The organism is Aliivibrio sp. S10_S31 (genome assembly GCF_014694495.1).
Classification (GTDB): Bacteria; Pseudomonadota; Gammaproteobacteria; order Enterobacterales; family Vibrionaceae; genus Aliivibrio; species Aliivibrio fischeri.
In genome coordinates, this window is the sequence record NZ_JAAUWR010000025.1 from 1 (window position 1) to 57,671 (window position 57,671).

General features: G+C 38.8%; 44 protein-coding genes. 21 read left to right on the plus strand and 23 right to left on the minus strand.

The annotated features are described in order from the left end of the window. Positions 1 to 197: 197 nt before the first annotated feature. Complete coding sequence (locus HC728_RS17550; RefSeq protein ID WP_190395817.1) at positions 198 to 3,557, minus strand: Ig-like domain-containing protein; 3,360 nt, start codon at positions 3,555 to 3,557, stop codon at positions 198 to 200. Positions 3,558 to 4,289: 732 nt separating this feature from the next. Here HC728_RS17550 and HC728_RS17555 point away from each other — a divergent pair. Beyond that, positions 4,290 to 6,581, plus strand: coding sequence for a patatin-like phospholipase family protein (locus HC728_RS17555; protein ID WP_190395818.1), 2,292 nt, complete (start codon positions 4,290 to 4,292; stop codon positions 6,579 to 6,581). A 66-nt stretch (positions 6,582 to 6,647) separates the two neighbouring features. Here the strand turns inward: HC728_RS17555 and HC728_RS17560 are convergent, their stop codons facing one another. Further along, positions 6,648 to 8,543, minus strand: coding sequence for a PTS fructose transporter subunit EIIC (locus tag HC728_RS17560; protein WP_190395819.1), 1,896 nt, complete (start codon positions 8,541 to 8,543; stop codon positions 6,648 to 6,650). Between the two features lie 204 nt (positions 8,544 to 8,747). Here HC728_RS17560 and HC728_RS17565 point away from each other — a divergent pair, with 204 nt between their 5' ends. Together HC728_RS17565 and HC728_RS17570 are read left to right on the plus strand one after the other, a co-directional pair. After that, positions 8,748 to 9,047, plus strand: a complete 300-nt coding sequence (locus HC728_RS17565) for a PTS fructose transporter subunit IIB (RefSeq protein ID WP_005423026.1) — start codon at positions 8,748 to 8,750, stop codon at positions 9,045 to 9,047. Further along, entirely contained in the window at positions 9,047 to 9,832 is a 786-nt protein-coding gene (locus HC728_RS17570; RefSeq protein WP_190395820.1) for a PTS sugar transporter subunit IIA, read from the plus strand. The genes HC728_RS17565 and HC728_RS17570 overlap by 1 nt, the downstream gene beginning before the upstream one ends. 123 nt (positions 9,833 to 9,955) lie before the next feature. Here HC728_RS17570 and manA read toward each other — a convergent pair whose 3' ends face one another. Then, on the minus strand, positions 9,956 to 11,152 hold the full coding sequence (gene manA / locus HC728_RS17575; protein WP_190395821.1) for a mannose-6-phosphate isomerase, class I: 1,197 nt from the start codon (positions 11,150 to 11,152) through the stop codon (positions 9,956 to 9,958). 71 nt (positions 11,153 to 11,223) lie between these two features. Further along, positions 11,224 to 13,125, minus strand: a complete 1,902-nt coding sequence (locus HC728_RS17580; RefSeq protein ID WP_065596862.1) for a fructose-specific PTS transporter subunit EIIC — start codon at positions 13,123 to 13,125, stop codon at positions 11,224 to 11,226. Positions 13,126 to 13,425: 300 nt separating this feature from the next. On the opposite strand from HC728_RS17580, the gene HC728_RS17585 reads away from it, so the two are divergent. Next, positions 13,426 to 14,283 carry a helix-turn-helix transcriptional regulator gene (locus HC728_RS17585; protein WP_005423022.1) on the plus strand — a complete coding sequence of 286 codons (858 nt, stop codon included), beginning with the start codon at positions 13,426 to 13,428 and terminating at the stop codon, positions 14,281 to 14,283. A gap of 81 nt (positions 14,284 to 14,364) precedes the next feature. Next, on the plus strand, positions 14,365 to 15,237 hold the full coding sequence (locus tag HC728_RS17590; protein WP_065641542.1) for a DMT family transporter: 873 nt from the start codon (positions 14,365 to 14,367) through the stop codon (positions 15,235 to 15,237). 84 nt (positions 15,238 to 15,321) lie between these two features. On the opposite strand, the gene HC728_RS17595 is transcribed toward HC728_RS17590, so the two are convergent. The 3 genes from HC728_RS17595 to gcvH all read right to left on the minus strand — a co-directional run bounded on the left by HC728_RS17595 (position 15,322) and on the right by gcvH (position 21,039). Continuing rightward, a complete protein-coding gene (locus HC728_RS17595) occupies positions 15,322 to 17,355 on the minus strand; it encodes an EAL domain-containing protein (protein WP_190395822.1) in 2,034 nt (677 codons plus the stop codon). Positions 17,356 to 17,767: 412 nt separating this feature from the next. Then, positions 17,768 to 20,635, minus strand: coding sequence for an aminomethyl-transferring glycine dehydrogenase (gene gcvP / locus HC728_RS17600; RefSeq protein WP_190395823.1), 2,868 nt, complete (start codon positions 20,633 to 20,635; stop codon positions 17,768 to 17,770). A 23-nt stretch (positions 20,636 to 20,658) separates the two neighbouring features. Beyond that, positions 20,659 to 21,039 carry a glycine cleavage system protein GcvH gene (gene gcvH, locus HC728_RS17605; protein ID WP_065621407.1) on the minus strand — a complete coding sequence of 127 codons (381 nt, stop codon included), beginning with the start codon at positions 21,037 to 21,039 and terminating at the stop codon, positions 20,659 to 20,661. 315 nt (positions 21,040 to 21,354) lie between these two features. On the opposite strand from gcvH, the gene HC728_RS17610 reads away from it, so the two are divergent. The 3 genes from HC728_RS17610 (at position 21,355) to HC728_RS17620 (ending at position 24,277) form a co-directional block, all read left to right on the plus strand. Further along, positions 21,355 to 21,963 (plus strand): helix-turn-helix domain-containing protein, encoded by a 609-nt coding sequence (locus HC728_RS17610; protein WP_238933825.1) that lies wholly within the window; start codon positions 21,355 to 21,357, stop codon positions 21,961 to 21,963. Positions 21,964 to 22,031: 68 nt separating this feature from the next. Continuing rightward, positions 22,032 to 23,150, plus strand: coding sequence for a glycine cleavage system aminomethyltransferase GcvT (gene gcvT / locus HC728_RS17615; protein WP_190395825.1), 1,119 nt, complete (start codon positions 22,032 to 22,034; stop codon positions 23,148 to 23,150). Between the two features lie 443 nt (positions 23,151 to 23,593). Then, the gene (locus HC728_RS17620; protein ID WP_005422992.1) at positions 23,594 to 24,277 is read left to right on the plus strand and encodes a MaoC family dehydratase; all 684 of its coding nucleotides are present in this window, start codon (positions 23,594 to 23,596) and stop codon (positions 24,275 to 24,277) included. 99 nt (positions 24,278 to 24,376) lie between these two features. On the opposite strand, the gene HC728_RS17625 is transcribed toward HC728_RS17620, so the two are convergent. Continuing rightward, entirely contained in the window at positions 24,377 to 25,273 is an 897-nt protein-coding gene (locus HC728_RS17625) for a chemotaxis protein (protein WP_190395826.1), read from the minus strand. Between the two features lie 139 nt (positions 25,274 to 25,412). On the opposite strand from HC728_RS17625, the gene ppiC reads away from it, so the two are divergent. Then, on the plus strand, positions 25,413 to 25,691 hold the full coding sequence (gene ppiC / locus HC728_RS17630) for a peptidylprolyl isomerase PpiC (RefSeq protein WP_005422988.1): 279 nt from the start codon (positions 25,413 to 25,415) through the stop codon (positions 25,689 to 25,691). Between the two features lie 78 nt (positions 25,692 to 25,769). Here ppiC and HC728_RS17635 read toward each other — a convergent pair whose 3' ends face one another. Then, a complete protein-coding gene (locus HC728_RS17635) occupies positions 25,770 to 27,074 on the minus strand; it encodes an inosine/guanosine kinase (RefSeq protein WP_005422987.1) in 1,305 nt (434 codons plus the stop codon). 460 nt (positions 27,075 to 27,534) lie between these two features. Here HC728_RS17635 and HC728_RS17640 point away from each other — a divergent pair, with 460 nt between their 5' ends. Beyond that, positions 27,535 to 28,578: a GMP reductase gene (locus HC728_RS17640; protein ID WP_005422978.1), complete on the plus strand. Its 1,044-nt coding sequence runs from the start codon at positions 27,535 to 27,537 to the stop codon at positions 28,576 to 28,578. Between the two features lie 75 nt (positions 28,579 to 28,653). Here the strand turns inward: HC728_RS17640 and HC728_RS20345 are convergent, their stop codons facing one another. Both HC728_RS20345 and HC728_RS17650 read right to left on the minus strand, forming a co-directional pair. Further along, complete coding sequence (locus HC728_RS20345) at positions 28,654 to 29,265, minus strand: CatB-related O-acetyltransferase (RefSeq protein WP_017019306.1); 612 nt, start codon at positions 29,263 to 29,265, stop codon at positions 28,654 to 28,656. A 290-nt stretch (positions 29,266 to 29,555) separates the two neighbouring features. Further along, the gene (locus tag HC728_RS17650) at positions 29,556 to 29,753 is read right to left on the minus strand and encodes a hypothetical protein (RefSeq protein WP_012535594.1); all 198 of its coding nucleotides are present in this window, start codon (positions 29,751 to 29,753) and stop codon (positions 29,556 to 29,558) included. 325 nt (positions 29,754 to 30,078) lie between these two features. Here HC728_RS17650 and HC728_RS17655 point away from each other — a divergent pair, with 325 nt between their 5' ends. Then, complete coding sequence (locus tag HC728_RS17655) at positions 30,079 to 31,389, plus strand: GGDEF domain-containing protein (protein WP_238933824.1); 1,311 nt, start codon at positions 30,079 to 30,081, stop codon at positions 31,387 to 31,389. Positions 31,390 to 31,478: 89 nt separating this feature from the next. After that, positions 31,479 to 32,135 carry an NAD(P)H-dependent oxidoreductase gene (locus HC728_RS17660; RefSeq protein ID WP_065596814.1) on the plus strand — a complete coding sequence of 219 codons (657 nt, stop codon included), beginning with the start codon at positions 31,479 to 31,481 and terminating at the stop codon, positions 32,133 to 32,135. Between the two features lie 60 nt (positions 32,136 to 32,195). Here the strand turns inward: HC728_RS17660 and HC728_RS17665 are convergent, their stop codons facing one another. After that, positions 32,196 to 36,287: a zinc-dependent metalloprotease gene (locus HC728_RS17665; protein WP_065641525.1), complete on the minus strand. Its 4,092-nt coding sequence runs from the start codon at positions 36,285 to 36,287 to the stop codon at positions 32,196 to 32,198. A 32-nt stretch (positions 36,288 to 36,319) separates the two neighbouring features. Then, on the minus strand, positions 36,320 to 37,180 hold the full coding sequence (locus HC728_RS17670) for a hypothetical protein (protein WP_017019302.1): 861 nt from the start codon (positions 37,178 to 37,180) through the stop codon (positions 36,320 to 36,322). 248 nt (positions 37,181 to 37,428) lie between these two features. On the opposite strand from HC728_RS17670, the gene HC728_RS17675 reads away from it, so the two are divergent. Further along, entirely contained in the window at positions 37,429 to 38,211 is a 783-nt protein-coding gene (locus HC728_RS17675) for a helix-turn-helix transcriptional regulator (protein WP_063658863.1), read from the plus strand. 208 nt (positions 38,212 to 38,419) lie between these two features. After that, a complete protein-coding gene (locus HC728_RS17680) occupies positions 38,420 to 39,367 on the plus strand; it encodes a Kdo(2)-lipid IV(A) acyltransferase (protein ID WP_190395828.1) in 948 nt (315 codons plus the stop codon). Between the two features lie 101 nt (positions 39,368 to 39,468). Here the strand turns inward: HC728_RS17680 and tkt are convergent, their stop codons facing one another. The 8 genes from tkt to HC728_RS17720 form a co-directional block, all read right to left on the minus strand. Continuing rightward, positions 39,469 to 41,460, minus strand: a complete 1,992-nt coding sequence (gene tkt / locus HC728_RS17685) for a transketolase (RefSeq protein ID WP_190395829.1) — start codon at positions 41,458 to 41,460, stop codon at positions 39,469 to 39,471. A gap of 300 nt (positions 41,461 to 41,760) precedes the next feature. Beyond that, complete coding sequence (gene tal / locus HC728_RS17690) at positions 41,761 to 42,711, minus strand: transaldolase (protein ID WP_190395830.1); 951 nt, start codon at positions 42,709 to 42,711, stop codon at positions 41,761 to 41,763. A 362-nt stretch (positions 42,712 to 43,073) separates the two neighbouring features. Next, positions 43,074 to 44,735, minus strand: coding sequence for a BatD family protein (locus HC728_RS17695; protein ID WP_190395831.1), 1,662 nt, complete (start codon positions 44,733 to 44,735; stop codon positions 43,074 to 43,076). Positions 44,736 to 44,740: 5 nt separating this feature from the next. Beyond that, a complete protein-coding gene (locus HC728_RS17700) occupies positions 44,741 to 46,666 on the minus strand; it encodes a VWA domain-containing protein (RefSeq protein WP_190395832.1) in 1,926 nt (641 codons plus the stop codon). Next, positions 46,659 to 47,624 (minus strand): VWA domain-containing protein, encoded by a 966-nt coding sequence (locus HC728_RS17705; protein WP_054775816.1) that lies wholly within the window; start codon positions 47,622 to 47,624, stop codon positions 46,659 to 46,661. The genes HC728_RS17700 and HC728_RS17705 overlap by 8 nt, the downstream gene beginning before the upstream one ends. Further along, complete coding sequence (locus HC728_RS17710) at positions 47,617 to 48,150, minus strand: DUF4381 domain-containing protein (protein ID WP_190395833.1); 534 nt, start codon at positions 48,148 to 48,150, stop codon at positions 47,617 to 47,619. Before HC728_RS17710 ends, HC728_RS17705 begins: the two co-directional genes overlap by 8 nt. After that, positions 48,150 to 49,109 carry a DUF58 domain-containing protein gene (locus HC728_RS17715; RefSeq protein WP_063652012.1) on the minus strand — a complete coding sequence of 320 codons (960 nt, stop codon included), beginning with the start codon at positions 49,107 to 49,109 and terminating at the stop codon, positions 48,150 to 48,152. The genes HC728_RS17710 and HC728_RS17715 overlap by 1 nt, the downstream gene beginning before the upstream one ends. A 48-nt stretch (positions 49,110 to 49,157) precedes the next feature. After that, entirely contained in the window at positions 49,158 to 50,114 is a 957-nt protein-coding gene (locus HC728_RS17720; protein WP_017019697.1) for a MoxR family ATPase, read from the minus strand. 192 nt (positions 50,115 to 50,306) lie between these two features. Between HC728_RS17720 and HC728_RS17725 the strand changes: the two genes are divergently transcribed. Both HC728_RS17725 and HC728_RS17730 read left to right on the plus strand, forming a co-directional pair. Next, entirely contained in the window at positions 50,307 to 52,220 is a 1,914-nt protein-coding gene (locus HC728_RS17725; protein ID WP_190395834.1) for a methyl-accepting chemotaxis protein, read from the plus strand. 79 nt (positions 52,221 to 52,299) lie between these two features. After that, positions 52,300 to 52,500: a hypothetical protein gene (locus HC728_RS17730; RefSeq protein ID WP_005422950.1), complete on the plus strand. Its 201-nt coding sequence runs from the start codon at positions 52,300 to 52,302 to the stop codon at positions 52,498 to 52,500. Positions 52,501 to 52,602: 102 nt separating this feature from the next. Here the strand turns inward: HC728_RS17730 and HC728_RS17735 are convergent, their stop codons facing one another. Continuing rightward, positions 52,603 to 53,307: a DUF445 family protein gene (locus HC728_RS17735; protein ID WP_012535630.1), complete on the minus strand. Its 705-nt coding sequence runs from the start codon at positions 53,305 to 53,307 to the stop codon at positions 52,603 to 52,605. A gap of 146 nt (positions 53,308 to 53,453) precedes the next feature. On the opposite strand from HC728_RS17735, the gene HC728_RS17740 reads away from it, so the two are divergent. Genes HC728_RS17740 through HC728_RS17750 form a run of 3 tightly spaced genes read left to right on the plus strand, consistent with a single transcriptional unit; the run spans position 53,454 to position 54,902 of the window. Further along, the gene (locus HC728_RS17740) at positions 53,454 to 53,879 is read left to right on the plus strand and encodes a hotdog fold thioesterase (protein WP_005422946.1); all 426 of its coding nucleotides are present in this window, start codon (positions 53,454 to 53,456) and stop codon (positions 53,877 to 53,879) included. 22 nt (positions 53,880 to 53,901) lie between these two features. After that, the gene (locus HC728_RS17745) at positions 53,902 to 54,726 is read left to right on the plus strand and encodes an HDOD domain-containing protein (RefSeq protein ID WP_063654150.1); all 825 of its coding nucleotides are present in this window, start codon (positions 53,902 to 53,904) and stop codon (positions 54,724 to 54,726) included. Positions 54,727 to 54,728: 2 nt separating this feature from the next. Continuing rightward, positions 54,729 to 54,902: a hypothetical protein gene (locus HC728_RS17750; protein WP_005422942.1), complete on the plus strand. Its 174-nt coding sequence runs from the start codon at positions 54,729 to 54,731 to the stop codon at positions 54,900 to 54,902. Positions 54,903 to 54,908: 6 nt separating this feature from the next. Here HC728_RS17750 and HC728_RS17755 read toward each other — a convergent pair whose 3' ends face one another. Continuing rightward, positions 54,909 to 55,892 (minus strand): integron integrase, encoded by a 984-nt coding sequence (locus HC728_RS17755; protein WP_065622284.1) that lies wholly within the window; start codon positions 55,890 to 55,892, stop codon positions 54,909 to 54,911. Between the two features lie 332 nt (positions 55,893 to 56,224). Between HC728_RS17755 and HC728_RS17760 the strand changes: the two genes are divergently transcribed. Together HC728_RS17760 and HC728_RS17765 are read left to right on the plus strand one after the other, a co-directional pair. Further along, positions 56,225 to 57,013: a hypothetical protein gene (locus HC728_RS17760; RefSeq protein ID WP_190395835.1), complete on the plus strand. Its 789-nt coding sequence runs from the start codon at positions 56,225 to 56,227 to the stop codon at positions 57,011 to 57,013. Positions 57,014 to 57,158: 145 nt separating this feature from the next. Continuing rightward, positions 57,159 to 57,551, plus strand: coding sequence for a GFA family protein (locus tag HC728_RS17765; RefSeq protein ID WP_176713264.1), 393 nt, complete (start codon positions 57,159 to 57,161; stop codon positions 57,549 to 57,551). Positions 57,552 to 57,671: the final 120 nt, after the last annotated feature.

Below are 57,671 nucleotides of genomic sequence, written 5' to 3' on the forward strand. Positions count from 1 at the left end.
GTGAAATTCTGCAGTTAATTGTAATTCAAGAGAAAACTCAGACATAAAAAATCGGCCTTAAAATAAATTTAAGACCGATTATGAAGGCTGCCAAGGATCGTTCAAGTCCCTTAAACGATCGGCATTAACTTCGAAAAGCAGGGTTCTTATTCATTTAACTGTATTAGATAATCAATTACCTAGGTAGCTTAACCAAATTATTGTGGGTTAAGGCCTAGTTGCTCTAGTACCAGTTTAAAGTTAGCACGACGTTCTTTAACGTTATGTACTTCACCAGTAGAACACACTAAATCAGGACAACCACGGTTTACGATACCAGATACATCATCGATAAACTCAGTACCTTTCATGCCACCATCAACATACTTCTTAAGCTCGTTGTGGTAGTTCCAGTTACCGTATTGACCAGACTCATCAGGGTACGCTTGTACTGATGTAACCCAGTAGAATAGACCAGCAATCCACTTGATTTCTTTGTTCTCTTCAGAGCTACAAATTAAGCCTGGGTTTGAACAGAAATCCAGTTCAGCGTATAGCGGATTCTCTGGTGGCGCTTCAACAACAACACCATCAATTGTTTTACCAATTGTCTCAGGATCAACGTGTGAACGACCTAAGTAGTGGTTAAGTGTACCGAAGTTTTGACGACCTGTAGTTTGAATTACACCACGGCCCCACCAGCCACAACCTTGAACGCTTTCTTGGCTGCTGCCATCCCAAATAAAGCTACCTGCTTTTTGATCAACGTAAGTTTTACATGTATCACGTTCCCATACTTGCTTAGACGTATCTACAGATGTTGGTACATCATTACAGTGACCATTGTTTGTCCAACGACCCACACTTCCGTTTACAAGTAAACCACGCTCTTCAAGAACAGCATCAGGTGCAGCAAATACAGGAGCTGGAGCACCGTACCATTTCGCATGGGTTAGGGCACTTACTTCCATTTTGTCATCACGAGGACAAGAGTAAGCGTGATCTAAACCTGAAATAGGGTTAACACCGTAATCTGCGTATTTTTGACCAAGTTGACCACAGCTTGCAGACATTGGGTAATCAGCAGGTGCACCGTATTTGATTTCAGACCAGTTATTCTCATCACACGCATTGTAACGAATGGTTTCTTGCATACTTTGAGCTAGGAACGCAGCAATTGCTACTTTTGCATATTTGATGTTTGTTGCATCATCAACGTTTTCATCTAATAGCCAGAACTTGTTACCTGCAACACCAATGTTATGCATTGCATTCAAGCCTTCCATGAAGTCTGCCCACTTGTAAACCGTAGACGGAATCCATTGTGATTGAGGCGTTTCATACAAGAACGCAGTGTTATTCATTGCATCTTCAGCATTTGCTAATTGGTTATTTAGTTCATCAATAACCGTTAGTTTGCCGTTTTCTGTTGTTTTACCAACGTAGTACAGTGGCATTTTAGCATCTTGGTAGCGTTCAATTTTAGCTGTTAATTCTGCCGTATTTTTATCAAACAAAATTGCGAACACGTTGCTGAATGCCGCTTTACGGATTTGTGGTTTGCTAGACTTGTCACCCATGAAGTAAGCAGAAGCTTGATCCGTTGGGATGTTGTTTAGCATTACCGGTGTTTTCACGTAATCAGAAACTTGCTTAACGTATTCCAAAGCATTGTGCCATTGGTCATTTGATAACGCTTCAGTCGTGTTTGATTTTGTGAACGCAATAAAGTCAGCTTTTGTTGCTAGTTCAGCTTTATAAAGCTCTAATTTATTCAGTAAATCCGCAGAGAAACTAGACGCCTCATCCCAAACAGATTGTCTACCTGAGTGCGTATCAAAAGCAAAGTCACCAATGCTTAGAGACCAACCGTAACTTGCTTCTGGCGCAAGAGTAGAGATGATTAGGTGATGAGCGTTTGCCCAACCTTTTAAATCATTGCTTAGAGCGTTGATGTCATCAATATCAATCTTATTGCCAGTGATATCCATCGCTTGTGTTAGTGCTTCTTTAACATAAATACTGCTTGAAGATAACGCATTATCACGAGTCGCTTTATCAAGAACATCAGAGTTGATGATAATAGATGCTGAACCCGCTTGTGCAGTAGCATTAATGATAGATACAAATGTGCTTGTTAGCTTATCGAAATCAGCTAGATCAGCACTGTTACTTGCTTGGATCGTCAATGTCGTTGGTGCTGAAGTAGCAGGACTTGCAACAACTAATGTATTTGGCCAGCCAGCTACTTCTAGACGTACTGGATCCATTGGGTTTGGTAGAGAAAGAAGCGGAGCAGTGCCCGGTTCAGTACCATCACAATTTAGGTGAAGAGCCCATGAGTCATCACTACCTGGAATGGTTTTAGTCCAGTAGATTGCTGAGTAAGCGATGTTATCATGAACCATAATGTCACCACCTGTTGCGTGATCACCACGAGTCCAATCAGGATAAACATTAAAGTCTTTACATAAGTCACCTGGAGTTACAGGCGGCTCTACTGGTGGCTCTACCACATCTTCTTCAACAGTGATTTTTACTGTTGTTGTAGAAGAAAGATCTTGTGCATCAGTAGCGATAGCATTCAGAGTTACATTACCAGCTTGAGTTGGTTGCCAGTCACACGCAAATGTGTCTGTATTCGCTGCGTCAAATGAACAGATTTCTTTGTTGTTTGCTTTAACAACCAGTGTCGCTAAATCGTTATCAGCATCTGTTGCATTTACAGAAATTGATAGGCTCTCAGTAACGTTGATTGTTGAACCATTAGCTGGAGTAACAAACTTAACTACAGGCGCAACGAAATCTTCAGTTATTTCTGTTTTTACAGTAACAGATACTGATTTTTGTTCGATCTTTTGGTTATTTTTATCGAAAACAAATACGTTAATCGTCGCATTACCTTCTTCACTTGGCGTCCAAGTTTGAGAGTATTGAGTGTTGTTTTGGCTTACTGTTTTTTCAGCAAGCTTGGTGTTGTTCGCCCAAAATTCAACTTTAGCAGCTAAGTTGCCATCAACATGTGCATTGATTGAGATAGCTTCGTTAGCGGTTAACACTTGTCCAGCAATAGGAGCAAGGATAGACAGCTCAGTCACTTCTGGTTCAGGATTTACAGGTTCGTCAGAACACTCTGTTAGTGTCCAGAACCAAGAACTTGCGCTTGGCGTTTCCCAAACACCTGGGTTGTTTTGAGCAATGAAACATTGGTTTTCGTATGAAACTACATCGCCATTCTCAACTTGAGTCTTACCTGGGATAAACGGAATAATATCGCCTAAATCAGGATCTGGAGTTGGGTTTGGTCCTGGATTTGGACCCGGACCTGGGTTTGGTTCACCTGAACATTCAGCAGCATCCCAGAACCATGAATCAGCGGTAGGAGATTCCCAAACACCTGGATTATTTTTAGCAACAAAACAGTCGCCATTGAAAGAAACCATATCTCCATTTTGAACTTTTGTTTCACCAGGAACAAAAGTAACAAGGTTAGAAGTTGCACTTGCATCAGCGGCGTATAAATATCCGCTGAACATGACGCTAGTAATAGCGGCTGTTATTTTATTTAATTTTATCACTGCTTTTTCTTCTTTTTTATTTATCTTATCTAGATAAATTTATTAATTATAAAGGTGTGCGATGGATAGATTTCATCATCATTCGCTTCCTTGCCTATGATTGAATGAACCGTTTAATAAAGGCCCATTCTGTTACGAAAAGGTTAATTCCTAAACCACTATAATTAGGCAAAAACCTCGAATCGAACCACGCAAAATTCATTTATTAATATCAAATTAATAGCTGAATTGAATTTTCGAGCATTCTAACCAGAAGAATTTTTAAGGATATCAAGAGTTTTTCAAACTGTGATCTTGCTTCTAAAGTAATTCTTGGAATTGCGACTGCAATATGTTAGATGTCTGTTTTTTTGACATAAAAGTCAGTTTTTTGTTGTTATTTTGACTTTTTAAAAGAGGTGATTTTTTAATGTCAAATGTGAGTCTGTATTTATTTTGAGTTTGGCGTGAAAACTTATGTTTCATAATTGATCGTTAATCGTAATAGAACATGATTCGTTAGTCGTTTTATTTTGATTGAAGAAGAGGCATATAAATTCTAAATATAAATTTAAGTTAGCGATAGTAAGCTTTTAATTTAACATTGTGGTAACTCTTTGGCTCGAGTGATGGAGGCTTTCTTATATTAATAAATTTAGCTCTTAACCACTTCGTTACCCCGATCAAATTCTGCTTTTTTAAACCTGATATTCTTATGAAAACTAATGATTTTCCTTACCAAGGATGGTGGTTATGCGTCATGTTTTCAGTCTGAACTTATTGTTTGTTTTTTTAGCTACATTTCTCTTTACACCGTATTTATATGCAGAGCCAATAAAAGAACCATCTCGTCCTAAAATAGCTTTGGTTCTTGCTGGTGGTGGTGCAAAAGGGGCGGCGCATATTGGCGTATTAAAAGCGCTTGAAGAGCTAAATATACCCATAGATATTATTACAGGAACCAGTATGGGGGCGTATGTCGGTGGGCTTTATGCTACAGGGAAATCGGCTTCTGAGATTGAAGGGTATTTGCATACCGTAGATTGGTACAGTGGCTATCAAGATGAGGTAGGCAGAGAAGAGAAAAATAGTCGAGATAAAAAGTACGAAGACAGATTTGCAATAAATCCATCGTTAGGAATCAGAAAAGAGGGAGTAAAATCACCAAAGTCAGCGATTCAAGGACAGAATATGCTCAAGATTTTACGTGAAACATCTGGTAATCCCGTGTCCGTTGCATCGTTTGATGATTTTCCTATTCGCTACCGTTCAGTTGCGACTGATATTGTTTCAATGGAAGAGGTGATTATCGATCATGGCCTTTTAGTTGATGCCATGATGGCAAGCATGTCGGTCCCCGGCGCCTTACCACCTTATGAGTTTGAGGATAAGCTGCTTATCGATGGTGGCGTAACCAATAATATGCCCGTTGAACTGGCAAAAGAAATGGGGGCAGATATTGTCATCGCGGTGGATATTAGCTCAAATTATATGACTAAAGAGCAGATAGGTTCATTATTTGATGTGGCATCTCAATTAACTAATTTTATGGTTAAGCGCAGTACTCAAGAGCAAGCGGAATTTTTAACAGATAAAGATATTTTATTGCAGCCTCGTGTTGGTGATATTGAAACGACGGATTTCTCAAGCATGCCAAGAGCGTATCAAGAGGGCTACGATACAGTAATGATGCTGAAATCACGTCTGCAATCTTTAGCGGTTACTCCAAACGAATATGCTCAATACAGTAACAAGATAAAGCAGCAATCAGCTAACGTTCGTTTAGCTCAAGGCGCAATCATTGATAAAGTGGAAGTTGAAAATCGAAGCCATTATGAGAGCGACAAACTAGAGCGTTTTATTCAGTTTGAGAAAGGAACATCGCTTAACAGTGATTATATTGAAGGCAAAATTCACGCTCTATATGCAACCAATCGTTTTGAAACAATTACTTATTTAGTTGAAGAAGATAACAATGAAAATGTATTAAAAGTGACCGCCAAAGAGAAAGAGTGGGGACCTAATTACTTAAATTTTCGTTTTTTCTTAGAAGAAGATTTTGATACGCACAGTCAATATGGTCTTGGAGCATCAATTAATTTTACCGATTTAAACGATTATGGCGCTGAATTACGTACAAATGTTGAATTAGGTACGGATAAGATATTTGATGCGACCATTCATTATCCTTTTTATTTAAATCATCATTTCTTTGTGCAATCAAACATGATGTATAGCGATAAAAAACGCTCAATTTCAACAAGCAGTTTAGAAGATAAAGAGCCAAACAGTAGTATGAGTTTTTATCCTGTTAATCTTCGAGATTTTACCGTCGATGCTTTGTTTGGTGTAGAAGCAACAAAAGATCAGCAGTTAAAAACAGGGATCTTATATGCAAAAGGAAGTCATGAATTAACCGGACTTTCAGCGTATGGAAGAACGGAATATGAACGCTTAGGTGCAACGCTCGAATACAATTTTGATAGTTTAGACAGTATTTCATTGCCAACGCATGGTTCGTTAATAAATGCACGTTACTTATATGCATTCGATAAGGTAAATAGCCGAGATGTAGATGGCTCTGATCATTCAGAACAATACATTGATGAATTTACAGCAGAAGCGTTATTTGCCAGAAGCATTGCAAGACATACTTTCATTGGTAGTGCGGAATATGGGATAACGAACAGTGATGATTACTTGGTTCCAGTTAATCCGATTGAGCTTGGCGGGTTTAATCATTTATCAGGCTTGCCACGAAACAGTTTGATTGGTGCAAATAAAATTTATGGACGCTTAACTTATCGATACCGTTGGTTTGAGAATGATTTAGGTATGTTTAAAACGGCGTTTTATTTGGGGGCATCAGCAGAATACGGTGGTTTATGGTCAATGAAATCAACAGACGTTAGTTCCGCACCGCTTATTTTCTCTGGTTCATTGTTTGGAGGAATAGACACGCCTATTGGGCCGATTATTCTGTCTTATGGACGAGCAGAAAATGGTTTAGATTCTGTGTATCTGATTGTTGGAAATGTTGAATAAGTGTGGAGATGATTAACGGTTTTAAGATCAGGGTTGATTATGATAGTACAATCAATCCTGACTAGTTTACGCTCTTGAAAAACGCTTGTGATGTTTCGTTAAATTATCATTGAGCAGTTGCTCTGCACTGTACATGGCATCTTTGGTGGCAATATCCAGTGTCCGCATTCCTTTAAAACGAAGAGGTTCTTTGATTGCCACATCATGAGCAAAAATGACCAGCTTGGCATTCTTTATATCAAGAGGGGTAATACGGTTATTAATACCATCAGCGCCTTGGGTTTCTACTTTGATTTTAATACCGAGTTTATGAGCCGCTTTTTCTAAACTTTTAGCCGCAAGAAAAGTATGAGCAACTCCTGATGGGCAAGCGGTAACTGCCAATACGTCGGCTTCACCTTCATTTTTGACGGATTCAAAAGCGAGTTCTTGTTGTATCTGTTCATCATCTTCTTCCGCGTTTTTCTTAAGTAAAATAACAATAGCGGCAGTGGTGAATGCACCCAAAAGCGTTCCTATAATGTAACCAATTTTGCCATCGACAACAGGTAATACAATCCATCCTCCCCAAGGAGCATGATTTAATACATTAAATACAAAACCTGTAATATTACCGACAATGCCACCAGCCACAATCGCAGGGATAACACGAGCGGGATCGGCAGCAGCAAATGGAATCGCACCTTCTGTTATGCCTATCATTCCCATAATTCCGGCCGCTTTACCTGCTTCTCGTTCATCACGTTTAAATTTCTTTGGAGATAAGAACGTCGCCAGTGCCATTCCCAGTGGTGGAGTACAAATAGCGATGCCAACACCGCCCATTAACCATGGCTGAGTGTTTACTTGAGTTTGAGCAAATAAGGTTGCTACTTTATTAATTGGTCCACCCATATCAAAAGCGGCCATCGCACCTAGAATTGCACCTAAAGCGATTTTTCCTGAGCCTGCCATGCTAGCGAGCCATTCGTTTAACGCCGCCATGGCGTTCGAGATAGGAGCGCCAATTACCCACATTACTGCTGCACAAGTGAGGAAGGTGCCAACAAGGGGATAAATAAAGATAGACCCTAACGAAGCCATACTTTCAGGCAGTTTAATTTTCTTTAAACTGCGAACCACAAAGCCAGCAAAGAATCCAATGATGATCGCACCTAAAAAACCGGTATTGTATTGTTGAACTGCAATCCATGAACCTATCATGCCAGGAGCGAGTCCCGGTTTATCTGCAATAGAGTAGGCGATATAACCACCTAATACCGCAGTAAATAGCGTTAACCCTGCGATGCCCATTTGAGCGATATCAGCCAAAATACCTTCTGTTGGTACGGCCCCTTGACCTGAGATCATTACAGATAAGGAAAGTAATACACCACCAGCAACAATGAATGGGATCATGTGCGATGTACCAAATAATAAATGTTCTTTGGTGCGGCCTAGTTTACGAGTTAACTCACTTTTCTCTGTTTGAGGAGGAGTGTTTTCAATGTCGGTTGATTCAGTATTTGGTTGAATAATATCCGTAAAAAGATCGAGTATTTCTTCTTTTGAGTCGGCTTTTTTGAGCTTGTTGGTAAAACCATCTTCAATCAAACGACTGGAGATCTGTGCTAAGGCTTCAATGTGTTGGTTATCATCACCATCAGTTGAGGCGAGCATAAAAAAGATATCAGAAGGTTCACCGTCTTCAGCACCATAATCAATACCGGTGCGACTGATCCCAATAGCGACAGAAGGGGTGAGTACGGCAGAGCTTTTTGCGTGAGGAATAGCAATACCATCCTCAAAACCTGTGTTGCCTATCTCTTCACGGGCCCATACATCGGCTAAGAATTGCGTTTTATTAGAGAGTTTTCCGGCATCATCTAAAATTTGAACCATCTCTTGAAGGATATCTTCTTTCGATGTGGATTCAAGGTTTAAACAGATAACATTGGCGTTTATAAGAGAGGTGATATCCATAACAATTCCATTATCTACCGGTAATAGGGCGTAATCTTAGTTGATCTTCGGGTTTTTATAACTGGATAAAAAATACATTTACTGGACTATTGTAACCTAATTGGTAAAGTGTGAGTTTCATCCTTATTCATTTATATAAAGCAATTTATCATAAATAACAGATATATATCGAACATTTAAATTGTAATAAGAAAAGAGTTAATAATGAAAATTGTAGCAGTTACCGCTTGTCCTACAGGAATCGCACATACTTATATGGCTGCGGATGTATTGAAAAAAGCGGCAGCAAAGTTAGGTGTCTCAATTAAAGTGGAAACACAAGGTGCAATGGGGGTAGAAAATGTACTGACACCCGTTGATATCGTCAGTGCTGATTTGGTTATTATTGCATCGGATATCGAGATTGAAGATAAAAACCGTTTTTTAGGAATTAATTCAAAACAATTCCCAATTGAAACCATATTAACGGATGTTGAAGGTATACTGAAAAAACACCTTTTCTAATGGAGCTTAATACTATCGATTACCGAATTACTTTTTTTGTAAAAGATCAGGGCTTGCCACCTCAAGTTGCAAGTCAATTAACCCGTCTTGCTAAAAAGTTTAAGAGTTTGGTTTATATCGATAATATTACTCAAAATAGAAGCACAAACGCTGAAAGTTCATTGGGATTACTTCAAGTCGGTTTGTGTCCTGGTGATTTTTGTCAATTAATCACCGTGGGTATGGATGCGGAGTGGGCCAATTTTGTTTTAACGGATTTATTGTCGTCGACGTTTGATTTTGTTGCTTCAGATAAATTGTGTGATTTCTCAGAAACCATTACCAATACTTACCCTCAATTAACCCCCCAGTGTGAGGTTGATTTCCACTACGTAAAAGCGCAAGCCGTACTGTCTAAGTTTGAAATCCTAAAAGGTTTGTCTCAACTTATTTATCCAAAAGAATCTGATGAGCTATTGCTTGCATTGATAAAGCGTGAAGAGCGTTCATCGACAGCAATGGCAAAAAAGATCGCTTTGCCACATGTTATTTCCCCTTATGTAGAAAAACCGACAATCGCCATTATTCGCAGTGATTACCCAGTTGATTGGGCGTCCAAGATGGGTGATGTGAATGTCATTATTGCTTTGGTGCTTCCTGAAAAGCCAACCAAAGAGATGATTATGGCAGCGACGTATTTAACGCGAAGTTTATTATCTGAGGATTTCAGTCAAAGATTGGTACACACAAGGCAGCCTAAAGGGCTTCAAGCTTTGATCTTATATGCAATGTGTCAATTATTGTAACGACAATAGTGAATATTGCGGGCATAAAAAAGCTGACTTAACGACAACGCCAAGCCAGCATTCTGCTAGACCCTAGACCCTAGACCCTAGACCCTAGACCCTAGACCCTAGACCCTAGACCCTTTAATTATACGCTCTCGCTACGTTACCACTGCTGGTTAACGAGTAACGTTTTGCATAAGCAGGAACAAAAACAGAGTGTCCTTTTGCAACTGTTACCGATTCACCATTTTCGTGAGTTAAAGTTAAATCGCTATCAATAGCGAATAAGATCTCTGCGCTGTTGGTTTCTAGCGTTAACGCATCTGTTGCGGTAAATACTGAGAATTTAAAGTCATTAACAGGGATAGGGTAGCTCATACCACCATCAACCGTATTTGGTTGAGTAAGTAATGATGAAAGAGGTTGGCTTACAAACTCAGTGCAAGACATTAATTCATCAATATCCATGTATTTAGGTGTTAACCCTGCACGTAATACGTTGTCAGAGTTTGCCATGATTTCTAACCCTGTTCCATGAATATAAGCGTGCGGTGTACATGCGCTTAGGAACATTGCTTCACCCGATTTTAACGTAATAACATTAAGCATAAGTGGAGCAAATAAACCTACATCATTCGGGTATTGAATCGCAAGATCTTGAAGCAGCACAAATAGCTCATCAGTGCTGCTTGATGCGTAATCCAGTAATTCAGCAACAGCACGCTCTTTGGTTTCATTTTCTAAAGAAAGAATCGCTTTAAAGAAACGTTGTAAACCGTTTGAATTTGGTTCCTGAGCTAAGTCATCAACATAAGATGCAATAGTTGGAAGCTGCATTGCAGAGAACAAAGAGACGATTTCTTGATAATCTCTAAAGCCGTTCATCGCTTTATAGTCAGTTAATGCGTAAACCAATTCAGGTTTGTGGTTGTTATCTTTGTAGTTACGATTGAAAGCCGTTAGGGCAATGCCTGTTTTTTCTTCTTTTTCAAACCCATCAACCGCTTGTTGTTTATTTGGGTGAACTTGAATAGAAAGGGCTTTTTCTGCTGCTAGTACTTTAAAAAGGTACGGTAATTCACCAAAGGCATCAGCTGTTGTTTTTGATAAAAAAGCTTCTTTATCTTGATTGATTAAATCAGATAAAAGAATAGAGTCGCCATTAACAGTAACCGCAGAACAACCATTAGGATGAGCGCCCATCCAAAGTTCAGCTTGAGGTTTACCTGTGTTGTTTTTTATATCAAATAAGGCTTCGATTGAAGTGTGACTTCCCCAAGCATAATCTTGAATTACGTTGGTCATTGGGTAAAAAGTTTGAGGTTTTAATGCGTTCATAATGTACTCGTCATAAAACTAGAAAGACACTATCAACGACAGGGGGATTGTCGTCAATAGTGTCAGAGCAATTAAGCAGCTACAGGAGCAGAATTTTTGTTCTGGCGCATCTTTTTAAGTGATACACAAACTAGAGCTGTCACAACAGTACCTGCTGCCATACATGCAATTGCTAGTACTGGTTTGTTCATTGCACCAAGAAGCGCAACAACTGGACCACCGTGAGCAACACTGTTTGTAATACCAAATGAGAAAGCCATTACTGCAGCAGTGATTGAACCAAGCATGTTTGCAGGGATAACAGACAGTGGATCTTGAGCTGCAAATGGAATCGCACCTTCAGAGATACCAACTAAGCCCATTGCACCAGCCGCTTTACCCGCTTCGGTTTCAGATTCTTCAAAGATATTGAATTTACGACCAATAACGGTTGCTAAAGACATACCTAGTGGAGCAACAGGAATCGCACACGCCATTGCACCCATAAATTGAGTTTGACCACTTGCAATCATACCTACAGAGAATAGGAAGGCTACTTTGTTGAATGGACCACCCATATCAAAGCCAGCCATACCACCCAGTACGATACCAAGCAATACAACGTTACCTGTACTCATTGTAGTAAGCAGCGCAGTTAATGAATCCATTAAGCTTGCGATTGGAGCACCAATAACAAAGATAAACAGACCTGAGATAAATAGAGAGCCTGCAATAGGAGCTATCATAATAGGAACTAGCGGTTGAATAAATTTGTTGTAGTTAATGTTGGCAACAAATTTAACGAAGTAACCCACTAATAAACCAGCGATGATAGCACCAATGAAACCAGTACCCGCTTCTGCACCGTAGAATGAACCATTGTTTGCAATCCAACCACCAATCAAGCCAGGAGCAAGAGCAGGGCGATCAGCAATAGCGTAAGCAATGTAACCGGCTAAAACAGGGATCATTAAAGTAAAGGCAACCACACCAACATCAAGCACTTTATTCCATAGGCTACCAGGAGGAATTGCCATTCCACTTTCTGTTGGTTGACCACCAAGCGCTAGAGCCAGTGCGATCAATAGACCACCAGTAACAACAAATGGGATCATGTGAGATACGCCATTCATTAGGTAACGGTATAGATCAGAACGAGCTTGTGATGTTTTGTCTTTAGTTTCAGATGATGCATTAGAGTTATCAGCCACAAAAGGTGGTTGAGAAAGTGATTGAGTAATTAACCCTTTCGCATCTTTAATTGGCGCTTTTACGCCAGTTTGAATTAATTTTTTACCAGCAAAACGATTCAGATCCACTTGCTTATCACAAGCCACGATGATCGCTTCTGCTTTTTCGATTTCTTCGGCTGTTGGGCTATTTTTAACACCAATAGAACCGTTCGTTTCTACTTTGATTTGATAACCTAATTCAGCGGCACCTTTCTCAAGCGCTTCAGATGCAAGGTAAGTATGTGCAATACCTGCAGGGCAACCAGTAACGCCAATCAAGAACCCTTTATTCGCTTCAACAGCTTCTGCTTCGTCAGTTTTTTGAAGCAGTAATTCAAGTGCCATTTTTGAAGACGTCGTGTTTAAGAATTTCTCAATAAAGCCGTCTTCGATTAACTTAGATGATAGCTCTGCAAGTACTTCAATGTGGTGATCTGCACCATTTGCTGGTGAAGCGATCATGAAGAATAGACGAGATGGAAGACCATCTTCAGCACCGTATTCGATGCCTTCTTTGCTAACACCAATCATTACAGCAGGAGAAATAACCGCCGCACTTTTAGCATGAGGAAGTGCAACGCCTTCTTCAAATCCGGTATTTCCTAACTCTTCACGAGCATAGATATCCGCTAAAAATTGTTGTTTATCACTGATGCGGCCTTGCTGGAACAAATGTTCAGCCATTTCAGAAAAAACGTCGTCTTTAGTTTGAGCTTTCAGGTTTAAACAAATGAGTTGTTCATTGATTAAGTCAGTAATCATGAAATATTCCCTGTTAATGATGGGTTACTTATGTAGGGACAGTTTGAATGGAATAAGGGCTTTGTGTAAGTGTGCGAGAAAGACATTTACTGGATTATTGTAACATCTGTCAGCAAGTGTGATTCAGCTCTTATTTTTATAAAACGAAATATCTATAATGTACAAATCAAAAAATTATTTAATAAATAAAGAGTTACATGGCTACTTGGTGTGTTTCTCATTGTTGTTTTTATCAATAGTAATCATGCACTTGATTATTAAAGTGGATAAAAATGCGGTTATTTTCGTAAAGTGGTTATCATGGATTTAGTATTTAATACCGTTTTAGAGGCCTTGTTGGCTGAGAGAGAAAGCTTTAATCAGATCTGGTTTGCTGGAGATAAAGTAACGCCTCCTGCATGTTGTTATCAGGTAAACTTTCCTCGTCTTGAATTGGTGATTAGTGGTGAATACCGAAACCAAATAGAAGATCCTGAATTTGGCATTACTGAAGTTAAAGTCATGGCTGGTGATGCCTTGTATATCCCACCGAACTGTTGGAATAAGCCAGATTGGAGTGAAGATTGTTCTGTACTTAGTTTGCTCTTTGGTCGCAGACAAGTTGGCTTTAGCTTAGTGAGTAAGCGTAAAGGAGAAGAGGGGTTTTACGACGTACAAAAGTACAGTATTCAGACTCGTACAGGTCACGCTATTGATAATATTTTAGAAGCGCTAAATGCGTTAGCCCGCGAACCAAACAAAAAACAGATCGACGAATATCTGCTTCTTGCGTTACTCAGTTACAGTAAGTCTATGTTAGGTGAGCCAAGTGAAACAGTATCACCTAAGAAGCGCAGTGAAGATCTGTATCAGGGAATTTGCATTTATATTCAAGAGAATTTCCATAAAAGCATAGATAGAACCACGATTGCGAATCGTTTTAATATCTCACCAAACCATTTATCGCGTATGTTTAGACAACAGGGACATATGACATTGGCTGATTATATAACATGGGTGAGAATTGAACGCGCTAAATTTATGCTAAAGAAATACACCTTCCGTTTAACTGAGGTAGCAACACGTTGTGGCTTTCAAGATGTGAACTATTTTTATCGTGTATTTAAGAATAAAACCAGTTATACCCCTTCTGATTATAGAGCGATGGTAAAAGTATAAAATAATCACTCACAACGACTATCTATAGAGGTTCACTTATGTATCATGTGAAGAAAGGAAGTGATTCATAAAGGATGATGTGTGAGTTGGATATTATTTACGTTACTTGCTGCGTTTAGCCAATCATGGCGGAATGCGTTTCAAAGTCGATTAAGTAAAGAATTGAATGTGACAGGCGTGACGCTGTCACGATTTTTGTGGGCGGGACCATTAGCGGCAATATATTTGTGGCTTCTTTATTACTTTGAGCCTGTTAATTTACCAAGCTTTACGGCTTATTCGTATTTTTTCATTATTGGTGCATCAGTAATGCAGATCATCGCCACAGGCTTGATGGTGGTATTGTTTAAACAGAAAAACTTTGCCATTGGAGCTGGACTCGCAAAGAGTGAAGCCCCTGTGTCTGCTTTTCTTGGCGTTTTATTCTTTGGCACGTCTTTATCATTATTTGGTTGGTTAGGGGTGGCAATAGGCGCGGTTGCTGTCTTCTTATTAAGTTGTCCTGATGGCCTTCGTAGTATTTCATTCAAAACGGCAATCATAGGTTTGGCGTGCAGTACCTCTTTTGCGTTAACGTCATTGTGGATAAGAGAGGCGAGTTTAACCTTATCACTGCCATTTCCACATCGTGCCGCTTGGGTTTTATTCTTGGTGATTTTATTTCAAACTATTGCGCTTGTTTCTTATCTTTTAATTAGAGACTTCAATACACTTAAGGCGATGTTTATAAAGCCTAAATTAGTTATTATGACCAGTATAGCCAGCTTTATAGGATCACTTGGTTGGTTTAGTGCTATGTCATTACAAACGGTGCCATTAGTAAAAACTTTGGGCCAAGTTGAAGTCTTTTTTACTATGTTGATCTCTTTCTTTTGGCTAAAAGAGGGGATAAAAAGAAAAGACATATTAGCGTTAATATTGATAGCAATCGCTGCTGTGCTAGTTATGTGGTAGTAAAAAGGACTATGAGGAATAGTCCTTTACTCTACAATCAAAACTCTAACGCAGTTATTAAGCCTTTTAACCTAAGATGACCCGTTATTTATTACGATTGGTATCAATCTGATCGTTTCGTTTTATTAATTTTAGCGCTTCAGAAAGCGGTTGTGGTCGCGCAATCAAAAAGCCTTGTACTTTATCAACACCACACTCGGCAACAAATTTAAATTCATCTTCTGTTTCAACACCTTCTGCTACCACTTCACAATTTGCTACATCACCCATTTGAGCGATTAATTGGTATAACTGTTTACCTTTAGTTGTAGAAGCATCTAATAACAAAGAGCGGTCTAACTTAATTTTATCAAATGGGTATTTTAGTAGATGTGGGAACGAAGCATAACCGGTTCCAAAGTCATCCATAGCGATTTTAATTCCATGGGATTTTAAGATTTCTAAAGTACTCAGCAGATTATGGTTATCACTTAAAATTGCTTCTTCTGTTATCTCAATTTCTAGCCAATGTGGTGGAATTGAAAAGAACTTTAGACGATCGATTACGTGCTCAGCAAAACCATGTTCTTCAATAGAAGCGACAGAAATATTGATAGCAACACGTCGATCTTCGTTGAGATCCATTTTCTGCATATCAGTTAAGACTTTATCAATAACCAATTTATCCAGTGTTGGCATCATATTAAGCAGTTGGAAATCGCTAATAAAGGTAGGTGGGCATAAATTGCCTTCACGATCTTGATAGCGTAATAATGCCTCAAAAGAGATAACGTCTTTCTCAACAACAGATTGAAGTAATTGATAATGCATTACAAAGCCATCTTCGTGTAGCATTCGAGATAAGCGTTGCTGGGTTGAAGAATGCTTTAAGCTCGTCGCTGCTGAGCTTCTAACGTTATCTAATAGGCTTTTAAAAATCGACTGTTCTATATTCGTATTACTCAGTACCGCAGGGTGATTGAGTGCGTATTTCCCTGCAAATGCCAGATAAAAAGGACGATATACAAAAATACCTACAATGATAATAACAAGCTGTAATATTGAACCTTCTATGTTTTCTCCCATTGCAACATAACCACTAAATAATGGTGGAGTCATCCAATTAACGATATTAACGACTGGAGATATAGCTCCTGAAAAGATAGCTAAATAAGTAATTAAAAAACTGATTAATGGTAACGCAACAAATGGGATGATCAATAATGGATTAAAGATGATTGGTAAGCCAAACAGCAAAACCTCATTGATATTAAACATGACCAATGGAAAAGCTGCTAGAGCCAACATTATATGATTTTTTTCTTTTGAAAATAGAAGAATACAAAGTAATAAACTGATGGAGTTCCCAGATCCTCCCATCGACATAAACGCATCATAAAATCCCTGATTTATGATGTTTAACGTGGCTTCTCCTGCTGCCCAATCCGCCATATTCTGTTGAGTTTCAGAATAGATGGTCTGTTTAACGGCAAACAACATGTTGTGGCCATTAATGCCAATCGCGCCTAATAACCCAAGAATGGTTTGATAGATTAACCCACCAGTAAAGGTTAAAGGGTCAGCACTCATGTTGCCGATTAATGCCGTCATGTAATTAATGACTTTCATCATCAATTTAGACAATAAAAAGGCGGCGCTGATAAAAGTAAAAAAGTGGAAGACGTGCTTAAACAAACGAGAAGAAAAATCCAAAGCCTGTGGTTCTAGTTGCTGTAGATTAAAGCGAGTGCAATACATGAATGTGATCAGAGCACTTAAGAGAGCAAGTAGTGGATTATTAGGAAAATAGAAGGGCGTAGATAAACTTCCGTTCTCTATTGAAAGCAGATAAAACAGAGCTAAAGCGTAGATGATAAATGTTGCACTACTAAAGGTCGTTTTGTGTGATAAGTAATACCCTGCAATAACGCAAAAAGAGAGTGGGTAGATGTTAATTAATAAATTCGATAAATGAAAAAGAAGGCTTGAAAGTTCTTTAAATTCAAAAAAGTTAAATAAATGCCCGAGTAGAACAGCGGTTGCGTTCGATAACGTTAGAGGTAAAAGAAGTAATGCAATTGCGGATAAATCATAAATGTAAGAGCGTGATGAAGACTGCGAATTCTTACGTTTAAACACAGAGGTTAACCCTGATAGCGCACTACTAACAAAATTAAGATTTAAAGCTATTTTCAAATGAGAAATTCCAATAATTGATTACATTGTTGAGATATTGAAAAGGTCCGTAAACTAACGGTTTCAACAATGATAAATCATGCTATCAATAGATAAATTGTATGTAACGTCTTAATAAACAAGCATAAAAAAGCGATGGATTCTGACATACAGGTTACCATCTTGCTAGTATTAATTTGTGCTCATTATCATTATTTTTAAAAATAAAATCTTTTATTTATAAATTAGTGAGTTACATCATGATTACGGTTATTTCACCGTAACAAAAGGGAAAGGAATTATTCATTTTTTAGATAAAAAAATAGACAAACATACGCTTGTCTATTTTATATAGATAGGTTGTTAGTGGTGAGTGTTACTCTTCGTAATTCTCAATGCTTGGGCATGAACAGATTAAATTACGATCACCATACACATTGTCTACACGGTTGACGGTAGGCCAGTATTTAGAATCTTTTGATTGTGATGATGGGAAGCATGCTACTTCACGAGTATATGGATGCTCCCAGCTATCAGACATCAAATCGACTTGTGTGTGTGGTGCATTAACAAGTGGGTTGTTGTCTAATGGCCATTCACCTTGCTCAACTTTATTCATCTCTTCACGAATCGCTATCATCGCGTCACAGAAACGATCCAGTTCAGCTAGGTCTTCAGATTCCGTTGGTTCAACCATTAAGGTTCCTGCAACTGGGAATGACATGGTTGGAGCATGGAAACCAAAGTCCATTAATCGTTTCGCAATGTCTTCTTCGCTGATGCCTGTCGCCTCTTTTAATGGACGAATATCTATAATGCATTCGTGCGCAATACGACCATTGGTACCACGGTATAACACAGGGTAGTGAGGGCGTAGGCGTTCCATTACGTAGTTGGCATTTAATATCGCCACTTTTGTCGCTTCAGTCAGACCCATTTCACCCATCATAGCAATGTATGCCCATGATATTGGTAAGATAGAGGCACTGCCTAAATCCGCAGCTGAAACAGCATAATCCGTTCCTTGAACACCGTTTTCAGTGTGCCCCGGAAGGAAAGGCGCAAGGTGTGATTTAACACCAATAGGACCCATACCCGGACCGCCACCACCGTGTGGAATACAGAAGGTTTTGTGTAGGTTTAAGTGAGACACATCTGAGCCGATGAAACCTGGGCTTGTTAAACCAACTTGCGCGTTCATATTGGCACCATCAAGATATACTTGGCCACCAGCTGCATGTACCATGTCACACACTTCACGTACTTGCTCTTCATATACGCCATGCGTAGAAGGGTAAGTGATCATGATGCTTGATAGATTCTCTTGATGCTTTTCAATTTTCTCAGCGAGATCGATCATATCGATATTGCCGTTCTCATCGCACTTCACCACGACAACTTTCATCGATACCATAGATGCGGTAGCTGGGTTAGTACCGTGTGCGGAGCTTGGGATCAAGCAAACATTACGGTGAGCGTCACCACGACTCTCATGGTAACGTTGAATCGCAATTAGACCTGCGTATTCACCAGAAGCGCCCGAGTTTGGTTGCAATGAAAATTCATCATAACCTGTGATTTCACATAACATGGATTTTAGTGACGTTGCTAGTGTTGTATAACCTGCAGCTTGGTTTAATGGTGCAAATGGGTGAATACCACCAAACTCTGGCCATGTAACAGGCAGCATTTCTGCAACGGCATTTAATTTCATGGTACAAGAGCCAAGTGGGATCATGCCATGAGTTAAAGAGAAGTCTTTGTTTTCCAGTTTTTTCAAATAACGTAGCATTTGAGTTTCACTATGGTACGTATTAAATACTGGATGAGTTAAGAAGAAAGACGTTCGTTGACAATGTTTAGGTATGGCAGCAAATTCATCTTTCTCTACTTCTGCAGATAAGGTTTCACATTCTGCGTTATCGATACCAAATACCGCTAATAGAGTAACCAGATCCGAAACCGTGGTTGTTTCATCAAAACTGATCCCTAATTTTGTATCAAATTTGCGTAGGTTAATACTTGAAGCCAACGCTTTAGTGTACAAAATATCTGTTTGCTGTTCAGTCTTAACGGTTAAGGTATCAAAGAAATGTTGATGCTCTAGTTCAAAACCTGCTGTTTGTAATGCTTTTGCCACAATAGCCGTAAAGTGGTGGACACGACGAGCAATGGTTTTCAACCCTTCTGGGCCATGATATACGGCATAAAAAGAAGCCATGTTCGCTAGTAATGCTTGAGCGGTACAAATATTCGATGTCGCTTTCTCACGTCGAATATGCTGCTCACGAGTTTGCATTGCCATACGAAGTGCTTGATTGCCTTTTGAATCAATAGAGACACCAATGACACGGCCCGGCATTGAGCGTTTTAATTTTTCACGTGTCGCCATGAATGCGGCGTGAGGGCCACCGTATCCCATTGGCACACCGAAGCGCTGCGCACTACCAATCGCAATATCGGCACCCATCTCACCAACAGGTTTAAGTAGAACAGACGCTAACAGATCGGTTGCAACAACAACGAGTGTTTTCTTGGTGTGAGCTTGAGTAATAAGATCCGTAAGATCTTTTACTTCACCTGTTGTGCCCGGGTATTGAAGTAGGGCACCAAACACATCATGAGAATCAAGATTTGATTCATTATCAACAACCACATCAAAACCGATGAACTTTGCACGAGTTTTAATAACCGCTAATGTTTGTGGGTGAACATCATCAGCAACGAAGAAAATATTGCTTTTGCTTTTTCCGCCGCGCTTACATAGAGTCATGGCTTCTGCTGCTGCCGTTGCTTCATCAAGTAGGGAAGCGTTAGCAATCTCAAGTCCGGTTAAATCCATCACCATTTGTTGATAATTTAGTAAAGCTTCTAAACGACCTTGAGAAATTTCAGGTTGGTAAGGAGTATAAGCGGTATACCAGCCCGGGTTTTCCAACACATTACGTAAAATTACATTAGGTGTGTGAGTATTGTAATACCCTTGGCCGATATAACTGGTATTGAGTGTATTTTGTTGAGCGATCTGTTTTAACTCAGCAAGCATGGCATTTTCTGATAAACCATGAGGGAGTTGCATTGGCTGAGGCAAACGAATTGAGCTTGGAACGGTTTCTTCAATTAATTGTTGTAACGTTTCAGCACCAATAGTTTTGAGCATATGCTGATGTTCAGAAGAAGCGGGTCCATTATGGCGACGAATAAACTCGTTATCCGTGCCTAATTGTTGAAGGAGCTGACTCATTATCTTAATCCTTTTTATGATTTTTATTCTTCGTCTAGGCTTTCAAGATAAGTGTCGCTCGGGATTAGGCTTTCTAATTCAGATGAATCTGAAAGCTTAATACGAGCAATCCAACCGCTTTCGTACGGTTCTTCGTTTACTTGCTCTGGGTTGTCTTCAAGCTCTTCATTGATTTCAACAATCACCCCTGTCACTGGTGAGTAAATATCCGATGCAGCTTTAACTGATTCAACGAGTGAGAATCCTTCACCGGCGGTTACTTCATCATCAACATCAGGTAAGTCCACAAAAACAACGTCACCGAGTAGACCTTGAGCGTGATCAGAGATACCAACCGTTACTGTACCGTCGCCATTGTCACGTACCCATTCGTGGCTTGCTGTAAATTTAAGATCTTTTTCCATGATACTTCTCCAGAGTGAATTGCATTAAGCAAATAGCGTTAAGCGAAATTGTATAAAATAAAATCAAATAGAGTGTTATCTGTATTAATAACAGCCATCACATTACATTCGATAAACATACAAGTGTGAAATGCAACATTCAACGACGAAGTTTCCAATAAGAAACTTTGTTTCCTTTTTTGCTACCTAGCGCACTATTTAGACATTGTTGTTTCCTTTTATCTCGCAATTTCTTTCAGTAAAGTGAATATTAATAAAGCAATTTGGATGATTCATAAGCACAAGGAGCGCTATGTGAGCGCAGAAAAAATAAACATGCAGGAAGCGAAAGTCGTTAAAGTTGAGAAAAATAACGAAGAGCAACCGATTGCTCCATTGGATCTTGGCCAAAGATTAAAAGACATACGAATTCAACTTGGTTTAACACTCGAAGAAGCAAGTAAGCGAACTGGACTTGCACGTTCAACTTTGTCAAAAATAGAAAATGAACAGATTTCACCAACATTTCAAGCATTGCAAAAGTTAGCGACAGGGTTGGATATTGATATCCCACAAATCTTTGAACCACCTAAAACAAAAGGGGCGGCAGGTAGACGTGATATTACGTTAGCTGAGCAAGGTAAGCCTCATCCAACAGCAACCTATGAACATGAGTTACTTGCCACGCAATTATCTAATAAAAAAATGGTGCCTTTTAAAAGTCGAATTCGAGCACGAGATTTTGATGCATATGCAGAATGGGTTCGTCACGATGGTGAGGAGTTTTTATTAGTACTTGAAGGTGAGGTCTGTTTTTACAGTGAATTTTATGAACCAGTAAACTTGGTTGTTGGAGATAGCGTTTATTACGATGCGAGCATGGGGCATGTATTAATTTCGATCAGTAAAGAAGACGCTCAAATTCTTTGGGTGACAGCAAAATAGAATAAACAGCTCAACACTTTTTATAACGACAAATTCAGCCATACAATAAGGCAAATGGAGATAGAAGAATGTCAGATCAATTATATAAAACCGCACTTTACGATATTCATGTAGCCGCAGGCGCGAAGATGGTGCCATTTGCAGGGTATGAAATGCCTGTGCAATATCCACTTGGTGTAAAAAAAGAGCATCTTCATACTCGTAATGCTGCTGGTTTGTTCGATGTGTCGCACATGGGGCAACTTAGACTGAAAGGACAAAATGCCGCTGCTGCATTAGAAGCTTTAGTTCCTGTTGATATTATTGATCTTCCTTCTCAAAAGCAGCGCTATGCATTTTTTACGAATGATGATGGCGGCATTATGGATGACTTGATGGTGGCTAACTTTGGTGATCATCTGTTTGTTGTTGTTAATGCGGCGTGTAAAGAACAAGATATTGCGCACTTAGCAGCTAATTTACCTGCTGGTGTCGAAATAGAGGTGATTGAAGATCGAGCTTTATTAGCGCTTCAAGGCCCACAAGCTGCCGACGTATTGTCACGACTTCAGCCATCTGTGGCTAATATGCTATTTATGGATACCGCTGTGGTAGAGATCAATGGTATTGAATGCTATGTCAGCCGTTCTGGTTATACAGGAGAGGATGGATATGAAATATCAGTACCAAATGATAAAGCAGCAGAATTAGCAGAGACTTTAACGTCATTTGAAGAAGTAGAATGGATAGGTTTAGGTGCTCGTGATTCATTGCGTCTAGAATGCGGCCTATGTTTGTACGGACATGATTTAGATACGACAACGACACCAGTAGAAGCTAGCCTTTTATGGGCAATAAGTAAAAACCGTCGTGCTGATGGTGAACGTGCTGCTGGTTTCCCTGGTGCTGATGTTATTTTAAAGCAGATTGAAACAAAAGATGTAAATCGTAAACGTGTCGGTCTTGTTGGGCAAACTAAAGCCCCTGTGCGTGAAGGTTGTAAACTATTTGATGCGGATGATAATGAAATTGGCATTGTAACAAGTGGTACTGCGGGGCCAACAGCAGGGAAGCCTGTATCAATGGCATATGTACGAACTGATCTTGCGAACCTTGGCACTGAAGTTTTTGCAGATGTAAGAGGAAAAAAACTGCCAATGACAGTTGAGAAGATGCCATTTGTTCCTCAGCGTTATTATCGCGGATAATTAATAACAACAAGAAATGTGTGATCGTTGGTGATCCTTAATAAGTTCGAGTTACTAGAAAAACCTCTGTATTTACTGCAGAGGTTTTTTGTTTTATTGATTTTGGGAATGTTTAACCTAAAATAATTTGTGTTAATTATCAGAAATGCGATTGAAAACTCATAATTAGAGCACAATAGCCACTAAAATAAGCGTGAAATTAGTGTGTATTTTAACGTCTTTCTATGATGTTTTTGCTGAAATATGAGCATTACTTCTCATAATGGATTTTTTTTGAACAGTGTTCATTATCGATAGTAGTTTGTTTAATAAAGAAAAAGTTGATTACAGCGAACAAGTGTAAGCTAGGAAAAGATTTGCAAAAAAACGTGATGTGTAACACAATTACGCAATCTGGCTATTAAGCATTGTTTTTACGATTAGATATCAAATAAGGTTTCTCTATGAAGGTTGTCGATTTTCTAAAGCATAAGCGTGAATATCTTGCGAAACATCCGTTCGAGTTGAAAGACTGGATGTCACCAACCATTTATGATTACTGGATTGAGTTTTTAAATAAAGCCAACAATATTCACATTATTTCGTGGGTTAAAGAACATAAGCGTGCTGCAAATGGACAGTCGCAAGAAGTTGTTCAACCTGAGCCAATTGAAATGAACTTAGAAACACAAAACGTTTTTGAAGAGCTAACAGCTCGTTTAGGTGAAGAAATTCACGTTGGCGATTGGTCATTAATGGATCAAGAGCGAATTAACAGTTTTGGTGCAGTAACAGAAGATCCACAATGGATTCATACGGATCCAGAGAGAGCAGCGGCAGAATCCCCTTTTAAAACCACTATCGCACACGGCTTTCTTACGCTTTCTATGTTATCAAAACTGACAGATAACGTTGGTAGTGATAACTTACTGTTCCCAACAGCAAAAATGACTGTTAACTACGGTTTAAATAAAGTGCGTTTCCCATATCCAGTTAAAGCGGGTAAGCGTATTCGTGCAAGAAGCACACTGATGTCAGTGACACCAATCAAGCGTGGTTTAGAGATTGAGACAGAAGTTAAAGTTGAAATCGAAAAGTGTCGTCGCCCTGGCTGTGTGGCTGTATCGGTAATTCGTCTGTACTTTTAATTCTTTAATTTTAAGTAATAAACAAAAATATAAAAAACCGCATTATCCTAAGGTAATGCGGTTTTTTGTATGTGTAAGTTATGTTTGTATGCGTGTTAATTAAGCAGCGCGATTGTTGTGGTTTGCTCCACGCAGCATAGCTTGAACTAACTCTGTTGCTTCAAACTTGGTTAGGGCTTCGTGAGCACCAACTTGGTGTGCTTGCTCTACACAAATCTCACTTGAGAGTGAAGTATGAAGAATGACATAAGCATCTTTTAATCGATTGTCATTTTGAATCTCAAAAGCCAATTCGTATCCATCTAATCCCGGCATTTCAATATCACTAACAACAATATTATATGGCCTACCTTCATCTGATGCTTTTTTTAGTATTTCATAGGCATCTAAACCGTTTGTTGCAACATCATAAGGGATATTAATACTGTCGAGTGCAGTTGAAAGCTGTTTACGTGCAACAAAAGAGTCATCAACTAATAGTATGTTTAACGGTTTTAGTTTCTCTCTCTCAACGTCCGCTAAGATAGGATATAAATTAGAAGTATTTTCTGGATAAATTTTAGATAGAAGTAATTCTACATCAAGCAGTTGAACAATTTTATCTTCAACACGAGTGATACCAGTAACGAAAACATTAGAGCCTGCACTTTCTGGCGATGTTTCGATTGCTTTCCAATCACATTCAATAATCTTATCGATGGCTCTTACAGCAAAGCCTACAACAGTACGCATGCAATCAGTGATGATGATATAGCAGCTATCTAGTTCTTCTTTTTGTAATGGACGAAATCCAACAGCTGCTGCCATGTCGATAATGGGAATCGCCATATTTCTTATGGTTGCGGTACCTAAAACATGATGATGAGAATAGGGGATAGATGTGAGAGGCTGGAAAGGTACGATCTCACGAACTTTCAAAGTGCCAATAGCAAACCGTTGTGAAAGCGTGAGTTTGAATAGCAGCATACCTTGCGATTGATTCGCCTTGCTTTTCATAAGTGATAGCCTTTTTGATGTTCTTTTCTAAAGGAGATTGTAGTTTTTTTGAGACGGTTTTTAAAGGTGAGACTATCAATTATGGCGATATAAACGATATAATTATGATAAATCGTTATTTAAACTAATTGAGGCATTCATGGCGAATACTGCAGCTGCGTTACACATTCTTGTTAAGCATAAAGAACAAGCAGAAGACATTATCCAACAGCTTAAAAAAGGCGCTAAATTTCACGTATTAGCGAAGAAGTATTCAAGTTGTCCTTCTGGTAAAAGAGGCGGTGATTTAGGTGAATTCAAGAAAGGTCAAATGGTTCCTCAATTTGATAAGGTGTGCTTCAGTGGTGAAACTCTGGTTCCGCACTTAGTGAAGACTAAATTTGGTTGGCACGTGGTTAAAGTGTTGTACCGCACTTAATTTATATTAGGGCTATATATACAAAAAATCCGACGTTTAACCGTCGGATTTTTTTATGAATAAACCATACTAATGGGATTAACGTTCCCAGTATGCTTCTTCTAAGCAATCTTCACGCTCTGGCATTGAATTAGACAAGCGAGGAGAGTGTTGAGTTAATACTTCATAACTTGCACGGTTAGAGTATTTACAAATTTGAGAGAAAGAAGAATAGGTTAAATACTCAGCATCATGTTTGCTTGAATTTGGCACATTCTCTTTATGGTAGAAGTTTGCAGCCATATCATGCAATAAAGCTGATAATGCAGCATCACCAGCACCATTCGTATTTTTAATCTCAACAGGGCCGCCCATGTATGGAGCAATGTGAGAAGATACTTTAATTGGTTTTTTACATAATGCTTTAACCATTGGACGACTGTATTCGAAGCGGTTAAATTCAGGAATGTTACCCGGTAGAAGGGGCTTACTTGTTTCGCGTTTAATACTTTCTTCTGTGAAACCAGCCATGTATAGACCGATAGGGCCTGCAGTACAAAGAACTAGATCAACCCACTCAAGAGCTTTATCTGCCGCTAGTAGAGGATCTTTTTCACCAGTTAATGCTTCTGCTTCTTCTTCATTCATTGCAACAACAGTCACGTTTTCTTTTAAGAAGGTTTGCCACCATTCTGCTTTACCTTCAATAACGTATTTAGTACCTAAAGTAAGAACCACTGGAACGTTATGAGATTTTGCACAATCGATAGCTTTACGTACTGCGTCCATCATAGGATCGCCTTCTTTACCACGAACAAGGTAAGAAGAAATCACTAATGCTGATGCTTTTTCGAAAATATGCTCTGGAACATGAGTAGGGCACAGTTGGTTCATGTCACCTTCATTGATAGCAAACGTACGTTCACCGTCTTCTGAAATTAATGTGTAACAACGACCAATAGGGCCTTGAACTGGCTGTAGGTAGTCTAAATCCATACGGCTTGTTGTGTTACATAAGTAACGATAAGCGTAAGAGCCGATTTTGATGTCTTCGCTCATAACACCTAAAAGAATAGATTTGCTATCAGCAAGAACAGAATAGTTATGAAGAGTGTTACCAATAGTATCGCCAGGATACTCATGACTGATCAAGTTTCTTTCAAATAGTTCTTTATATAAAGCTTCAGCTTTTGATTCTTCAAGAACTAGTGAATGACCTTTACTTAATTGATGACGGTTTAGGAAGTCATCATCTACTTTTGCTTCGATATCTACGATTGTTTGACCAACACCGATAAGATGAGTGCGTTCAAGTTTAGGCGTTTGGTTGATTTGATTCACTAGAGGATCGCGAGTGTGAACTGGAAAATAGTGTTTAGACTTACGTTGGCCAGGAAACTTCATGTATTAAAGATCAGTTAATGAGTGAATTTTCCGTGAGTATATCACATTAAATTCGATATCCATTCATGAAAATAGTAAAAAAATGAGAAGTTGATCGTCTTGGATATTAACTGATAATAGCAAACGTTTACTTGTTTGAAGAAAGTTACGGTTGGGTGCTAATTAGGTGTCTTTATAAAAATCTAAGAATTGAAAGAAATATAGAGTAATTATCTACATATTTTTTTAAAAAAGTGAAATTAACTGGTAAGTGCTTTTTGTTTGTACTTTAATCAATGGTATCACAAAAAAAATAGAATTATCAGACTTGCTAAAAAGGTTTCTGGGCCTATAATACTGAAAACCGGAGCGCCTGCCAGCGCCCCGGTTTTTTTGTGCCTGCTATCTTGGTTTGTTAACTGCCTTCTGCCAAAGGCAACAAGAGATAGTAGAGCCTTATCGATAAGACGAGGAATTTATCATGCGTATCGAACAAGAATTAAAGTTAGGCTTCAAAGATGTACTGTTTCGTCCTAAGCGTTCAACGCTGAAAAGTCGCTCTCAGGTTGAATTAACCCGCGATTTTACATTCAAACATAGCGGACGTCAATGGTCTGGTACACCTGTAATTGCAGCTAACATGGATTCTGTAGGTAGCTTTGCAATGGCGAAAGCATTATCTGAGCATGGTGTAATGACTGCTGTACATAAGCACTACACTGTTGCTGATTGGGCTGAGTTTATTAAAGAGAACGATGCATCTGTTCTTAAAAACGCAATGGTTTCTACTGGTACTTCAGAAGCTGATTTCCAAAAAACTAAAGACATCATGGCATTGACGGATGACTTGATCTTTATTTGTATTGATATAGCAAACGGTTACTCTGAGCATTTAGTACAGTATGTTGAAAAAGTACGTGCTGAATTTCCTGATAAAGTGATTTCTGCAGGTAACGTTGTTACTGGTGATATGGTTGAAGAGCTTATTCTTGCTGGTGCGGATATTGTTAAGGTAGGTATTGGCCCAGGTTCAGTATGTACTACACGTGTTAAAACAGGTGTTGGTTACCCACAACTTTCTGCAATTATCGAATGTGCTGATGCTGCTCACGGTCTTGGTGGTCGTATTATCGGTGATGGCGGTTGTTCATGTGCTGGTGATGTTTCTAAAGCGTTCGGCGGCGGTGCTGATTTCGTTATGCTTGGTGGTATGCTAGCTGGTCACGAAGAATCGGGCGGTGAAGTTATTGAGCAAGACGGTAAGCAATTCATGAAATTCTACGGAATGTCTTCACAAAGTGCGATGGACAAGCACTCAGGTGGTGTTGCTAAGTACCGTGCTGCTGAAGGTAAAACTGTTCTATTACCATTCCGTGGTTCAGTTCATAATACGATTTCTGACATCCTTGGTGGTGTACGTTCAACGTGTACATACGTAGGCGCAGCGCAGCTTAAAGAGCTAACTAAGCGTACTACTTTCATCCGAGTACAAGAGCAAGAGAACAACGTTTTCGGTAAAGAATGATAACTTACTTTTTCTGAAATAATGAATAATTTAGGGTCGCAGTTTGCGGCCCTTTTTTGTGTACGTAGAATAAAATTATATGGTAAACGTTTTTGGATGGTATTTTTTGATGCTATTACTATCAACTAACTGTTTAAAATCTTGAATAAAATCATTAATATCAGAATCTAATGGGATAGATTGGAAGTCTAAAAAGTCATATTCCCACCATTTTATATCTAATAAGTTGTTAATCACTTCTTCTTTGAAACGGTACTTTATAAGTTTACTTGGGATCCCGCCAACAATAGCGTAATCAGGAACATCTTTAGTTACGACTGCATTAGCGGCAATAACAGCGCCATTACCAATTGTAATGCCTGGTTTTAGTACTACGTTAGCTCCAATCCAAACGTCATTTTTAATGATGATGGGTTGTGGAACGTAGTCTTTATTTTCTTTTAATGACCCTTGTTGTAAACCAGATAGTGCAAACTCATCATTAGAATAGGTTACAGTACTTGTCGTAAAACGATGTAGAGGGTGTTGGTAGCCTAAAATAGTCACATCTTTAGCGATTGAGCAGTAACGTCCAACGATTGTATTTCTTTCAAGTTGACTATAGCTATATGAGTATGCTCCCATGCTCCATAATAAATAGCCGGCACGAAACGCAACGTTTTCTTCTATTTTTAACGAGGATGGCAATCTAACTCTTTGGAATAGAGATAATTTCGGTGGAAGAGTTACTCTATTGTTTTTAAGTTGTTTTCTTATTCTGAAACCAAATGTTACACGTTTAAACATATATAAAGTCAATTATGCGAGGTGCTTCACATTATATTATGATTAATGGCATTGTTAAAATAAAATTATAAAAAACATCTGAAATGTGAGGGATGAAGGAACAATAATGTGTGTAGCGGTATTGGTGTGAGATTTAAAAAACAGATGAACCTATCAGACAATAGGCTCATTCTATTAGGGGTGAAAGTTAGTTATACAAAGTATCTTTCACCATCAATAACCCAACTGCCAATGACGTTAGAATCTTTCAATTCTATTTTCACTTCCGTCATGTTTCTTGCACCTTTACCTAGTAACTCAGAATATAAAGCTTCTGCTTCTTTCTCTGCTGTTGCTAAACCTGTAGCACCAAACTCCTCAGGTACTTTAAAAACAAATTCAGGTTTCATACTAATTTCACTCCTTTTGATAACAAAACAGTAAAACCCTAGCATACATCTAGTGGATAAAAGTTAACATAGATCACATAAAAACATGGTTTATTGTTTCTTGTTATTTGAAAGACATTTTAATCAATTTATATAATAAGTTTTGTTTCAAAATGGAGTTTTGTTGAATGTATGGAGAATTTACATTTGATTGCTGAATGGTTTTGCGGATCATTATGATGCCTTTTCTTCAATTAGAGACAATGTCTCACTATATGAAAAACAAAGGTTGATTACTTTTTTTGTTGATATATATTCCGCAGCTTTTATTACTTTAAGAATGACGATGCTAAGAGAGTTAATGTTGCTACAGCTAAAAAGACACGCTTTTATCTTTTCTAAGATATGGGCTCTGCTTTTTTGTTTCTTTTTGGTTTGCTACTTTTTCTTTAATGTAATTTCAATTAATCAGTTAGAACGAGGGGTAGTCGATGATTATAAAAATGTTTACTCCATTAGTCGCCGATTTTCTTCTTATTATAATAATGCAAAAACCATCAATTTAGATGAAGGTAAGTACTTTAGGAGTGATGTATCTGTTGTTGTCATACGAGATACAAAGGTAAAAGTTCTTTCCGAGGGTATTTATAAGTTAAGGACCGAATTAGAAAAGTTAATCGGAGATAATTTATGGACAATTGCTGTTTTTCAAAATCCATCTAATTATGTTCATTTGGATCCTATCAGGGATAATTATGAACAATTTTATAAAACAAGAGAAGACGATAATATTATTGGACGAATTGTTCATAATGAAAATCTAAAAAAAACCTATCAATCATTTTATGGTTGTAACCTGAAGCTGACGGAAAAGTACATCGAAGAGGGTACAGGTGAAAATATTCGTTCGATTTATTATCCTATCTACAATAAACGACATTTAGATGCACTATTAGTTGTTGATATTAAAGCGTCTCTTTTACATGAACGAGTAGAACACTATAACAGCATTAAAAGTACGGTAATAAATAGTCAAAATGATAATAATTTATACCAACAAACCGTTTATCTTCCGTGTTCAGAGCATGACCCTATCACGTTAGGAATTAATTTAACTGATTTGATTAAGAAAATATTTCTTCCAGTTTTTTTATTTTCATTAACATTATACGCTGTAAGTTATAACGTTAAACGAAGCAAAAAAATGCTTCAATACGATGCCATGACAGGTTTTTATCGCCGTGATTTTTATGAAAATCGTTTGAAGAGAATGAAAGCATTTTCATTGTTGATTATTGATATTGATAACTTTAAACGTGTTAATGATACTTATGGGCATAAGAAAGGTGACGAAGTCATTCAACAGGTGGCAAAACGTATTTTAGATTGTGTAACACAGCATGACTATTGCATTCGTTGGGGTGGAGAAGAATTCATCGTTCTATTAGATTCTGGTAGTACAATTAAATCACAAGAAAAAGCAGAAAGAATACGATCTGCGATAGAAAAAGAATTAATTGCAGATCTACAGGTAACAGTGTCGATTGGTGGTGTGGTGGATGATGATACAACGTTTTCAGATGCATACAAACGTGCCGATGTTGCTCTGTATCAATCTAAGAATAACGGACGAAACCGTGTAACTATGGCAAATTAAATATTGAGTGTGCCTTGTTTGTTGACATCATAAGTTGTGCAGACAAGAATGTCTGTGGATTAAAATTTCAACAAGTAAGGTTTATTATTATGACGCATCCAATTATTCATGATCTTGAAAATCGTTATACATCAAAAAAATATGACCCATCAAAGAAAGTCTCTCAAGAAGATTTAGCGATTTTACTTGAGGCTCTGCGTTTATCTGCTTCTTCAATTAACTCACAGCCTTGGAAGTTCATTGTTATTGAGTCTGATGAAGCAAAGCAACGTATGCATGATTCATTTGCAAATATGCACCAATTTAATCAACCTCACATCAAAGCGTGTTCTCATGTGATTTTATTTGCAAATAAGCTTTCGTATACACGAGATGATTATGATGTGGTTTTATCTAAAGCGGTTGCTGACAAGCGTATTACGGAAGAGCAAAAAGAAGCAGCTTTTGCTTCGTTTAAGTTTGTAGAATTGAACTGCGATGAAAATGGTGAGCATAAAACATGGACTAAACCTCAAGCTTATTTAGCTCTTGGTAATGCTCTGCATACATTAGCTAGACTGAACATTGACTCAACAACAATGGAAGGAATTGATCCTGAATTACTCAGTGAAATTTTTGCTGATGAATTAAAAGGGTATGAATGTCATGTTGCTTTAGCCATTGGTTATCATCATCCAAGTGAGGATTACAATGCCTCGTTACCTAAATCCCGCAAAGCATTTGAAGATGTAATTACCATCCTTTAGAGCCTTAATCATTGAAATGAAGAAAAGCCAGCGATTATGCTGGCTTTTTTATTGGGGAGGTTAATAAATTTTATGAACTGGGAGTTTACGAAGTGCTTCGTAATGTTCGCCAACCATGTTTGTATAATCACCTGATTGATAGGCTTTAATCATTTCTAATGTGAGCGTCCAAGCAAACTGATTGGTCTCTTCTGCTCCAGTAAAACCGTCGTATAGGGCATAGCTTGCCGTAAGAAGTGTTGGATCAAGTCCAGCATTTACGTATGCCATTGTATAATCAATGATAGAAATTACATTGTTTATACTGTGCTCTTTACCTGTATTTGATGTAACGGTACCGGTTTCTGGGTTATAAGTAACATCAGGTTGTGATAGAACCCCGTTAATAACTGCGTTAAAGATCTGGTTGTTCATACCATTGCTTAAATCAATCTCACCAGAAGCAATTTGTGCTTTATATGAATTAATGATCAATTCAATAAATGGTGCATCAAGGGCAAGAATTGGCGTATGGAACGTTGATTTAAACCCTGCTACTGGTTGCCATGCATTAAGAATATTCGTTAATGTTTCAGCTGACGTATTGTCTAGTGCAATTTTTGCTGTGTAACCTTCACTTGTAAACAGTTTTGAAGCAACACGATTCGCTAATGTATTGTCCTTAGTGATGGTGTAATTAATGCCTCCAATTGAAACCGTTAATCCATCACCACCAAGCAAACCATATTGATCAAGCTGTTTTGTTAAGCTATTACGTTGCTGTAGGGCTGTTTCTGCAAATTTATAATCAGAAGTCAGCATTTGTCGAGTACCCATATACACAATCATGCTCGACATATCGGTTCTACCAGTGCGAGTTAAACCATAGAATGATTCGATACCACGTGGCATTGGTGGTAGTGCTTCTACCAGTTGTGAAACGTGTAAGTTAACATCGATGGTTGGTTCATAAGGTGCACCAGCTCTATCAACAAACTCAACGGCATTGGCTAGTGGTTCTTTTGCAACAATGTGCGCCATAATGGCATCGTATTCGGCTTTAACCCCAGGTAAGTCGAGTAAAGAAGCAAACGCAGTTTCATCTGTGTAACGGAAAGAGAAACGACGAGCCAATTGGTAACTTGCTAATCCTTTATCTGGCCACATACCTAATACCGAAACCGCATTTGAATATGGATTTGATGGGTCAAACGAACCAACTGAGTTTAAGAACTTAGAGTTAATTGATTTTGCATGAATTTCAGTTGCTCCATACAAAGATTCAAGAATTGGAGTAGCAACCTCATCGAAACAATCTGCACGAGTAATATCGTATTCACTTGGAATAGTATAACTTTGTGCTGTTAATGCTTCACCAAGAGAAATACTGCGCATAGTTCCCGAACGGTCAGTGATAATACATTGCGTTTCTGGTGTACGTAATACATCTAAGAAAAATTCAGAAGCCTTTTTCGCACCAAAGGCATAATCACATAACCACGAGTTACCAGCTCTTTCATCTCTATCTTCTGAATAAACACAGGTACTCGGATTGGAAGCAACCATTTGTAAAAATTCGGTCGGCTTATTTGAAGGTGATGCGTCACCATAATCGTGAAATAGTTGGTCGACACGTTCATTGTCTTCAATCATGTCACGTATTGTGTTCATTTCACGGAAGCGACGAATAATATAAGATGGGTAATTAGAATTATAAAGCCCATCATTATATAGTCCTGCATTTCGTGAGTCGTAGCTGTCTAAGTATTGCTGCCATTTGTAAGTGGCAATTTCTTGTAGGTTTGTCCCTTCATCAAAACGGTTACAATCGCTATTGCCAGAAACATTACCATCGGTACAGAAAGCATAAGACTTACGAGTGAAACCGAGTATGTCATCTAGGTAGTAAAGTACACCATGTTCAGCAAGTGGATTGCCATTTAGTGCGGCAGTATCTAAACGAGAGAAATCACAGGTGTAGTTTGATTGTCCCGTTGGTTGACCTTGATCATCAAGTACTTGTGATTGCTCTGTACAAACCATAAGAGATTCATTTTCAGCGGTTGCACCGTATTGACTGTAGAAAGAGTTAGCATATGCAGCTTCACCACCTTCAGACGCCCGTTGTTCAGCGCTCATCGGTGATGCTTCAACAAGATCAAGTTTACGAGCGTATGCAAATTTAAATGCAGCTAAGTCATATAGACCCCAAGTTGGGATTTCATCAAGCATACTTGGTGCGTAATCCATTGTTGAGCTGTACGCTGGAACGTTGCTTAAGCCAAGTAGTTTAGATTGCGTTTTTGATAAGTAGTTATCAATGTCATTTGAGCCTTTAAAGTTATGACGTAAACCTACATTATGACCAATTTCATGAACTAAAGTGTTCGCATAAGTTGTTACGGTAATGGCATCTGCTGCAACCGTCTGAAGATGGTCTGGCAGTAGGGCCCATGGTTTTAGTGTTTTAGTAACAATACCGGTTTCTGGATCCGTAATATTCGTAAAGTAACCTTCGTCAACAAGAGGTAAGTTATCAATAACGGCTTTACTTGAAGAAGACACCCATGACGCTTCAATAGGGTAGGCGTTGTTTTCACTCCAAAATGCAAGACGCTCCTCTTCTGCTCGAACAATATCTTCAAGATCCATGTCATCATTGACAGGTTTCAATATCGTTGGACCTTGCGCCAATTTTTGTTTTAAGCTTTGTTGGGCTAAAAACTCAATTGCTGTTTCTTCATTAATTGAAATGGAGGTTGTATTATGAGCATGTTGATTGTGATTGGCGTAAAGAGATTCAGAGATGGCTCTATTAGTTTGAAGTTCTGATCTTGATTGTGCAGATGCTGACTCTTCTGCAGCTAAACCATTCATCTCAAGTTGTCCACGGTTATACAGTCGCGCCATATTGTCCCAATAAAATGGAACACCACGGCGTGCAACACCAGAATATTGGTTTACGTGTGCTTTAATGACCTCACCAGTTCTTGGGTGCGCAATAGATGGACCATAACCAAGTAACCCGTTATCAAGCGGTTCATCGACGAGATTAATGACGTTATAGCGAAGATCACCCGGATGAATTCCCATTCCTTCTGATTTATTGACAATCTCAATCATAGGTTTGTTTGAGTTTGGTTCAAGTAAACGAAGAGTTTCGTTCATTTTATTAACGGTATTGATCGTCGAGTCTAAGAAAAGCTTATTCTTCTCTTCAAAAAAGTTATCTGATAAATAATATTTGATTGAACCTTGAGCCGGATTAAAACGGTTCAAATAAGTTACCGCATCGTATTTGTTAGTGATTGGATCTCTTACTTTTGTTGTTGTGGTAAAGAAACCAATATCGTTTTCATCATTCACAGGATATAAGACAGGTTGGTAATCTTCAGACGCGATGTGACTTTCATGAACAAGGGAGTAATAGAAGCGAGACTTAAATGAGCCTTTAGCCAACTCTTCCTCCATTGCTGACCAATCCATATAACGCGATAATTTAGAAAAATTAATCTTAAATGTTTGTTCAAGTTCGAAGTTTAATACGCCTTTTTTAGGGTCAAACTCCCAAGAGATCACTTCTGGTGATCCTTGTGGTGTTAATCCATCTTTAGTGCCATAGAGCTCGTCCCAGTTTAAATCACTTACTAATGTTAATTCAGGGCTTGGCGTAAAGTGGGTATTGTTTCTAAAAGTAGTGTTGCCAAGGTTTGGATCTGAATCTTTTTCTTCGACGTTAGTACAATCACCGTAGTTATCTTCACGACATTGGTATTTCGCATAACTACCAGGAATGGTCATAACATGAGGAAAGTTAACTTGATCATCAGAGCCGATATTGCTTTCATCTTGCGGTAAACAGAAGCCGTTTTTATCTTTTGGTAGTAAAAGATCTGGATTATTATTGTCATAGCCACGAACTTCTAAGCCCTCATCTGAAAAGCAAAGCTCAACATAACGTCCCATACCTTGTAAAAAAGGAAATTGAGTTACAGCAAAGCGAGGTGCAGCTCCGGTAGTTGGAGCGTAAAACCAGCGGCCTTCAACACGTAAATCTTGTACTTTAACTTCAGTAAGGTCTTTATCAAGAGTGTCATATTCTTGTTCTTCTGGCGCACAACCAGTGAGTGCAACGGTTACCGCTGCAGCTAATGTAAGCTTTTTATATGTCATATTGTTCACATCCTGTTTTTATTATTTTATCCCTAAAATGAATAAGTCATGCCAAGTGAGTATGTAGCTTTTGCTTCATCAAAAAGATCAAAGCTGCCTAATGTTCCTTGTGCTGCATCTGTATATACACCGGAAGAAGCCAGTGTTAATGAAATAGAAAGGTCTTCTAAAAGGTTATAACCAGCGCTGACGTTACCACCATAGCTGTAACCGTCCGCCCAACGGCCGTTATAATTGATAGAGGTTCCTCCTAATGCCGATACGGAGAAGAAAGCATCGCCATAGTTATAATTTGCTCCTAATAATAAAGATAATCCCCACGATATATTTACGTTACCTGATGGTGAGGTAGTGTACTGGTGAAAGTTTTTACGAACACGAGGTGCAATAAGAAAACCAACGTCTGCTAACTTGAAAGTAAATGGGGTTTGTATACGAAAAGCGGTATTGAGAAAACTATCTTGAGACGCTTGTGATGTAGGTATTGAAAATTGCCCACTGATAGACATACGTCCTGTATCACCAAAAGTGAGAAGTGATGAGCGCGATAGACCAACAACCGTATCTGTAGAATAGAATCCTTCAGCATTTTGTAATGTACGGTAACCACCTGTATTGGAATAAAGAGAGTAGTGCTCCCAAAATGCCAAATGAAGTGAACCATGAAATGAAATAGCACGACTTGAGCGATAATCAGAAGCTGAGTAAAGATTACTGTCATACCCAAGGCTTAATGATCCGCCCCATTTTAAATTTGAGTCTTGGTCTATCTCTGTGGATTCAGCAGGTATTTCTTCCTTGTTCGTATCTTCAGCAAAGGCATTGTGAACTAGTGCTGAAGTACAAAAAATGAAGCTCGATAGTGCTGACTGTTTTAATTGTTTTGTCCGCATATATGACTTCCATGTCGATAAAGTGCTCATCATGAGCGATAACTGACGTTGTTATTATTATTTGTCATTAAATTGACGTTGTTACATATTTGTAACCTTTGCGCGAAAGTGGTGCAATGATTACAGTTTTATAACTAAGAGGGTTTTAATTTATGAGTTGCTTCACTCCAAAAAATGAAACCGAACTAGTAATTTAGAATGATATAAAGTAAATTGAAAAAATAAGAAATAACATCAAGGAAGTCGTTATGGGGTTTTGTGCTAGTTTATTATTAAATGCATTACGAGTTAAATTAAAAGAAAATGATCTTACTTATAATGAATTGTCATTAAAAGTAAATGTACCTATTTCGACATTAAAAAGACATTTTCATAGTAATTCAATTGGTATTGATAAATTAATGGAATATGCAACCGTATTAAATACCAATCTAGAAGAACTTTCACAAATTGCACGTGACATTCACAATAAAGAAGAAGGAACGAGAACCGAAGTTCTTGACGAAATCTTTTATAACCACCCTTATTTGTATGATTTTTTCTATGAAGTTCATGTCAAAGGAAGAGATGTACAAGAGGTGGCTAATGAAAACCATTTGAATGAACAGAGTGTTTATATCTATTTGAGAGCATTGGAGATTATGGGTTTGGTTGAACTGAAAAGTGATGGTTCACCATGCTTTCTTACTCCTCCTTATTATACCTTTTTTGAAGGTTCTAAATTAGATACTTTGTTTACCGAGAAATTAAGGCTTGAAGTATTATCACAAGCAAAAAGACCAGTAGTAGGAATGTCTCGAGTTTGTTTAACGCAAGAACAAATTGATCAGGTCTCAGAAATGGTTTATGAGAAAATACAACATTTTCATTTTCAAAATAAAGAATCAAAAGAAAGTGAAGATATCAGAAAAAATATATTGCTAAATGTAACTGAAGGTAATTATATACATTTATCTGATGGTTTGATTAATATTGAATCAGGTTTGTTAAAAGAACTTTATGAAACAATTAATAGTGATGAAGTATTATAATTAATACTGTATTTTATAAGTTATTCGACACAGTTCTAATTTGTCTAATTAACTAATGATTCAAAACGTAACTATTTATAATAAATAAGCCTCAATCAAGGTAATTGATATTTTTGAAAATAATTTAATCAAACTTGATTGAGCTTATTAAACTTTTCAACTAAAATTTCACTTTAATTATATTTCTGAGACAGGTGTCTTAGTTTTGATGGGTGAAAAAATGAAAACAGTTCCAAGTCCTAAATTTACGTGGGCGCTGTTGTCTCCAAAGTACTGGCTTGTATGGCTATCTTTTTCTTTTCTTGCTGTATTGGTTAATGTACTTCCGTTCGTGCTCCTTAAAAGAATAGGGAATGGAATCGGATGTTTGTCTAAACTTTGCTTAAAAAAGCGTGCGAACGTAGCTCGAAAAAATCTAGCATTATGTTTTCCTCATTATTCACAAACAGAAATTGAACTATTAGTGAATGAAAATTTTAAAAATACGGGGTTAGCTTTAATTGAAACCGGTATGGCTTGGTTTTGGCCAGATTGGCGAGTGAAGCGTCATATATCCATTATTGGCCAAGAAAAAATATTAGAAAAAGAGCAAGAAGGTAAAGGTGTATTGGTGCTGTGTTGTCATTTTTTAAATCTTGAAATGACAGCTCGAATCTTTAGTCTTTTTGCTCCTGGTTATGGCGTGTATCGTGCTAATAGCAATCCTGTTTATGAATTTATTCAACATCGTGGACGAACACGTAAAGGTCATAAGATGATTGATCGCCATGATGTTAAAAGCATGATTAAGGTTCTTAAGTCTGGAAATCGTTTGTGGTATTTACCTGATCATGACTATGGCCGCCGTAACTCAGTGTTTGTTCCATTTTTTGCTGTTCAAGAAGCGGCAACAACCACGGGTTCAAGTTTCTTAATTGATATGACAAAGTGTGCTGTTATGTCGGGTACCAGTATACGTACTGACAATCACTATACTTTAGAAATAGGGGATGACATTAGTGATGATATTCCACGCCGTGATGCTGTTACAGCTGCAAATGTACTAAATAGAGAGATTGAACGTTTAATTGAGAAAGAACCATCACAATGGATGTGGCTACATAAACGCTTCAAAACGTTACCAGAAGACTCAGAAGAGATGAATCGATACGCATAAAAGTTGTATTTAATTCAAAACTATTTCTCAATATAAAAAAGCCTCGCTGAATTAGCGAGGCTTTTGTTTATAAGGTGTTCTGTTTATAAAAACGTTTGTTATTAAGCTAACAATTCTTTTGCTGTGTTTAGTACGTTTTCAGTAGTGAAACCAAACATTTTGAATAGCTCATCAGCAGGCGCTGACTCACCAAATGTTGTCATGCCGATGATCTTGCCACCGAAACCAACATACTTGTACCAGAAATCAGCAATACCAGCTTCAATTGCGATACGTTTAGTTACCGCTGATGGAAGTACTGCTTCACGGTATGCTTCGTCTTGCTTATCAAATGCATCTGTTGATGGCATTGAAACAACACGTACCGCTTTACCTTCTGCTGTCAGTTGTGCTGCTGCTTCAACTGCTAGCTCAACTTCTGAACCTGTTGCAATAAGAATCAGCTCAGGTTGACCGTCACAATCTTTAAGGATGTAGCCACCTTTAGCGATGTTCGCTAATTGCTCTGTATCACGCTCTTGTTGTGCAAGGTTTTGACGAGAGAAGATAAGTGCAGATGGACCATCTTTACGCTCGATAGCCAGTTTCCATGCTACAGCAGATTCAACTTGGTCACATGGACGCCATGTGCTCATGTTAGGAGTTAGACGTAGAGAAGCGATTTGCTCAACTGGTTGGTGAGTTGGACCATCTTCGCCAAGACCGATAGAGTCGTGCGTGTAAACTTGGATGTTTTGCACTTTCATTAGTGCAGCCATACGCATTGCGTTACGAGCGTATTCCATGAACATTAGGAAAGTTGCGCCGTATGGTACGAAACCACCGTGCAAAGCAATACCATTCATGATTGCAGTCATACCGAATTCACGCACACCGTAGTGGATGTAGTTACCAGAGAAATCATTTGCTGCTAAAGATTTAGAACCAGACCACATAGTTAGGTTAGATGGTGCAAGGTCAGCAGAGCCGCCCATGAATTCAGGTAGCATAGCACCAAACGCTTCTAGTGCATTTTGAGATGCTTTACGTGATGCGATGTTTGCAGGGTTAGCTTGAAGATCAGCAATGATAGCTGATGCTTTCTCTTCCCACTCTTTTGGTAAATCACCGTTTACGCGGCGAGTAAATTCGGCTGCAAGTTCTGGGTATGCTGCTTCATAAGCTGCAAATTTTTCGTTCCACGACGCTTCCTTAACTGCGCCTGTTTCTTTCGCGTCCCATTCTGCGTAAACTTCTTGCGGAATTTCAAATGCGCCGTGCTCCCAACCTAATTGTGCTTTTGCTGCTTTAATTTCGTCAGCGCCTAGTGGAGCACCGTGACAGTCGTGTGTACCTTGTTTGTTTGGAGAACCAAAACCGATGATAGTTTTCGTACAAATAAGAGTAGGGCGAGGGTCTGCTTTAGCCGCTTCAATTGCTGCATTGATAGCGTCTGAGTCGTGACCGTCAACCGCTGGAATTACGTGCCAGCCGTAAGCTTCAAAGCGTTTAGGCGTGTCATCAGAGAACCAACCTTCAACTTCACCATCGATAGAAATACCGTTGTCATCCCAAAATGCGATTAATTTGCCTAGACCTAATGTACCAGCAAGTGAACACGCTTCGTGAGAAATACCTTCCATCAGACATCCATCACCCATGAATGCATAAGTGAAGTGGTCAACGATATCGTGGCCTTCTTTGTTGAATTGTGCCGCTAATGCTTTTTCAGCCATCGCCATACCAACAGCATTGGTAATACCTTGACCTAGAGGACCCGTAGTTGTTTCGATACCTGGTGCGTAGCCATACTCTGGGTGACCCGGAGTTTTAGAGTGAAGTTGACGGAAGTTTTTAAGGTCATCAATTGATAACTCGTAACCTGAAAGGTGAAGCAGAGAGTAGATCAGCATAGAGCCGTGACCGTTTGAAAGAATGAAACGGTCGCGATCAGCCCACTCTGGGTTTGCTGGGTTGTGATTTAAGTGAGAACGCCAAAGAACTTCAGCGATGTCAGCCATGCCCATAGGAGCGCCAGGGTGGCCAGAGTTTGCTTGTTGTACGCCGTCCATGCTTAGAGCACGGATTGCATTTGCTAAATGTTTACGGTTCATAATGTTTAACTCGAATATTTGAAAAGAATAGAGCAGGGTTCAGATCGCTTCGCTTAAAGGGTTCAGAGGTGTTTGTGGTGACTTCTAAACTAATACCAATTCCATTAATTATCTGATTATTATTACTGGTTAAATAACTCAATAGTTGCGTTAAAAATTATTATTGTAGACTGACAACTTATAAGATTTTTTGCCTTACTCTTAAGTGATTTTCCTGCGTAATAAATAGGTCATCTAATTACTTGCATTGGTATAAACACAAACTCCCCTGAACCCTGCGACCGATCTGAACCCTAGAAATCAAAGCTTAGCAGCAATCATTGCTTCTAATTTACCTTGGTCAACCGCAAAGTTACGGATACCTTCAGCCAGTTTCTCAACTGCCATTGCGTCTTGGTTATGATCCCATAGGAACTCTGCGTGAGTCATTGCTGCAGGACGGGCTTTGTTGCTGTTTGTATCAACCAGTTTCTCAACCACTTCACCTGTTGCTTCTTCAAGTTCTTGAAGTAGGTTAGGGCTAATTGTTAGGCGGTCACAGCCTGCTAATTCAAGGATTTCACCAATGTTACGGAAGCTTGCACCCATCACAACTGTGTTGTAGCCATGTTCTTTGTAGTAGTTGTAAATACCAGAAACTGAAACAACACCTGGGTCTTCACTTGGCTCAAAGTCACGACCTTCTTTCGCTTTGTACCAGTCCATGATACGGCCAACAAATGGAGAAATCAGATAAACACCCGCTTCAGCACATGCGCGAGCTTGAGCAAAAGAGAATAGAAGAGTTAGGTTACAGTTGATGCCTTCTTTTTCTAGGATCTCTGCAGCACGGATGCCTTCCCAAGTAGAAGCCAGTTTGATAAGGATACGGTCATTAGTAATGCCTGCATCGTTGTACATTTTGATCAGTTGACGTGCTTTTGCCACACTGCCTTCAGTATCGTAAGAAAGACGAGCATCTACTTCTGTTGAGATACGCCCAGGTACGACTTTAAGAATTTCTTTACCGATGTTAACTGCAAGCATGTCGCAAGTATCTTGAACTTGCTGCGCTTTGTCGTTGCTTTGCGCTTTAGCGTATTCAATCGATGCATCGATTAGTGGTGCGTATTCAGTAATTTCTGCCGCTTTTAGAATTAGAGAAGGGTTCGTTGTTGCATCTTCAGGCGTGTACTTTGCGATTGCTTCAATGTCACCCGTGTCAGCTACTACTGTTGTTAGTTTACGAAGTTGCTCTAGTTTAGTTGTCATACTACTTACCCTTACTTGTCATATGCGATTTAGCACATTCTTTTAAAGTCCGTCTCGCTTCCATCTGTGCTTGTTTGAGCAAATGCGATGGTAGTGAACATTTGATAAGGTGATAATTGAGCTTTCCGTCGAATAAGTCAATGGTAAATCGAACATTGTGTGAAGATACATCCATTTTTATCTGAATATTTGAGCGTGATCGTTTGCGCAAACCATTAGTGAAAAATTAAAAAAGTTAATTAAAAATACGAAGAAAGTACTTATCTGGATGAGATTAAGAAAGAGTGGAAGTGCTGAGGTGTGGTGAGAGATAAAAAAGGCTGACACATAGCCAGCCTTAAATTCATTTATGCAGTTAAAGCCTATAATGCTTCAAGTTCAGTTGGGCTTGATTTTGATTTTTTACTCACCTTTAATTGTTGAGTTATCTCTTTAATAAGCCTTTCTTTATCAGGGTTTTCTGAATTGTTTGAGTATTTAGCATGGCTTAATTTCTCAATGAGCACTTTGACTTTATCTGTATCGATTCCTTTTGCTTTCCAGTCATCAGCATGGTCTTGAATGATCTGATGTGCAAGTATGGTATTGTCTGATTTAAGTGCCGTAATTAATACAGAAATATCACTGTTTGATATAGCATGATTGGATGTAACCGTTAATGTTTCTTTGCTCACACTGTTTCGCGTTTTATACCAAGCAATAAGTGTTAATAGCCATAAAATAGCAAAACCTAGGGTGGTATAAGGCCAAATACCGTGATCAACTTCTCGTTTTATTACGGTTTTCGATTGCTCATTTGTTTGCTGCTCGATCATTTGCTCGCTTTTTTGACTGTTTGGTGTCACGGTTAGCGCTAATGAATCTAATTTTGCGACTTCTGCCTTGTGCGTTTTACTGTTCCACCATTGAATCGATACCGCTGGTAATTCAACTTGGCCCGATGTATGTGGAATGATCACTTGTTTAATGGTCATCACACTATTCCCTTGGTTGTCTTTACCAATGGTCGGCTTTTCGTCGTACATACGAACTGATTTTGGATAACTAATATCGATAGATGGTAATTTTTCTGGTGGTACATCAGCCATCATTAAGGTGATTTGGCGAGTAATGGCTGTGCCAGCTTCAACCTCTGTGTTGGTTAGGATTTTGCCATCAACGAGCCATTGCTGACCTAGTTTCAAATCACTGGTTGGTAACCAAGTGCCTTTGTAATCAGATGGTTTAGTTAATACATTAATTGAGTATTGTTTTGGGTTTATGTTTAATGGAATTAACTTGGTGCTACGACCGTAACGATCGGTTTGTATTAATCCACCCGTAAAAGCCAAGCCATCAAAGGTTAATTTACCTGCTTTGTTTGCGCTTAGACTAAATACCTGTTCAACCACCGTTGCTTGTAAACCATCAATAACCGTTTGATATTGTTTACTTTCACCAATAGGAGAAAATTCAACACCGTTTCCTTGAGGAGTAATGATATTTGGACCTTTTAAACGACGAATATCAGCAAAGATGGCTATTTTGGCATTAAATTGTGCCGTTTCACCTTCGTAAAGTTCGTTTTTACTTAACTCACCGCTGACTTTGATAATATCGCTGCTTTTTGGTGCCGTTGCGTCTTTATTTACGCGAATGTTGATTGGGTTTGTTTGTTCACCTGCAACCTCCATACTTGGAATGGTTAATATCCCCATTTTGGTTGGTGCAATCGATACAGTCCATTGGCTTTGAACACTGTAATCGCCATTAACTAATGAACGAGAGCTACTAAAGCTGACTTGGCCTGAGCGAAAATCCGGTCCGAGCTGGCTAATATCAAACTTACTTTGGTCTGCGCTTTTATCTACTGACACCATTAGTTGAATAACTTCGTTTTCAGTAATGTTGTTTTTGCTAACGGTTGCAATAGCTTGAGCGTTGGCATATGACACCCCGCTAAGAGTTAGGGTAATCAGTAATAGTATTTTCTTCATCAGTGATGTTTTCATTATTGAAGATTGGTAGTTTAAGTGTTTTTTCATCGGTATTACCATTCGTTCTCAGAAGCTTGTGGTGGCTCTTGTTGTTGAGCTTGTAAATAGAGTAGGGCACGAAGCAGTTCGTCTTCTTTAGCACCAGATTGCTCTAGTTTTTGTAAACGTGGATCCGTTGTTTTTGCATCGCTATCAACTTGACCTTGCTGAGACTGCATTTGAGCTTGCTTCTTCTCTTTGTCAGCGTCGCTTTGCTCTTTTTGCTTATCGCTTGCTTGTGCTGATTTTTCTTTCTCTTTCTGTTCTTGCTGCTTTTTATCTTGAGCTTGTTGTTTCTGCTCTTGAGAAGAAGCATCGGATTTTTCTTGTTTATCTGATTTTGACTCGCTCTCAGATTGTGATTTATCCTTCTGCTGATTCTGCTGATTCTGCTGATTCTGCTGATTCTGCTGATTCTGCTGATTCTGCTGATTCTGCTGATTCTGCTGATTCTGCTGATTCTGCTGTGAATCTTGAGATTGTGAGTCTTTAGAATCTGAAGATTGATCAGATCCGTCCTTATTATCTTGCTTATCTTTATTCTGATCTTGCTCTTTATTGTCTTTGTTTTTATCCGATTGTTTATTCTTATCGTTTTGCTGTTGCTGTTGCTCTAGCGCTTTATTGACGATATCCAAATTGGTTTTAGCATCCTTCATGTCGGGATGGGCTTGCAATAAAGATTCATATTGAGCTTTAGCATCTTCAAGTTGCCCATTTTGCGCTAAGGCATTCGCAAGATTATATTGCGATTGAACATCACTAAGGCCAGTTAAGCTTTCAATCGCGCCTTTATAATCTTCCGCTTTATATTGAGCCGCTCCTTTCCATTGTTTGGATTGGAACTGTTCACTGGCCGCTTGATAATCTTTTTGCTCATATTGTTGGTGAGCGTTGTAATCGTTTGATAACAACGTATTCGCCATGGATTTATCAACAGGCAACAATACAAGCAATAAAGCTAAAATCATTCCTTTTCGAAAAGCAAATAATGAAAGTAATACAATAGGGAAGAGTAACCAGTATCCGTGGTTTGCACGACTGTTCACTTGTGTATCACTGTTTTTTGTTACTTGCTCTAAAGGTGTTTTGGTTAACCGAACGATAGCATCAATGTCGCTGTTATCCGATTGGATAAGCTGTGCTACACCATTCGTTTCCGTCGCTATTTGCTGTAATGGTTGTGGATCGAGTTTTGCGACGACCGTTTTACCCGTGTTATCCGTTAATAATTGTCCATTAGGCAGCTCGATAGGTGCACCATTAGTGGTACCGACACCCAATAAACTAATACGCCATTTAGTGCCATCAACTAATGCGGTCACTTTTTCAAGTTGTGATGAGGAAATACCGTCAGTTAAGACAACGATATCGCCTTGCTGATGGCCAGATTTTTTCATCATCTCAATACTTTGATTGATTGCTGCAGATAAATTACTTCCTTTCCCTTTATAAGGCATAATTTCAGGGGATAGGTTAGTAATGAGATTATCTAACGTTTTGCTGTCACCTGTTAACGGACTTACTAAATAACTGCTGTTGGCATAAGCCACTAACCCTGTCATGCCTTCTTTCCAGTAAGGCAGAAGATCTTTAGCTTTGTATTTTGCTTGGGTTAAACGGTTAGGTTTAAGATCCGTCGCATACAAAGAGCGAGACATATCCATGACAAGAATTCGAGCACCAGAAAGCTGAAAACTCGGTGTTTCTTTATAGCCAAAACTTGGTCCAGCAAGTGCTGTTGTCACACAAAACCAAATAACGCTGAGTCCGTATAAAAAACCATGGCCGTTCTTTTTTTGAACCATGCCAAGTTGTTTTGCTATGTGTGGGGCGATTAAGCCGCCGTGATGTTGGTTTTTTCGTTGAATAACAATTAAAGCTACTAATGGTATGAGGGCTAAAAACCACATCGGATAGAGAAAAGTAAAATTAGCCATGGCGTTTTCTTACTCCAACAATAATGAAAAGAACAAACAAATAGCCCATTAGTGGGTAACGGAACCACTCTTCATGGGGACGCCAAGTTTGTGTTGCTTGAGTCACAGGCTCTAATGCATCAATGGTTTGATAAATTTCTGCAAGTTCATCGGCGTTACGAGCACGGAAGTATTGTCCGCCAGTCATTGTCGCAATCTTGGTTAAGGTATCTTCATCCAGATCACGAGCGGTATTTACCGTTTGTTTTCCAAAGAATCCACGTACTTGCATTTCACCAGCGCCAATACCAACGGTGTAAATCTTGGCATGATTATCTTTTGCCAGTTGTGCTGCTTCTAATGGTTCTAGTACACCTGCCGTATTAGCACCATCACTTAATAAAATAATGGTTCTTTGCGGTGCATTACTTTCAATAAAGGTTTTGGTTGCCAGCCCTAAGCCTTCACCAATTGCGGTACGTTGGCCTACAAGATTTAGCACGGTACGATCTAATTGTTCACGTACCGTGTTTCTATCAAAGGTGAGGGGCGTTTGAAGATAAGCGTGATCACCAAACAGCACCAAGCCAAGGCGATCGCCTTTACGTTGGTCAATAAAATCGGACACCACTTGCTTAACAGCGGTTAAGCGGTCAACAAAATCACCATTACTGGTTTTCATGTCTTCTTCAGCCATGGAACCAGATAAATCCACCACCAGCATCATGTCTCTGTGCTCTGGTTGAATATCCACAGGTTCACCATACCAGACAGGACGTGCAAGTGCCGCTACCAATAAAAGCCAAGCCAATGATAATAAGCCGATATTAATGCGTTTATTCGGTTGTTTGTATTCACCTTGGTCTGGTAAACGAGGCAAATGAATCGCTTCGCCAGCTTCTTTTTCTGGCATTAAGAAATAGATCACCAATGGGATTGGCAAGAAAAACCATGCCCACCACCACATAAATTCAATCATGTTTTGCTCCTTGCTCTGCTTTTTGTTGTTTTGCAGGCAATGCATGAATCAACCAGTAACGCACATCATCATAAAAGCGTTTTTGATTGGTTTCAGATAAAGGCACTTTGCCGTATAAGGCTTTCTCTAGCATTTCTGAGCGAGTAGCAAAGTGAACATTGGCTTGTTTTTTTGTCGGAAGCTTTTGTTCAATAAAATTCCACCAAGCGAGTCCATGCAGTGCTGCAATTTGCTGACGAGAGAAATGGCTCAATGCCGCTTGTTTTAATAGCTTTGCTATATCACGCGTTTGTTCCGGCTTTAATTTCTCTAATTCTGATAAAGCGACACGTTGAAGGCGTCGTTTTTTTCTATAAGCCATAAAAGCCCAAACAAGAAGAGCAATACAAGCAATAATAAGAAAAATGAATCCGTAACCTTGCCATGACAGCGAGAAGCTTGGTGCTTCCGGTAAATGTAAATCCGCTAAAGGCAATGGGGCGGACGGTGATGCAGCATTTGGTGTTGCTGTTGAAGATAAAGACATTAATTACTTCCTTTATCCTGTGCAGTGGTTAATTGGTTTAATAAAGGAAAACCTGACGATAGGGTATGTAAATGAATGCCCAATTGCATTGCCATGTTTTGTACATACGCTTTATGTAGGTTCGCCTGTTGTTGTAAGGCATTTTTAGTGGAAAGAGAGGAGAAATCTAACCATGCCGAACGTTTGTTATCAGAGACATGCTCTACGCCATTAAAACGGGTCACCCCTTGCTCTAATGGATCGTTTATCATCACAAACTGAATGCGATTGTGTTTGCTTAATTGACTGAATATCGCTTTACAATCGTCCGTAAGTGCGTAGAAATCACTGATGATGACAATTTCACTGCCTTTTGGACACAAACGTTGTAACTGCTGCAATCCTTTAACAAAAGAATCTGTTTGTTGCGTTGTCGTTTGCTCTGTATTTGATGTCGTTGTGTTATGACGCTCAATGATCTTTTGAAGAAATTGTAAGACCACTTTCTGACGAGAAGAGGGCTTACAATCGAGTGTCGATTTACCATCAAAGATGATCCCACCAACGCGATCTTTTTCAGCTAAGGTTATCCAACTCAATAAACTGGCAAAATGCGCAGCTTGAACGGATTTGAATAGAAGCTGTGAACCAAAACGCATGGTGTCACTGACATCTACAAAAAGCATGGTTGGTTGTTCTCGTTCTTCACTGTAGAGCTTGGTATGTGGCTTTCCTGTACGTGCAGTTACACGCCAATCAATAGAGCGAATGTCATCCCCCGGTTGATACTGGCGTACTTCAGAAAAATCCATGCCACGGCCTTTTTGACGGCTTTGATGACTGCCATTCATTTTTGACCATACAGATTGTGCTGGCGGTAACCACTGTAATGAGTGGTTCTTGTAGTGAACCAACTCATTAAGTGACAAGGTAACGCCATTGCTGTGTGGTGGCAGTGTTAGTGTATTTGTTTTCTTCACAATATCTGCTTATGTCGAATTAACGTTTAGCAATGTGTCTTGATTAAATTAAGACGCCGCTACCATTTGTAATAAACGCTCAATGACTTTATTTGCCGTTGTGCCTTCTGCTTGCGCTTGGAAACTTAATAGCAATCGGTGACGTAACACAGGATAAGCCATAGCTTGAACATCTTCAGGGCTTACGTAATCACGACCAGCTAACCATGCATGTGCACGAGCACAACGATCTAACGCTAATGTCGCACGTGGGCTAACCCCCATTTCAAGTTGGTTTGCTAACTCTTGGCAGTATTGCGCAGGCTTACGTGTCGCCATCGTAATACGAATAATGTACTGCTCAATTTCAGGTGCCATGTAAATGGATAACACTTCTTTACGAGCACTGAAAATCTCACTTTGCGCTAATGGTTGTGGTCTTTGTGCTTGTTCACCTAATGCTTCCCCACGATTTAAACGAAGAATGGCTAGTTCGTCTTGTGCGCCAGGGTAATCCACATCTAAATGCATTAAGAAACGATCAAGCTGCGCTTCTGGTAGTGGGTAAGTCCCTTCTTGTTCAATTGGGTTTTGCGTTGCCATGACTAGGAATAGCTCAGGCAGTTGATAGGTATTTCGACCTGCTGTAATTTGTTTTTCAGCCATGGCTTCTAGCATCGCCGCTTGGACTTTGGCTGGCGCACGGTTAATCTCATCAGCCAATACTAATGAGTTGAAAATAGGACCCGGTTGGAACGTAAATTCACCGGTCTCTTGACGGTAAATATCGGTACCGGTTAAGTCTGATGGCAATAAGTCAGGAGTGAATTGAATACGGTGGAAATCTCCCTCAATAGAGCCTGCCAAAATTTTAACTGCACGCGTTTTTGCAAGACCCGGAGGACCTTCAACTAAAATATGACCATCTGCAAGTAGGGCAATTAATAACTGCTTTACTAAATCTGGTTGACCAATGACTTGAGATTCAAGGTAAGTTTGTAATTGTTGAATTTTTAACGCTGGCATAGTTCACCCAATGTCTGGATTGTTTAGTAATTATTGTCTGTGACTCAATAAAGCCACATTAGTTCCTAATAAGATTGGGTTTAGTTCGAAATTATTCAACTATTTAATTAATGAATGTTTTTATAATTATTTATTAAAGCTATGAAATGTACGGTCGTTATATAAAGGGTCTATTTTAGCTGTGGAAAAATTATGATTAATCTAACAATAAAACAGAAACTCGTCGCCGGTATCGTTATCGCTATCATTGCTTCAACTTCTCTTGTGGGTATTGTCGCCCAAAAAAAAGCGTACGAAACTTTAGATGAAAGGCTAACCACGCTTGAACTTCCTACCATTCTCGACCAAATTGGTGGAGAAGTAGATAAAGAGGTGGCAGTACTTTCTGCTGCTGCTGAGCAAATGTCTAATAACCCTTTCATTATCGATGCTATTTCTGATCCTTACATCTCTCCTGAAGACCAAGATTTTCTTATTGGTCAATTAAATAAACTAAAACAACAACATAATCTAAATGATGCATCTGTTGCTAACCGTCAAACAGCAAACTATTGGAATCAGGATGGTTTTTTACGTCAACTAAACAAACAACAAGACGGTTGGTTTTTTGGGTTCACACAAAGTGGCCCTGAGCGTATGTTGAATGTATTTACTGAGCAAAACGACGAAGTAAAACTGTTTGTTAATTTCCAACAGCTAAATGGCGTTTCAATGGCTGGTTTATCTAAATCATTAGATGATATGGTTGCTTTGTTAAATGGATTTAGAATTGAACAAACGGGTTTTGTTTATTTAATGGATGGTGACGGTAATATCAAAATCCATAAAAACAAAGCGATTATGGGCAAGCAAACCATTAAAGATGTGGTTGGCTCTGCTGAAGCATCGGTATTACTGACAAAGAAAAACTTCAATCTAAGTCGCATGGAAAAAGGTGGCCAAGAGATCTTTATCGCTTCGCATTACATTCCTTCAATGGAGTGGTTTATTGTTGCTGAAGTGCCGGTTTCTGAAGTGTTTGAAAGTTTGCATGCCTCTACCCAAGATATCATTATGTGGATTGTGGTGATTATTGCGGTATTTGTCTCTTTAGCGATTTGGGGCGCAGGCTCAATTACTAATAAACTGAACGAGCTTGCACATCGCTTTAAAGAACTAGGTGAGGGGGAAGGTGACTTAACGCATCGTATCGAAGTGAAAGGTAATGATGAAATCACGGAACTTTCAAAAGGCTTTAATAGTTTTGTCGAGAAAATTCACAATACGGTTTCTGAAGTGGTTGAAACCGGTCATGTATTACACACTACGGCTGAGAACGTAGCATTAAAAGCAACATCAACACGTGATAACAGTGAAATGCAGCGTGACCAAACGCTTCAAGTAGTAACGGCTATTAACCAAATGGGCAGTACGATTAACGAAATTGCATCCAATGCGGCGAATGCAGCACAATCAGCAAGTAAAGCGGAAGCAAGCACTCAAGATGGTCGTCAAACTGTGATTGATTCTCGTGATGCAATTACCCAACTTGAAGGTGATTTAGTTCAAGTGAGCCATGTGGTGGAGCAATTAGCGGGTACAACACAAGATATTGGCTCTATCCTTGACGTTATTCGTGGTATTTCAGAGCAAACCAACTTACTTGCGCTAAACGCAGCCATTGAAGCTGCTCGTGCTGGTGATCATGGTCGTGGTTTTGCTGTGGTTGCAGATGAAGTTCGTCAACTAGCAAGTCGTACATCAGAATCGACGGATGAAATCCAGAAGATGATTGATCAACTGCAAAACGAAGCGAAAAATGCGGTGGATGCGATGGAAGCAAGTCACAGTGTAACGGCTCGTGGTGTTGAATCAGCAGATAGTGCAACACAAGTGTTAGCGGGTATTGCAAAAAGTATCACGGATATTTCTGATATGAATACGCAAGTGGCAACGGCAACAGAAGAGCAATCTACTGTGGTTTATACGATTAACCAAAATATCGAAGAAATTAATGGTATTAATGAGTTAACCACCGCTACAGCACAAGAACTTGCGGATTCAAGTCAACAATTGAACGCACTTTCACAACGATTAGATCAATTAGTTGGTGCTTTTAAAGTCTAACAGACGGCTTTAGGTTTACCTTTTGAGGGGTTCTCTTGTAGAATCCCCCTAATTGTTTTTATGAATTGAGAAAATAATCATGAGTGATTTTGAAAAAGAACTTCAAGAAATGGTTCAACAAGAAGCTGATAAACCAGAAGAAGCGTTGCCATCAATTGAAGAGCAAAAAGCCATTGTTGCTGAGCTAAAACGTCTTGAAGAAGCGGGTGAGTTAACACCAGAAGTACTTGAAGCACACTTTGGTAAATTCAGTGCTGACGATAGCGCACCAATCCATTAATTTGAGATTGAATCCATAAAAAATGCCAGCGAATAAATGCTGGCATTTTTGTATCTAAGACATTGGTATTTAAAACATGGCTATCTTAGAGTTTGGTATGGATTAAATTAGAGTAGAAAGCATTCCGATAATACCGCCGAAAATACCCCCCCAAACTACAAGCCACCCTAGGTGATTTTTGATCATATCCTGAACCATTTCTTTCACCATTTTAGGGGTAAGTTCGTTTAGGCGTTGGTCAATAATATCCTCAATCGTCGATTGAATGTCTTCCATCATTTCTGGCGCTTCAAGCTCTTCTTTTAGTGCTTGTTTAAACTGCTCTTGCTGGCTGATCTCAGTAATTGATGCTTTCATTTTTTCAATAAACGGTTCACGCATTGGATCAATGGCTTCTTGACCACCAAACATTGCAAGCATGCCACCAAATTGAGAGTTCATGATCACCTCAACCAAAGAATCAAAGGCTGGTGAAAGGTCGATCTTATCAATCACAGGCTCTAGATTAATGTTTGTGGCAGAACTCATTTCATTTGATAAGAACTTATCTACGTTGGCTTTGGTGAAGAACTGATCCATCATCAAACGCTTAATGCTGGCTTTAAACTCTTCAAAGCGTGCAGGAATAACCCCTGAACCATAAAGACCAGGAACTTTTTCAAACAACATGTGAATAGCAAGCCAGTTTGTTAATGCTCCAGAGAAAGCAAATAGGCCAATATAATAGAGTGTATTTTGTTGCGTGTAATAACCAACACCTAACAAGATTAACGAAATCAAGTTAGTAATCATGCTTTTATTTAACATAGTTATCCTACATGAGTTAAACCAAATATTTTTGTGAAGTTTATCAGTTAGTAAAAGCGTTCAACAAGCGAAAATATGTTTTTCAACGTACAGGTTGAGTGTAAACTGTCGATATATATATATTAACGATTACATTGGGAGTGAAAATGAGTATTTGGAAACGTGAGATGGATTTAACTGTCTTAAACACGACGTCTCGTAATACCTTGATGGAAGCGTTAAGCATTGAATATTGTGCATATGATGATAATTCGATTACTGCATCTATGCCTGTGACTTCGACGGTTCACCAACCACTAGGTATGCTTCATGGTGGAGCATCAGTAGCATTAGCTGAGTCTGTTGCTTCTATCGCGGCAAACTGGTGTGTTGATGAATCAAAATATTGTGTTGGTCTAGAGATAAATGCCAACCATATTAGAGCTGTACGTGAAGGAACTGTTTTCGCCACGGCCAAGCCTTTACATTTAGGTGCAACCACCCACGTTTGGGTGATTGATATTAAAGATCAACGAGACCGCTTAGTCTGCACAAGCCGCTTTACTGTGGCTGTGATGAAAAAGAAAAAGTAGCGACTTGTTGTGGAGAAAGAATATGGAACAAAATGAAATTTTAAGTCATGCTCACGAGTTACCAAAAATTCCGAAAGTGATCCGTGAAATGATGGAATTGGTAAATGATCCTGACGTTGAGTTGCAAGATTTATCAAAAACAATTTCACTTGAGCAAGTGGTGAGTGGTCGTGTATTACGTTTGGCTAACTCTGCGCATTTCTCGCGTGGTAAGAGCGTATCATCAGTTAACCAAGCGGTTGTACGCTTAGGTCTTGAGCCGCTTAAAACTCTGATTATTGCTTCTTCGCTTGTCAGTGCTTTTCCTTATGTTGAAGTGATTGATCTAGAAAATTTTTGGCAAGAAACTTTTGAAGTTGCGGTATTAAGTAAGGCTATTGGTGAAAGTTGTTCAGTTAATCCTAATGACGCTTTTACTGCGGGTATGCTGCATAACATCGGTGATTTGATGATTTATACCGTTATGGCAGATAAAGTTCCTGAGATCTTTGAGAAAATGGAAGCGGGTAGCTCGAAAGTTAGTGCACAACGTTCAACTATCAATACGGACAGTGCAGTTTTAGGTGCTAAATTGGCTGAGAGTTGGAGTTTCTCTAAAGAGTTGGTTTTTGCTATTTCTGAACAATACGAACCAAAAGTTGATAACATTTATTCTCCACTGGCAGCAACGGTTCGTTTGGCGAATGCGATTAATCGTGAGTGGGATAAACTTGAAACACGTGATGCTAAAAAAGTATGGCTTTCTGAGCAGATCGAAGTGGATATTTTATTTGTGAATGAGAATGTGATTGAGCACATTGATGAAGTAAGAGGTTCGGGTGTCGAAATGGCTCGATTAGTTGTGTAATCATGCAAAAAGAGTGGATGTTATCGGCCTTAATTGGCGCTTTTTGTGCGATTGTTTCTTATTTAACTCCGGGCTTTATTGTTAGTAAGTTTTTTGTTGTTGTTGCTGTTTTCTTTTTGGCGAAAGCGATTAGAGCTATTTTCTATTCACTAAAACATCGCCAATATGAAATGTAACTATTGTTAATCAAAGTCTAATGGGCTTTTCGTTCCTGAGAAGTGTAAGCCTATTACGTGAGTATAAATTTGGGTCGTTTTGATATCAGAATGACCCAATAATTCTTGTATTGTCCTTAGATCCCCACCTCGTTCTAAAATTCGTGTCGCAAAGCTATGCCTAAATGTGTGACTGCTGGCTTTCTTATCTATCTCAAGTTTTTTTATTGCATTGGTTACTTGCTTTTGAACGCTTCTATCTAACATGTGATGTCGACGACGCTGGCCTGAACGTGGATCTTTGCTGATCTGTTTTGATGGAAATACATATTGCCAACCATAACTTTTTGCTCTGTGAGGGTATTTTTTTGCAATGGCATTAGGTAGATAAACTTCATCATCACCATTTATCGCATCCATTTTATGTTGTTGTTTCACAAAGGCGAGTTGCGTTTTAAGCTCTGGAATGATGCTCTCGGGTAGTACAGTCGTCCTGTCTTTATTACCTTTCCCGTTTCTTATGGTGATGGTTTTATGGATAAGATCAATGTCATCGACTCTTAGCCTTAATGCTTCGTTTATTCGTAAACCGCTTCCATACATAAGCTGTGCTATCAGCTTAGTGGGGTGGTTAAGTTCATTTATAACGGATATAGCTTCACTATGAGAAAATACTGTTGGCAATTTAGTCGCTTTTTTAGAACGCTTAAATTCAAGGTTATCGACTGATTGTTGTAGATATTCACGACATAAAAATATGAGTGCGTTTAAAGCGGTTTTTTGTGTATTTGGTGATACGTTTTGTTTAACGACCAAATGTTCAAGGTAGTCTGGTATATCAAAAGCGTTAATTTCGTCTTTTGATGTGTAGTTGTTATGACGAATGAAGCAACTTATCCAATATATGTATTGTTTCTCTGTGTTATAAGCTAGTGCACGTGTTCGAATGAAGATTCGAAGCTGATCGGTGAAACGTTGCGAATCAGGTTTTAGATCTAATGGGATATCCATTTTGCTTTGTACGTGGTGGTTAATGGTGTATTGAGTGTAAGTTACCTCACTAGAGTTTCAATTTGGGTTCGTATATTTGAAGGTTAGATTAAATTTTAATGGAATTGTCAGTTTAATCAGTTACATGCATGTGAGGATAAAAGTGAGATATACGAACCAATTACGTATAATTCTTTTGAAATTTCAGTGGTTTTAGGTGCTAGGTTATTGGTTTTGAAATAGAATGTTGAGTTTATACGTACAGAAATATATTCAGTAGAGATTACGAATGTGGTGGGTATAATTAAATGTTAGGCCTTTTTTAATTAATCAGAAGTTTAATAAGGATTTCTATGTCTATAGAAAAATGGAATGAAATTTGTGCTCAAGTGTCGGTTCAGATGATTGAACACGTTAAGTCGTATATAACACCAATTTCTCGAGTTATATCTGATGGCGAAGGGGAGCACCTAGGCACTGGTTCGTATTTTGAGCTAGATGGTGATAGATACTTAATTACAAATGAGCATGTTGCGAAGCACTTAAAAACAAACTCTCTTACACATAAGTTTTGGAATAATGAAAATATATTTAAATTGACTAATCCATCAATTTCTTTATCACATCCAGTCGATGTGGCAATAAGTAAAATTGATGATAATAACTGGGGTGTTTTAGAGCATGAGTCATTAGCCATTCCTTTTGAGCGTTTTTCTAAGTCTCATAATACTGTTGAACATGAATTGTTATTTTTTGCAGGTTATAGTGGTGAGAGGTCAAACTTCTACTTCGGATTTATGAATACACCGGGGACGCCTTATTTGACACAAGAACTGCCTTTGCCTACTACGGTTCCAGAAGCAGACCCTAAATATCATTTTGCGCTACATTATAGTCCCGACAAAGCAACTAGTGTTGATGGAACTTCTAGTCTTCCTGATCCCCATGGATTTAGTGGCTCATTAGTGTGGGATACTAAAGTAATGGCTTGTATCAAAGAAAACAAAGAATGGAGTCCTGAATTAGCAGAAGTAACTGGTATTGTTTGGGGTTGGCCATCAGCAGAAGCATGCATACTGGTAACAAAGGTGGAACATTTGAATCTAGCCACCTTAAAAACTAACCCACCGAACAATGCCTAACAAATGCATCAACACGATTTGCTACATTCGGCATTCTAGATTTCTTTTTGTTTACCGTATTTAGTGGTAAATTTGGCTTAGTTTGCATGGTAGCAAACGTGTTATGCAGGCGTTATAAAGCAAAAAGGGAGTTTTAAGTATGTCATTGAAGCAAGTAGGGAAAACTGATATTCAAGCTAAACATAAAGCGACTTGTCATTGTGGTTTCGTAGAATTAGAACTCTCGCTGCCAAATGGTATTGAAAATCCGCGTCGTTGTGATTGTTCTATTTGTCGTAGAAAAGGTGCGATTGTTGGTTCAGTCAATTTGGATGGAATTAAGATCTTAAAAGGCAGCGAATACCTAAAGCTATATCAATTTAATACTGGTACAGCGAAGCATTATTTTTGTTCTAATTGTGGTATTTATACTCATCATCAACGTCGTTCAAATCCCAATGAATATGGTTTTAATATTGGTTGCTTAGAGGGTGTGAATCCTTTTGATTTAGGCGATGTTGTAACTAATGATGGGGTTAATCACCCAGCCGATAGGTAGCTTTATAACAATCGCATCAACACGATTTGCTACATTCGGCATTCTAGATTATCTTTGGGTTTACCGTATTAAGTGGTAAATTTAGGCTTAATTTGCATAGTAGCAAACGTGTTATGCAGG

Excerpts from the sequence above, each read along its gene's own strand:
- HC728_RS17555 (WP_190395818.1), top strand. The coding sequence starts at position 4,290 with ATGCGTCATGTTTTCAGTCTGAACTTATTGTTTGTTTTTTTAGCTACA.
- HC728_RS17560 (WP_190395819.1), bottom strand. The coding sequence starts at position 8,543 with ATGGATATCACCTCTCTTATAAACGCCAATGTTATCTGTTTAAACCTT.
- HC728_RS17565 (WP_005423026.1), top strand. The coding sequence starts at position 8,748 with ATGAAAATTGTAGCAGTTACCGCTTGTCCTACAGGAATCGCACATACT.
- HC728_RS17570 (WP_190395820.1), top strand. The coding sequence starts at position 9,047 with ATGGAGCTTAATACTATCGATTACCGAATTACTTTTTTTGTAAAAGAT.
- manA (WP_190395821.1), bottom strand. The coding sequence starts at position 11,152 with ATGAACGCATTAAAACCTCAAACTTTTTACCCAATGACCAACGTAATT.
- HC728_RS17580 (WP_065596862.1), bottom strand. The coding sequence starts at position 13,125 with ATGATTACTGACTTAATCAATGAACAACTCATTTGTTTAAACCTGAAA.
- HC728_RS17585 (WP_005423022.1), top strand. The coding sequence starts at position 13,426 with ATGGATTTAGTATTTAATACCGTTTTAGAGGCCTTGTTGGCTGAGAGA.
- gcvP (WP_190395823.1), bottom strand. The coding sequence starts at position 20,635 with ATGAGTCAGCTCCTTCAACAATTAGGCACGGATAACGAGTTTATTCGT.
- gcvH (WP_065621407.1), bottom strand. The coding sequence starts at position 21,039 with ATGGAAAAAGATCTTAAATTTACAGCAAGCCACGAATGGGTACGTGAC.
- HC728_RS17610 (WP_238933825.1), top strand. The coding sequence starts at position 21,355 with ATGCAGGAAGCGAAAGTCGTTAAAGTTGAGAAAAATAACGAAGAGCAA.
- gcvT (WP_190395825.1), top strand. The coding sequence starts at position 22,032 with ATGTCAGATCAATTATATAAAACCGCACTTTACGATATTCATGTAGCC.
- HC728_RS17620 (WP_005422992.1), top strand. The coding sequence starts at position 23,594 with ATGAAGGTTGTCGATTTTCTAAAGCATAAGCGTGAATATCTTGCGAAA.
- HC728_RS17625 (WP_190395826.1), bottom strand. The coding sequence starts at position 25,273 with ATGAAAAGCAAGGCGAATCAATCGCAAGGTATGCTGCTATTCAAACTC.
- ppiC (WP_005422988.1), top strand. The coding sequence starts at position 25,413 with ATGGCGAATACTGCAGCTGCGTTACACATTCTTGTTAAGCATAAAGAA.
- HC728_RS17635 (WP_005422987.1), bottom strand. The coding sequence starts at position 27,074 with ATGAAGTTTCCTGGCCAACGTAAGTCTAAACACTATTTTCCAGTTCAC.
- HC728_RS17640 (WP_005422978.1), top strand. The coding sequence starts at position 27,535 with ATGCGTATCGAACAAGAATTAAAGTTAGGCTTCAAAGATGTACTGTTT.
- HC728_RS17650 (WP_012535594.1), bottom strand. The coding sequence starts at position 29,753 with ATGAAACCTGAATTTGTTTTTAAAGTACCTGAGGAGTTTGGTGCTACA.
- HC728_RS17655 (WP_238933824.1), top strand. The coding sequence starts at position 30,079 with ATGCTAAGAGAGTTAATGTTGCTACAGCTAAAAAGACACGCTTTTATC.
- HC728_RS17660 (WP_065596814.1), top strand. The coding sequence starts at position 31,479 with ATGACGCATCCAATTATTCATGATCTTGAAAATCGTTATACATCAAAA.
- HC728_RS17665 (WP_065641525.1), bottom strand. The coding sequence starts at position 36,287 with ATGACATATAAAAAGCTTACATTAGCTGCAGCGGTAACCGTTGCACTC.
- HC728_RS17670 (WP_017019302.1), bottom strand. The coding sequence starts at position 37,180 with ATGCGGACAAAACAATTAAAACAGTCAGCACTATCGAGCTTCATTTTT.
- HC728_RS17675 (WP_063658863.1), top strand. The coding sequence starts at position 37,429 with ATGGGGTTTTGTGCTAGTTTATTATTAAATGCATTACGAGTTAAATTA.
- HC728_RS17680 (WP_190395828.1), top strand. The coding sequence starts at position 38,420 with ATGGGTGAAAAAATGAAAACAGTTCCAAGTCCTAAATTTACGTGGGCG.
- tkt (WP_190395829.1), bottom strand. The coding sequence starts at position 41,460 with ATGAACCGTAAACATTTAGCAAATGCAATCCGTGCTCTAAGCATGGAC.
- tal (WP_190395830.1), bottom strand. The coding sequence starts at position 42,711 with ATGACAACTAAACTAGAGCAACTTCGTAAACTAACAACAGTAGTAGCT.
- HC728_RS17695 (WP_190395831.1), bottom strand. The coding sequence starts at position 44,735 with ATGAAAAAACACTTAAACTACCAATCTTCAATAATGAAAACATCACTG.
- HC728_RS17700 (WP_190395832.1), bottom strand. The coding sequence starts at position 46,666 with ATGGCTAATTTTACTTTTCTCTATCCGATGTGGTTTTTAGCCCTCATA.
- HC728_RS17705 (WP_054775816.1), bottom strand. The coding sequence starts at position 47,624 with ATGATTGAATTTATGTGGTGGTGGGCATGGTTTTTCTTGCCAATCCCA.
- HC728_RS17710 (WP_190395833.1), bottom strand. The coding sequence starts at position 48,150 with ATGTCTTTATCTTCAACAGCAACACCAAATGCTGCATCACCGTCCGCC.
- HC728_RS17720 (WP_017019697.1), bottom strand. The coding sequence starts at position 50,114 with ATGCCAGCGTTAAAAATTCAACAATTACAAACTTACCTTGAATCTCAA.
- HC728_RS17725 (WP_190395834.1), top strand. The coding sequence starts at position 50,307 with ATGATTAATCTAACAATAAAACAGAAACTCGTCGCCGGTATCGTTATC.
- HC728_RS17730 (WP_005422950.1), top strand. The coding sequence starts at position 52,300 with ATGAGTGATTTTGAAAAAGAACTTCAAGAAATGGTTCAACAAGAAGCT.
- HC728_RS17735 (WP_012535630.1), bottom strand. The coding sequence starts at position 53,307 with ATGTTAAATAAAAGCATGATTACTAACTTGATTTCGTTAATCTTGTTA.
- HC728_RS17740 (WP_005422946.1), top strand. The coding sequence starts at position 53,454 with ATGAGTATTTGGAAACGTGAGATGGATTTAACTGTCTTAAACACGACG.
- HC728_RS17745 (WP_063654150.1), top strand. The coding sequence starts at position 53,902 with ATGGAACAAAATGAAATTTTAAGTCATGCTCACGAGTTACCAAAAATT.
- HC728_RS17750 (WP_005422942.1), top strand. The coding sequence starts at position 54,729 with ATGCAAAAAGAGTGGATGTTATCGGCCTTAATTGGCGCTTTTTGTGCG.
- HC728_RS17755 (WP_065622284.1), bottom strand. The coding sequence starts at position 55,892 with ATGGATATCCCATTAGATCTAAAACCTGATTCGCAACGTTTCACCGAT.
- HC728_RS17760 (WP_190395835.1), top strand. The coding sequence starts at position 56,225 with ATGTCTATAGAAAAATGGAATGAAATTTGTGCTCAAGTGTCGGTTCAG.